Genomic DNA, 57,671 nt, shown 5'->3' on the forward strand with positions numbered 1-57,671 from the left:
ATCATATATTTCTGCAAATAAGTAATCATTTTAAAAGCAAATAAGGAGCTAACTTTACAGTCAGCTCCTTGTTTTTATTATTTTGTAGATTGATCTATAAAGGATTCCCGTCGAAGAGTGAATATACAGGGAAAACGGGAGGACATGCACTTTGAACTTTGTTTTGACGGCAGTATTCCGAATCCCCACAAGCAATTTCTAAAGCCCTTTTACCAGTACTTTTCTTTGCTTAACATGCCACTTGGGTGGCACCACTAATATCTCCCCTCAAGCACCTCAATGGTATTCATGTTACGTAAAAATCTAATTACAGGGATAGAAGAAAAAAGAGATACAAAAACAGGCACTAGTAAACTAATTAATATATACCAAGGATTTAGAATGCCAACAGGAAACCCTTTAGGAGTACAGTAGATAGCATTAAATATGTATCCACCCAATATACCAAGTACAATGCCAAGTAAAGATCCAAGGAAAATTATTATTGTAAATTCTTTTATTAATTTAAAGGCTATTGTTATTTTATTGTATCCCAATGTATCTAATATAGATAATTCCTCTAACCTATCATATAAGTGCATATAATTAATATTGCTAATTGTAAAGGTTATTACAAACACTGTTAAGCCAAGTACAATAACAGCAAATATATTAAACATTTGAAACAATCCATCTGTAGACTTTTTCATTGTATTTAAATTTTCATACTTAATATTTTTATACAACTCTATTTTACTATTTACCTTATCTAACTTACCCTCTTTAGGTATTACTAAGAATGCCTGACCTGAATTATTTTTTTTGACTTCAGCAAAATCTCTAGAGCAGAAAGTAACTGTGAATTTACCCGAATATATTCCTACGATTTTATAGATTCCATTTAACTGATGTTTTTCATCTACATCAGAGCCATAACTATCTCCTAAATTCAAATTATTACTTTTTGCAAAATTACTATTAATACATAGTTCATTATTGTTTTCTGGAATTTTACCCTGTACTAATTTGAAATTCAATTTATCCATAATAAATTTTATATCCACAGCTTCTGGATAAAACACAAAAGTACCAGCACTTTGGGCTATTAGTTTAGTTTGTATCTGTCTAACATCCTCAGTAAATATAATTTTTTCTACATCTTTATCTTGGCTCATTTCCTTATAAAACTTCCCTTGCTCCACTTTTGTATCAGTAATCCATACTAAGGAAAGCTTTTCCAAGGGAGTAACAATATTATCTTTAATACCAAATTTTATTCCACCGCCTAAAATACACACAAAATATACTAGAAAAACTCCCAGCATTACAGCCAATATTTGAGGAATGAATTTCTTTATGTTATTTTTCACATACAAAAATATATTTAAAGGTCTTACTTGCTGCATGAGTTCACCAGCTTTTTCTTATCTTCAATTATAGAGCCGTCCCATATATTAATTATCTCATCCACACCTTCTAGTATGCTCTCATCGTGAGTCACAACAATTATTGTAGTTTCTTTCTTATACTTTTTTAAAATCTTCATTACTTCAAAGGCATTTTTATGATCCAAGGATGCTGTAATTTCGTCAGCAAATATTACTTTTGGTTTATTAATTAAAGCTCTTGCAATTGCCACCCGCTGCCTTTGTCCGCCAGACATCTGAAAGGGCATTTTATTCATTTCTTTTTCAAGCCCTAGATCTTTTAATAAGGACATAGCTCTATTAATATCTTCATTTCTATTGGAATTTAGTGGCACTAGCACATTTTGAAGAGAGGTTAGATAATCTAAAAGAAAATGTCTTTGAAATACAAAACCAAAGTCATTACTTCTAATAATTGAAAGTTCTTTGTTTTTAATTTTATTAAGATCATCTCCATTATACAAAGCCTTTCCTGAACTTGGTTTTTTAAGTCCGCTTAAAATATATAATAGTGAACTCTTACCACTACCTGAAGGACCTAATATTCCATAGAATTTATTCTCTCTTATATTCAAATCTATATTTTTCAGGGCATAAGTTTCTGTTTCTTTTCCAATATCATATATTAAATTTACATTTTCAATTTTAATCATCTCTAACCCACCCTCTCTATAATGGAAATTGGTTCTATTTTTACAAGTAATCTTGAAACTGGAATTATTGAAAATATACAGATGAAAATTGGTATTGCTATTATTTTTGGTATCAATTGAACATTTATTTGAAACAAGCTTAACCCTTTAGGATAGGTGTAGAAGGTATTTCCAATACCTTTAAAAATCAGCAGTAGCATCAACCCAACAGCAAGACCTAGAGCTGATGAAATACTAATTTCTTTTATCATTCTTAAGATTATTTTATCCTCGCCTTGTCCTATAGCCTTTAATAATCCGAATTCGCTCCTTCTTTGAAAGTAATGAATATAGGAGGAGTTACCAAGGGACACTGATAAAACTAAAATTATGATAATTATTAAAATATTAAAAATTGTATTCATGCCTTCATCATCAGATTTTCTTTCTTGTAATATATCCTGGTAAGTTAGAAGTTTAATGTTATCCTTTGGAAGTCCTTTTAAAAAGCTATTCATTTCCTCTAACTTTCCTTCTTTAGGAAGTAATAAATACTCTTCAAATTGTTCATTGTTACTTGCAATTTTCTCTTTAGATTTTGCAATGAATGAGATTATATTATCACCTTTAATGATTCCTTTTATCTCATATTTACCTTTGAAATTATCCATATTACTAACTTCATTACCCATATAACCTCCAATATCCCTGTCGGTTGCTCTAGCTATATTTGAATTTATAATAATTTTTTTCTCATCATTTTTTAAGAGGGTACCATCATTAAGCTTCATACCCATTCTATCCATTAGAACTGGTATATCTTTTTCGTCCATATAATACCCTGTATAACCTGCGGAAGCACCAATAATATTAACTATGCTATAACGATAAGTATTAACTATTATTAACTTATCCACTGTACTGTTATTTTTTATACTTTCCATAGTTTCTTTAGGAAGTCTTCCTTTTGTTGAACTTATAGTAGAAATATAATTTAATTTTGTTAAATTCCTATAATAGGTATCTGACATATTATCTGAAAACATTTGAATTACACCAATTAATAGAATAGAAAATGCAATAGATAAGACCATACCTAAGGTTTTCTTTTTATTACTTTTAAAATATAAATAATAACTTAAGGGTTTATTCATTCTCTTCACTCCTTTTCCTAGGATAATTCTACCAAACTATTTTCTGTAAAAAAAGTTACCGCAGTCATAGCTACCTATGACCGCGGTAATATGAATTTATATTGCTCCCTTTTCCTTGAAAAACAAAGCTAACTTTATCCTATCATTTATTCCAGTTTTACTATAAATAGAACTTACATAATTTTTAACAGTACCATCTGTAATATAAAGCGCTGAGGCTATTTGTCTATTGGTGAAACCCTGCGTAATCATAACAGCTATCTCTATTTCTCTATCTGTTAGATTCAACACCTTAAATTTCTCTTTTAAAGGAGCTTGTTGTTTTTTATTTACTGCATGTTTTGCTAGAACTGCTGCCACTTTTGAAGGCATTATAAAGCTACCTTTGGCACATTCCTTAATGGATTCAATAAGCTTAACCTTTTCTATATCCTTAAAAATATAACCTGAAGCGCCTGAATTCATAGCTTCTATAATATCCTTTTCATCCTCAAAGGTAGTTAGTAGCAATATTTTCACATTAGGAAGATTATTTTTGATTATTTTTGTAGCTTCAACTCCACCCATTATTGGCATCCTTAAATCCATTAAAACTAAATCAGGTATAAACCTTTCAGAAAGTTCAATTGCTTCTTTTCCATTTTCACCACATGCAACTACTTTAAGGTCTGAGTCTGAGTTTAGTATTATCTCAAGACCATCTCTCATTAAACTTTGATCATCTATAACTATTACCTTAATCATAAATTTTCACCTCATTTTTATTGAAAATAATGTATATATTAAATCCCTCATTTGAATCTGATATTATGTTCAATTCTCCTTTTACTTCATTAACCCTGTCCTCCATTGCTTTAATACCAAAACCTTTTTTTATCTGAGAACAGCCTTTGCCATTATCCTCCAAGGAGAATAATAATCCATGCTCACTATATTTAAGTTTAAACACAAATGCATTCGCGCCTCCATGACGAATTCCATTTGTTAAACCTTCCTGTAAGGCTCTATAAATACACTTCTTGACTTCATTGTCTTCTTTATGAAAATCATCTATCGCATGGTGTATTACAACTTCAGTATGTGAAATTGTGTTAGAAATAAGCTCTAAAATTTCCTTGGAATAGTCAATATCTTCTTCTTTTTTTAAGGCACTTACTGAACTTCTAACCTCAAACAAGCCTTTTCTAACTTGACTTATAGCAGAATTAATTTTTTCGGAAGCCTTGTCCACATTATCGTTTAACAAAATGCTACAAACTTCCATCTCTACCAAGGCAGTAGTTAATGTATGACCAACGGTATCATGTATTTCCCGGGCCATTTTATTTCTTTCCTCAATAATTAAATATTCCTCATTCTTTTTATAGGCATGTTTAATATTTTCATTAGCATTTGTAAGTTCAAGGTTTTTAATACTTAAACTGTTTTTGGTGGCTTCAAGATTTTTATTTATTGAATCTATATATTTTAGTAAACATAATATAGTAAAAATCATAGCAAAGGCAAAAAAATCAAGTATTTCAGAGCTTACAAAACTACTATACTCAAGATTTCCGAATTTAATAAAATTGCTTAGTAAGCACAATAAATAAACTACTATAGAAATGGAAATATAGAATCCTCTTTTAAAATTAAAAACTACTTGGTACATAACTACAATATAAAACAATTCAAAACTTCTACCCTTCGAAACAAAGCTTAGTAGAAGAATAATTAATATCTCTATAAAAAATAACAATAGGTATACCTTATTATTGTCTTCAATATAGTAATAAAAAAGCTCCTTCAATGTAAAGGAAATAATAATCGCAAGTGAGATGAATATTGCATACCAAGGCCTTTCTATATTTTCCATTGCACATAATAAAAGTCCTAAGGTTAAAATCACATAGGCCAGAATTACTAAATAGTCATCTAAATCCTTTTTCATATATCTTCACCCTTTAAAGCATCTTTGACTTTTTAGTTTATTGAAGATGCCTATATCTAAATAGTAACTATATATTAACATATAAAAAATAAAATATTCTATTTTTATAAAAATATTAACACTATTGTATCATATTTCCATAATTCATTTAAAATAAGTATTATAGAGGGAATTGGGAATTAATGTAGAACCATAGTTAGTGGGAACTTAAATAAAATATATTTAATACTATAAACAAGTAAAGTAAACTAAAAAGATTATTAAGTAAAAGAGCATGAAAGAAGTGAGATTGGTTGGAAAATAAAAAAGAAGGTGAGAAATATGTCAGGAGAGAAAATATTGATAATTGATGATGAGGTTGAACTTTCAGAGATAGTAGGTGACTTTTTAAAGGCAGAAGGATTCAAGGTTTACAGTGCAGTGAATGGGCAAGAAGGTTTATTATGCTTTAAAAGGGAAAAGCCTCAACTGGTAATATTAGATATAATGCTTCCCTTTGTGGATGGCATGGAGATTTGCAGAACTATAAGATCTATTTCTAATGTACCCATACTTATGCTTAGTGCAAAAAGTAGCAATACTGATAAGGTTATAAGTCTTGGGTTAGGTGCTGATGATTACATAATGAAACCTTTTGACACTATGGAGCTTATAGCTAGGGTGAAGGCGCAATTAAGGAGATATACACAATTTTCAATGCCTGTAGAGGAACGGGTCGTTCTAACCTTTGGAAGATTAGTTATAGATGATAAGGCCTATGCTGTCTATGTAAATTCAAAAATTGTTAACTTAGCGGCAAAGGAGTTTGAGGTATTAAGTTACATGGCCCATCATCCGAGTCAAGTTTTTACAAGGGAACAACTCTTTAATCAAATTTGGGGTTTTGAAGAATATGGTGATACAAATACAGTTACGGTACACATAAGGAAAATAAGAGAAAAAATAGAAGACAGTCCTTCAGAACCTGTATATATAAAAACAGTATGGGGTGTTGGATATAAATTTGATGGTGAGTGTTATGAACGGTAATTTTAAAAAGATTTTAAATATTAGCCTTATATTAGCACTTTTAATATTCATTTTAAGTAGCAGTTTATCAATTGCTTTTACTAAGGCTATAGATAAGAGTAGTAAAAATAGTTTTGTACTTAATGATCAAAGAATATCAACGAGTAGCATAGTAAATTATATAGAAGATAATTATGAGGACTTACTCCAAAATAAAGAACAAGTTATATCCACTGTTTTATCTAAAATTAATGAAATAAAAGGGAACTTAATAATAATTGATTTAGAAGGAAAAGTAGTATTTGATTCTAAAAATATAAAATTAGACAAAAGTAATATTTATATAGATATTAAGAGTAATATTTCCTATGATAAAAATTTTATTAGGGAACAATCAGGAAAGGTTAAATTTACTATACCTTTAGTTATAAAGGGCAAACAAATAGGTAATAGCATTTTTGTTGTTAATTCTAAAGGGGATTTTACTCTGCCTGAAAGATTATCAGTTTTTTATGGTTTGATACCTGTTATCATAGGATTTATATTTACAGTATTTATAGTTATTTTTCTTTACTACAAAATAACAAGAGACTTTATAAAGCCTTTAGGAGAGTTAAAAGATGCCACAGACAGTATAACTTTAGGTAATTATGATAAAAAAATAAAGTATAGAAATAATACAGAGCTGGGGCAGTTTTGTAATAATTTTGAGTTTATGAGAGACGAGTTAAAAACAGCTTTAGATAAAGCTCAAGAATTAGAAAGAAGCAGGAAAGAGCTTATAGCTTGTGTTTCTCATGATCTTCGTACACCCATAGCTTCTATAAAAGCTTACGTGGATGGACTAAAAAGTGGATTAGCTGTAGACGCGGAAAAGAGAAATAAGTATATTTCTGTTATAGCTAAAAAAACTGATAGTTTAATAGATTTAATAAATGATTTATTTCAACATTCTCAAGCAGAACTCGGTGAGCTTAAGATGGTTTTTACTGAAAGCTATAGTGGAGAATTTTTAAATAAAATAGTACAACCTATGGTGCTGGAAGCGCAAAAAAAATCTATAGTGCTTTATATTAAAGAGCCTACTTCTAATGTAATTATTTCTGTAGATAAAATAAGAATTGAACAAGTTATAATGAATCTTATACAAAATGCTATAAAATATACGCCAGAAGGTGGAAATATATATTTTAGTACAGAGATAGAGGGTAAGTATTTAAAAATAATAGTTAAAGATAGTGGGTTTGGTATATCACAAAGAGATCTGCCTTTTATATTTGAAAAGTTTTATAGAGGAGAAAAATCAAGGAGCAGAGATTTTGGAGGAGCTGGACTGGGGCTTTCTATATGTAAATATATTGTAGAGAAACATGGTGGAATTATTAATGTAGTGAGCATTGAAGATGAGGGAAGTGAGTTTTCTTTTACTATACCTATATAGGTGTAATGGAAAATTAATAAATTCTTAATAAATAGCTAAGAGTTAGCTAAGCTATGGTGTTTAATATTAAATTATAGGAAATATATAAAAAATCCTATAATTTATTTTTAGGAGATATGGTAAATGAAAAATATGATTATAAAGACTGTGGATCTATGCAAAACTTATATTAGCGATAGTGAAAGCTATCATGCAATAAAAAATATTAACTTGGAGATATATGAAGGTGATTTTACAGTTATAATGGGAAGTTCTGGCTCTGGGAAATCAACATTGTTATATCTTTTAAGTGGTCTTGATGCTATAACCTCTGGTGAGGTATGTTTTCAAGATTTAATTATTAATAAACTTAAAGAAAAATCTATGGCCAATTTTAGAAGGAAGAGCATAGGCTTTGTATTTCAAGGAATTAATTTAGTACCAAGCTTATCTATTTTTGAAAATATAGCTATTTCAGGATATTTAGTAAATAAGGATAGAAAAAAAGTAGATGAAAGAGTAGTGGAACTTTTAGATCTCGTAGGACTTAGTGAAGAATTAAATAGAGTACCATCAAAAATATCTGGTGGCCAACAGCAAAAGGTGGCAATAGCAAGAGCACTTATAAATCAGCCAAAAGTTATTTTTGCAGATGAGCCTACCGGTGCATTAAACTCTTCTCAAGGTGAAAATATTTTAAATATATTAACAGAGTTAAATACTAAGGGACAAAGCATAGTTATGGTTACTCATGATATAAAGGCTGCCTCTAGAGCAGATAGAGTTTTATTTATTAAAGATGGACGCATAAGTGGTGATTTGAAATTCGGTAAATTTGATGCTAAATCTAGGGAACAACGAGAAAAGGCATTATTCGATTTTCTTACAGAAAAGGGGTGGTAGTATGAGAAGTATATGTATTATCACCCTAAATAATATAAAAAAAAGAAAACTTCAAAGCTTCTTAATTACTTTAATAATAATGGTAAGCTGTGTAATGTTTTTTATATCTTTAGGTATACTTACAAAATCTAATCAACCTTTTATAGTGATGCAACAAAAACTAAATGCCTCTCAGGATATAATTGGATATAAAGAAAGCTTTTATGATATAAATAAGTTGAAAACTTGGTGGGAAAATAATGAAGGCGTTAAAAGTGTTCAAACTTATAAAGGTTATAATTATAGTGGAAAAGCAAGTTATAATAAAAGTCCTTTTAGATATGAAGTAAGTTTTACAGAAAGAGAAGAGTGTTTAGTACAAGATAAGCTTTTAATAGTAGAAGGAGATAAGAAGGAAACACCTGGTGCTGGAGAAGTATGGGTGCCAACAGGTATAGCCTACCAAGAAAATATAAAAATAGGCGGTATATTAAAAGTAAATGTTAATAAAAAAGATATAAATTTAAAAGTTAGTGCTATTGTAGTAGATCCACAATTTAGCACCGCTATGATTAATCCAACAAGGATGTGGATTAAAAGTGGAGAAGTGGATAAGATTTTCAATGATGTGGATAATAATATAATTTCCATAGGTGTTATATATAAGGATTATAGTAAATCAGAGAAAATATGGAGTGATTTTTTAAATAGTCAAAATGAAAAATTTAAGGGTGGGATACTTCAATATAGTTTTATTGATTTTATTTATACCTTTCTATCTAAGTTAATAGCTTCAATACTGATGGTATTATCTATAATAGTATTATCAATAACTATGTTAGTAATAAGTTTTACTATAAAAAATGCTATATTTTCTGATTATAAAACTATTGGAGTGTTAAAAGCACAAGGTTTATCTAATACGAATATAAAAACAATATATACTGGACAGTTTTTTATTTTATCAGTAATAGCAGTGGTGCCAAGCCTAATATTAGGCAAAATATTAATAAATGCCATACTCTATTCCTTTATAAGAGTAGTGGGTATAGTAAATATTAATGAAAGTATGATTACAGAAATAATGATAACTATTCTTTTTATAGTAGGCACCGTAACAATAACTTCTTATATAACTGCTGGAAGGGCAGCAAAAATTAAACCAGCGGAAGCAATAAGAAATGGTTCCCCAGCAAAGAATTATAAGAAAAATCCTAAAATGAATATTATGTATTTAAAAGCATTGCCATTATCTTTAATTTTAGCTATAAAACAAATTGTTACTAATAAGAAGCAATCAGTATTTATATTTATTACTTTGGTAGTTACAGTTTTTATGATAACTTTTACTGTAAATATAAGACATTCACTTATTAAACTAAGTGATAATTTAGCATATTGGGGATTTGATGGTAGTGAGTATCAAGTGGTAAGAAGTGCCACCAAAGGTTCTACAAATCATGAGGAATTATTTAATGCACTAAAAAGCGATAAAAGAATAAAAGCTGTAGTTCCTTACTACTATATTGAAGGTTCTTATACAGAGGCTATAGATAGTGGAGGTATACCAGCTAAACAAATAGGCGGATTTGGTTATGAGGGAGATATGGATAGCATAGGGCTGTTAAACATTAGTGGTAAAAGTCCTAAAGAAAAAAATGAGGTATCCATAGCTATAAATACTAGTAGAAGGCTTAAAAAAACTGTAGGAGATTATATTGATATGACTATAGCAGGAAAAAGAAAGACCTTTTTAATTACAGGAGTTTATCAAGCTATGATTAATGAGGCAGAAGGTTATAGGGCACAAAAGGCTGCAATTATAGAATTGGATCCAACCTTCGACACTAAGGTTTATTCAGTGGTATTTAAAGAGAAGGCTGACAATAGTGAATTTATAAAAGAATTTACTAATAAATATGATGATATAAGCATTGAAAAAACTAAAGACCGTAATGGGAAAATATTCAATGATATCGGCAAAAACATTAGTGTACCAATACTCATGGTAGGTGTAATTTTTATAATAATTAGCTTTATAAATATTTTCAATATTGTATTAATAAATGTATACGAGGAAAGAAAAAACTATGGTATATATAAAGCCTTAGGCTTTACAATAAAACAAATAAGACTATCTATAATAAATAGAATAATGGCATTAACAGCGCTGGCAACTTTTATAGGCATAATTTTAGGCTTTACTATAGGACCTAAAATGATAGAACTAGCTTTATCAAAACAAGGGTTAGTAGAGTTTCCATTTTTAATTACTACAAAAGACACTGTTTTTGGTATTCTATTGTTTATTATAATAGTATTTGCTGCGGTATGGGTTCCTACTAGTAAATTGTTAGGTATAAATCTTAGAGAGCTTATAGAAGAGTAGAGAAACAACTAAATTATAAAACTGTGAGGAGGTAGTAACTTTTGAAAAAGAGAATAGCGATTGTATCTTTTTCCATTTTAATTCTATGCGTTATAATATTAATGGTAAATGTTTATAGAGAAAAAACTATTAATAGTATTATTGGCAAGACTGTTACTGATGTCACAAAAATTGAGATAATAAAATATGAAACTATAACAGATACAATTACTGATAAACAAACTATGGAGGATATTATAAAAAATATTTGTAAAATTAAAATTAAAAGACCATTAGAACAACCAAGTCTTATTCCATATTCAGATTATACGTATATACAATTTTATAATAATGATAAAGTAATAGTTATAATGACTTTGGATAATGGTAGAGGATATATATAGGTCATAGTGAATACCGTTTAGTTAGTGATGGAATGACCATTGCACAATTAAAAAATTCTATTAATAAATAAATTGAAAGAAGTGGAGGAGTGTTAATTATTATGATACTCCTCATGGCTTATTATATTAATGGTGATCCTATGTCCATTAGACTAGAGTTTATTTACTGTTTTTACCAAGCTTGTATTTATATAGTCCAGGGTGATATTGTAGAAGCCTTATATAATAAGGTACAGTGATTACTTTAAAGCTAAATATATCTGAATTTGGACTTTGTCTCGTTGCGAAAATTAAGTTATGAATAATACGATGTGTTAATGGATTATTCGGTTTTAGTAGTTGTGACGCTTTATAAGAAAGATATGAATTATTTCATCACTTTATTCTTTATTTCCTTTTGCCATGCCCATTTTTTACACTTTGGACATTTTAACCACTTATGTGGACTTATAAAGTCTTTAAGTATTGAAATGGAGAAGGTATGCCAACAGTTCTTACAAATATATGAATGATTATGTGCATGCCATATAACAAGTGCTGGCAAAGCTTGTATAACATTAATTGAAAATATACACCAAAGTTGGTATAATTTAAGGATAAATGATTATACATTATTACTTAATAAAAATAGCTTGATACTAAAATATTGAGGGTAAAAATTAAAATTATTTTTAGGAGAGATTTAATATGTACAAGATTTTCCTTGTTGAAGATGATGAAAAATTAAAGGACCATATAAAAGAATACCTTGAGAGATATGATTATGAAGTTGTTATAGTAGATGACTATAAAGAAATAGATAATCAATTTGACAATGTAAATCCAGATTTGGTTCTTTTAGATATAAACTTGCCTTACTATGATGGCTTTTATTTTTGCCGTATTTTCAGAAAAAAATCTAAAATTCCAATAATAATTATATCAGCTAGAATAGCGGAGACAGAGCAAATAATGGGCATTGAATTAGGTGCAGATGATTATATAGCAAAACCTCTTAGCCTTCAGCTGCTACTTGTTAAGATAAGGGCATGCTTTAGAAGAACCTCAGGAGAATATGCAGAAAATAAAAATGATATCATTAATGTAAATGGATTATTATTAGATGAAAGCAATTTCAAAATGATTTATAAAGAGCAAGAGTTAGAGCTTAGCAAAAATGAACTTAAACTTCTAAAAGAGCTTATAGAAAACAAAGATAAAATAGTAAAAAGAGAAGAACTACTAGAGATTCTCTGGGATGACAGCATTTTTGTAGACGATAATACATTAACTGTAAATGTAACAAGAGTTAAGAATAAACTAAAGGAAATTGGTATAGAAACTGTAATTAAAACAAAAAGAGGCATTGGATATATATTTGATTCTAATGCAGTGGGTACATAGATGTGCCGCATGAAAGATATAGTTGATAATTTTATTAAGGACAAGCTACTCATTACAGTTGTTTATTTTACTAATACTTTATTAATAACGTTGTTTTTCCTTCTTTATGTAGATAAAAAAGTGGATGTGCTATATCCTATACTTCTTTCGATTTTTGTATATATGATATATATTAGCTTTGACTTTTACAGATACTATAGATTTAATGTAAACATTAAAAGGGCAATGGAAAATGTGAATTCTGATATGGTTACAGAAACAAATGAGCATAAAACAATTAGTGAAGTTATAAATTCAATACATTCAAATTATATAAATATTATTAATGAAATGAAGGAAGAAAATAAGGTTAACAATAAATTCTTTTCACAGTGGGTGCACAACATGAAAACCCCTGTGTCTGTCATAGAAATAATAATTCAGAAGCTTATGTATAAAGATCAAACTGATTTAAAACTCATTGAAGAAATAAGAGAAGAAAATACTAAACTTTTAAATGGTTTAGATCAGATACTTAATATGATGCGTTTAGAAGACTTTTCAATGGATTATGTACCAGAGACTGTGAATTTATATGATTCATTAAAAAAGGTGATTAATGAAAGAAAGAGTCAATTCATTCATAATAACGTTTTCCCAAAAGTACTTTGCGTGTGTAACTCGGAAAAGATTTTAACGGATGCTAAATGGAATGAGGTTATGATTGGGCAAATTATTTCAAATGCTATCAAGTATAGTAGAACCTGTAATGAGGGCAAAAAAGGAAGTAAGTATGTGTATTTTCATATTGAAAAACAAAAGAAATATATAGTTCTTACTATAAAGGATGATGGCGTAGGTATACCATATTATGATATTAATAGAGTTTTTGAAGCTTTTTTCACAGGAGAAAACGGGAGGAAATATAAACAGTCTACAGGTATAGGACTATATATATGCAAGGTTATATCAGAAAAATTAGGGCATGAAATATTAATAGAATCAGAAGAAGGAAATGGAACTGTGCTTCAAATAAAATACCTTTCAAAACTGTAAGGTTACGGTAATATAAATGCATTTCTCACTTTATATAAATAAAATATAATTACTATTGTAAAGAGGATTTAAAGCATCTTCAAGAAACAAGTAGGGGGAGAAATATGATAGTATTACAAACTAAACAGCTCATTAAAATCTATGGGGGTAAAAATGATGGAAGTTCTACATATGCTTTAAATGGAGTGGATATGAGAATTGAAAGTGGCGAATTTGTAGGGGTAATGGGACCTTCAGGAAGTGGTAAGACTACTCTTTTAAATATTTTAGGTGGAATAGACAAACCTACCTCAGGCACTGTTAAAATCATGGATAAAAATATTGAAGCTTTAAGTAAGGATGAGTTAGCAATTTTTAGAAGAAAGAAATTAGGGTTTGTATTTCAAGAATTTAATCTTATGGATAGTTTAACATTAAAGGAAAATGTAATGCTTCCAATGATATTGGATAAAAAGAAAGTAGATATTATGGAAGCGAAGACAAAAGAAATCATGGAATTCTTTGAAATATATGATATATGTGATAAGTACCCATATAATATCTCCGGTGGTCAGCAGCAAAGGGTAGCTGCAAGCAGAGCGCTGGTAAATGAACCTGATATTATATTAGCAGATGAGCCTACAGGAAATTTAGATTCTAAATCATCAAATAATGTTATGAAATGCCTTGAGAAGATTAATGAAGAAAGAAATAGTACTATTTTAATGGTAACTCATGATCCTTTTGCAGCAAGTTTTTGTAAAAGAATTATCTTTATCAAAGATGGAAATATAAATATGGAAATTGTGAGAAAAGGAGATAGAAAAGAATTTTTTGATAGAATACTAGACTGTCAGGCCATAGTAGGCGGTGATAGAAATGACATTTAGGGATGTTGCAGTAAAGAATTTTAAATTTAACTTTAGAAGGTATTTTGCATATTTTCTATGCAGTAGCTTTTCTATAATGGTTTTATTTATGTATAGCACATTACTATTTAATAATGAGCTCGCGAAAAAACTTATAAATAATCCTATTTACGATATGATGAAGGTTGCACTTATAGTTATAGGTACATTCAGCTTTTTCTTTATAAGCTATGCCCATTCCTCCTTTATGAAATCACGTAATAGAGAATTTGGGTTATTTTTAACCTTAGGTATGACGAAAAAGGATATAAACAAAGTTATAAAGGTTGAAAATAGTTTTATAATTTTAATATCTCTAATATTTGGGTTGATAGCTGGTACTATTTTTTCAAAATTGTTTTTTATGGTAGTTACCAAAATACTTCAATTGAAAGGAATTAATTATATTCTAAATTATAATAGCTATGCTTTAAGTATAGGTCTGTTTTTATTAATATATATAATTGTGTTGTTCTTAACTAAAATTTATACAAATAAGATAGAGATTATAGAACTTTTAAAAAATAGTAGAAAAGCAGAAATAAATAAATTGAACCATCCCATTGTAGGATTATTAGGAATGGCTTCGGTGGTAGCTTCTTTTATATTATTGCATCTAACACTTACAGGGGTTATATTTAAAAATCAGCTTTCTATAATAACTGTATATATATTTATGTGCCTTGTAGGATTATATCTTTGCATATCACAGTTTGGAAGTTTGATTATTCATTTTTCAAGAAAGAGAAAGAGTGGATATTATAAAAACATTATTAGTATAACAGAGATAAATCATAAGTTTAATCAATATAAGAAAGTACTTTATGTTGTATCTATATTAAGTGGTGCAGCCATATTCTTTATAGGATTAACCTTTAGTTTTTATATTAGCACTAATGATTTTATAAAGGATCGATATCCTTATGATATTATGTATGTTGAAACTTCCATGGAGAATAAATTATCTGATGGAGAATTAAATGTGATTTTAAATAATAAAAACACATCACTTGAGGAAAGTAAAACTGTAGATTTTGTACAAATGGAGCTTTATAAAAAAAATAATACCGGAGAATATGAACTATTTACTAGAAAAATTACAATATACTCTGAAAAAGAAGTAAATAAATTATTATTTAAAAAAATAGATGTAGAAAAAGGACATGCTATTACATCAAAGCAGAATGAAGAAGTAAATCCATGGTATGAAGAAAATGAAGTAATAAATATACAAGATTCAAAAAACCATAAGACATACAAATTTGATTTTCAAAAGGAAATATATGGTTCATTGGTGAATTATGATGCTAACTCAAGATATGACACTATATTTGGAATAATACTTGATGATGATGATTATAACAATCTTTTAAAAGATAACGAAATATGTAAATTTCATTTGCTTAATTTTAAGGATTGGAAGAACACAGAAAATATTTGTACCAGCCTTATGAGCAAGTTGAAAAAATCTAATGGCGTCTCAGAAGGGGACAACTTGTGGAAACCAAATAGCACAGGGGAATTTAAAGATTTAGAGCCACTTAAGCCAGTATCAAAACTTATGATGTATGAGAGAGCTCTTGAACAATATGGATTTTATCTTTTTGTAATGTGCTTTATTGGAAGTTTATTTTTCCTGTCAAGTGGAGTAGTATTATATTTTAAGATTTATACAGATCTAGAGGATACAAAAATAAGATATAAAAAACTTTTCAAAATAGGCATTACAGATTCTGAGATGAAAAAGGTAATATCGAAGGAATTAAAGCCGATTTTCTTCCTACCTGTTATACTAGGAAGTTCACTAGGTATTGGATATATTGCAGTACTATTTGTGAATTTTGCCTTATATAAAAAACTATTAGTAGATTCAATGATAGTTGTACTACTTTATCTTTTGCTTCAGACTATATTCTATTTCATTACGAGAAAAAAATATTTCAGTGAAGTTATAGATTGATAGAGATTAAAGATGTATTAAAAAAATGCTTAATAAATTCTTAATAAATTCTTAATAAATAGCTGAGAATTAGCTAAGCTATGGTGTTTAATATTAAATTATAGGAAATATATAAAAAATCCTATAATTTATTTTTAGGAGATATGGTAAAAGAAAAATATCAAATAGCCTTAAAATAAGAAAAGCTATGACCAACTAATACTGGCATAGCTTTTCCTGTTGATTATACAAAACTTTATAATTACCTGAGTTCTTGCTAAAACTTAATCTGTGGTGTAGCTTTTTCTTCCGCGTCCACATTGAAGAAAGGTTCTTCCTTGAAATTAAACATGCTTGCCACAAGGCTTGACGGAAACATTTGTACAGAGTTATTGTAATCCATAGCTACATCGTTGTAAAATTGTCTTGCATAGCTAATTTTATCCTCTGTTTTTGATAATTCGCCCTGAAGTTCAAGAAAATTTGTATTTGCCTTAAGTTCTGGATAGGCCTCTGCTACAGCAAACAATTTTCCAAGTACCTGTGTTAACTCTCCATTAGCCTTCATCATATCATCTGGTGTATTAGAGGAAAGATAGTTAGTCCTGGCTGAGGTTACTGCTTCAAAGGTGCTACGTTCATGATTAGCATAGCCTTTTACAATTTCAACTAGGTTAGGGATAAGATCAAATCTCCTTTTTAGCTGTACATCAATTTGGCTCCATGAATTCCTCACCTTATTACGCTTGCCTATAAGGCTATTATAAAGAGCAATCAGCATTAGTACTAGTCCGGATATTATAATTATTGGAATTAACATAAAAATCACTCCTTTGTTTTAAAAAATTATGGGATATCAAAATGCGCGAATCCATCAGAATGCATGAATGCATTAGAATGCACCACCGCCACCACCACCGCCGCCTCCACCGGAGCTACCGCCACTAAAGCCACCACCGCCGCCTGAAGATGATGAATCTTGAGAACTTGCAACGCTTTGTGCTGTGGAAATTGCACCCTCCACGGTATGAATAGTATCATCAAACATTGCACCAAAGCCACCAAAGTAACCATAGCTTGCTCCATACATATAGGTGAGCTGATTATTGTTTAAATCCTCATCCCTGAAAACAATAGGAAGTTGCTTTATAACTTCCTTTGCGACGCCTAGAGAAACGGCGTAAACAAGATAGTGCTCCCATAGTATAATAGAAGGGATTTCAGCTTTATCTAATCTGCTGAAGTCCTTTAAAAAGTTTTTGAAGGACTGCCACATTGCATACTGCTCATTTCCATATGCTGTTCTTCTTTTTATTAATACTCCGAAAACAACTAGTATAACACCCTGAATTATAAGAGCTACAGCAATTGGAGCAAACAATAGTAGTGTAATAGCTGCTCCAATTAATAAATAAGCAAATCCTGCTAATACTCCAAGTGTGGTTCCATTTTTACAGGTTTGGTCAAAAAAAGTATTTTTATCAGCTTCCTCCCGTACAAATGTAACCCATTTATCGTAATCAGCCTTAAATTCTAGTGCTTTACTCTTCTTTTTAACATAATCCTTTATTTCATCAAGGACGACATAATTTCCATTTCCTATTTTACCTATAAACCAGCTTATCAAAAACTCTTCGTGCTTTTTCAAAGTTATTGATGGTGCTTTTTCATTTAATGTAATCATATATTGATTTATTTCCTTACTATTAAAGAAACCCTTTTTACTAACCTTATTTTGAGAAATTAACAGTTGCTTCTTTCTTGTAAGATCCATAAGGGTAGCCATTACATCTCTAGTATTTACTGTGCCAAAAGACATCAAAACACTCATTTCTGCTGGCGTATACTCGCCTGGAAGTTCCCTGTAGTACTTACCTTCAAAGTTTGGTTTAAGCTCTTTATCATATTTTTGATATATATAAATAATTACTGGAAACCATAACAGTATGAGAATTATTGCTAGAGGACTACCTACAGATTTACGCTGTGCTACATTAATATCTCGCTTAGCTTGCATTTCAACCTGCTGTTTTACGTCCTGCCTTGCTTCCTCTCTTGCTATATTTGCTTTATTTGCAAGGGTAGCTTCATTAGACATTATTCTAGGTAGTGCATTTTCATCTACTATATTACTTGATCCAGGAACAAGCTTTACAGGAAATAAAACCAAGGTTTCTATAAAAGTACCCGGTGACACTGTAGGTACAGTAAATTCTACATTACTGCTATCTAATATGGAAGATTCGCCTATAAGCGGACCATGAGCAAAGACTTTAAGTTCTTCTTTCGTAGCACCCAGGGGCAGTGTTATTTTTATCTTGATGTTATCTAATCTAGTTTGCCACTCAGTGCCAATTACCTTCCTGTTAAACTCTGCTGTATCCTTATATTTTGTAACAGCATCAATTAACTTGTATTTTACAATAAATGTTTTTTCTTGATTTTCTGAAACCTCAAAAATTTTGAATCGTGCCAAGGTTCCTTCCTCTATAAAGTTATAAGTACCTGGATTACCTGTATCATCAAGAGAATTACTGGAATTTAGCTGAACTTCTTTCAAATTACCATTTTCCATTACATAAATTTTTTTATCTTTTAAGCCTTTTGTAAGAGAAAAATCAACATCTCTAGTAACTCCATTAAACTTACCATCGAAATTATAAGTAAGCCGCTCTTCAAAGTTAGCTGAACCGTCCTTATTTAATATCACATTGATATCATACGCAGATAAATTATAGGTTCTATTTTCTGAAGCATTTACATGTTTATTTAATGTAGTGAGAGTAAAGAGAATAATAACCAAAAACATTCTAGTAAAAATTATTGTGAACCCTTTTTTCATAACTTATACCTCCCTATAATATTATTATAAACAATACGGTATTTTAAGGGATTATTCGGTTTTAATTTTGTGACGTCTTACTAGGAATATAGCGATTTAACTCGACTTAATATTATGTTCATTGGTTTAATATTTTAATTGAAAAATCCATATACGTAATAATGACATGCAAAACACCAAAAATAACTGTTGGTATAATAGCCAGATAATTATGAAGCCACATCTCAGCAAGTATAAAATATACTACTGGAATAACGGCCATTCCCAAAAGAATACCCAAATTTGCCTTGCCTGTAAAACAGAATATCCATAGCGCATAATAACAAATTAAAATTATTGCCATACCAATTGTATACTGACATAGAATTTCAGAAGTTTGTTTTCTTGTAACAAATATAAGTAGAAAGATAAATATTGCCTGACTTCCGTGCTCCAAAACATCTAAAATTAGATGGGTATTTACATTGGTTGATGATACATCTGAAGCAGGAATTAAAAAATAGAATATATTTGGTATCATTGGCAATAAAAAGACTATAACCCCTTTCCATGAAAAACCCAAATAATCCAGCATTAAATCCCCCCATTCGCATGATAAAAATAATCGTTAGACCTCGCACTTTTTTACAACTAAATCGACCTAACTGTATAGAAATTATAGCATATTATACATATTTATACATCACTATATTTCTATGTTATTAAATACCTTATTATTCAATTTTCAAAGACCGTTATTCATACCTTTAATTTCAAACCGTCAGTAAAATTCATTTTACTTCCTCAAATATTTTTGCATTGCGACATAAAAAATACCATATTATTCATTTCTTTAAATGAATAATACAGTATTTAAATTAATTATTAGCTTTCAATATTTTATTAAGACGCTCTACATAGCAAAAACTTTATTCTTCAATAAATCTTGTTAATTCTTCATTGAATTTATCTTTTTGGTCATAGAACACTCCGTGACCACTAAATTCAAATGGTATAAGTTTTGAATTTTTAATAGCTTGTTTTTGTATTTCACCTAGTGTAAATGGGACAATTTTGTCATGAATGCCATGAATAATTAAAGTAGGAACATTTATTGTTCCTAGATCAGAAAATAGCACTTCATTTATCCAAGTATTTGCAATGGCCGCAGTTGACCACCCTGCTGCCTGTAATCCCAATTGGAAGAACCATTCTGAAAATGGCTCAGTTATATGTTGGAAGAAAAACATATCTCCAAAACCCTGAAGCATTTTAGGACGATCAGTATATGTCCCTTGAATAAGCTTTAGAACAGTTTCCTTGTCTAAACCATAAGGGAAATTAGGACGCTTGATAAGGCTGGGTGCAACTGCAGCAATAAGAGCGAGCTTTGATACCCCATAGCCTTTATGGCGAGCCATGTATCTAACGGCGATTGCTCCTCCATTTGAATGTCCTACCAGTGTAATATCATGTAATTTTAGTGCATCAATTACACATCTAACATCGTCTGACAACCTATCAAAGTCGTAGCCATTCCAAGGCTTATCTGATTCACCGAATCCTCTTGTATCTATTCCGATGCACCTATATCCCATCTTCGGAAGCTGGTCAAATTGATATTCAAACAGCTTATGACTTCCAGGCCAACCGTGTAAAAACAAGATTGTCTTATTGCCCTCAGGGTTAACATCCTCTACATAAATTTTTATATTAGGTTCTACTTTAATATAGTACCCCACTTATAACCTCCAATAAATTAATGCTATGTTAATAGGTTATTCACTTGAGCACAAATGTGTGAATCACTGAGCCGATTTTTTATTTATTTAATTATTCCATAACTTTAATTATAAACACTATTTTGTGATATAATGGAATTAAAGTAAAATTAAAGGTGGAGTTAATGTGAATGTTTTAATTCCCTGTAAAATCCAGTTGCCAGACGGAAAATATATAAAAACCGAACCAACTAATATTCAAAAAAACCAGTTTGGAAAACCAATCCTTGATACAACTGATTCAATTGATGAAGCATTTCAAACTATGCATATTTCTTACGCACAGTCTATTAAAAACACTTTAAAAAATGACTTTAACTATATTGTAAAGATAATTGAAATTAAGTAATCATTAGAAGGCCACTTTGTTGACATTCTAATTTTCAAAATGTAAATCAGCCATAATGGGTATGACAATTTTACAGAAACTGGCCACGATATAGTAAGGACGGTTAACTTTATAGAAGGTAACTGTTTAAGGGCCTACTAGATAGACGATGAAGAGTTAGAATTGTATTAAATTTAACTGAAATTTAACTAAGCAATGAGAGGGTAACTAAGCCTTCTCTTTTTTATGTGATGATATTGCACAATAGATATAGTAGTAGTAAGTACTAGTAAGTACTAGTAGTTAATGTCACAGTAAGGATTGATATAGAGCATAGACTATTGATGTATTCATTATGTTTATTAAATTGGAGCAATAGGTTTTGTGTATTTTAATCTAATAAATTATAAATTTAAAGCAACATATTTATTTAACCATTTTTGGGTTCGTATTCCTTTAACATCTTGACAAAAGCAGTGCCTTAAGTGTATAGTGTGTATTAAACAGATACACACTAATTCAAGGAAGGTGATAAAGTGATATGAAGATTTTAATTTCAAATATATCTAATATACCCCTATACCAACAAATAAAAGACCAACTAAAAGACATTATTTTTAAAGGTGAGATGTCTGAGGGTGATCCGCTTCCATCTATCAGAAATTTTGCCAATGATTTGAAAGTAAGCGTTCTTACTATTCGTCGTGTCTACAATGAATTAGAGCAAGAGGGCTTTATTACAAGTCAAGTTGGCATTGGCACTTTTATTTCTGCTGGTAATTTAGAGCTGCTTCGTGACTCTAAACGGCGTATTGTTGAACAAAAAATGCAGGACCTAATTCAAACAGCAAAGACGTTAAAAATTTCTAAAGAGGAATTAAATGCAATGATGAATATTTTATATGAGGAGGATGAACAATGAGCAATGTATTAGAAGTATCAGGATTAAATAAATCTTATGAGAAATTTGCCCTTTCTGATCTTAATTTTTCTTTACAGGAAGATTGTATTACAGGTTTTATAGGTATCAACGGCGCAGGTAAAACAACCACTATACGGACCATTCTTGGCCTTGCACTGAGAAATACTGGTACTATCAAAATCTTTGGAAAGGATATAGACAAGCATGAGCATGAGTTAAAAAACCGTATTGGAGTTGTGCTGGATGAAGGCTGTTTTTATGACGAATTGACAATGAAAGAAATGAAAAGCATTATTGCACCAGCATATTCCAGTTGGAATGAACGGGATTACAAAACCTATATGGAACGTTTTTCACTAAGTCCTCGCCAAAAGATTGCAACACTTTCAAAAGGTATGCGTATGAAGTTCGCATTGACTATGGCACTTTCCCATCAGGCAGACTTACTTATTATGGACGAACCTACAAGTGGACTTGATCCCTTAATCCGAAGCCAATTCATGAATATCTTGACAGATTATATGAAACAAGGTGGCAAAAGCGTTTTCTTTTCAACGCACATCACTTCAGATCTTGATAAAGTTGCAGATATGATAGTTCTTATCAACAATGGCAAAATTTTGTTCGAGGAAGAAAAGGATACATTGATTGATTCCCATCGATTAGTAAAAGGTGATAAAAAGGATTTGAATGTTGAAACAAGAAAACTATTCTTAAATATTCAAGAATCAGGATTTGGATTTATTGGTATCACCAATAAATTATCTCAAGTTCAAAAAAGCATGAAAGACATTTTGGTTGAAAGACCTAGCATAGAAGACATTATGCTGGGCTATGTCGAAGGAGGGGGAAAATAATGCTGTTACATCTTGTTAAAAAAGACTTCTTACTTGTAAAAAAATATTTGCCACTTTTTGTGATTTTACCATTTGTTATGCCCGTTATAATAATGATACAAGTATCCCAACTTTTGGGGCTTAGTGCTTTTGTGATATCTGTAATTTATGATGTGTTTATGTTGTACCAATATGTTGTGATGGCAGAAATGAAATACCCTAAAGCAGAAGCTCTGCTATGTGCTACGCCATACTCTCGCAGTACTCTTGTAAAAGCAAGATATGCTTTTCTCCTATTGATCTTTGCTTATTGCTGCGTGGCATACAACGTATTAGCACTGATCTTTGTCAAAATTGAATATCTTACTCCAGCCAGCTACCTTATTGCTCTGCTGATTTCAGTAATCCTATTTGGCGTATATGCACCGGTGCAATATAAATTGGGCTTTGAAAAAACAAAGTATTTTTTCATCATAGTAATCATGGGAACTCCATTTGTAATACCTTTTTTAATGAAAGCCAATATCAAAATCGATTTCACGGGATTGTCTGCACTGCCTATGTTTGTCCAGTACCTGATACCCATTGTGGCTATAATTGCTATTCTCTTTATTTCTATGAACGTATCTATAAAAATTTATTCAAAGAAAGAATTGCTGTAACTGCTGTATAACTTATTCATTTTGAGAAAGGAGCGATACCTATGCAAGCTTTACCAACCCCAGTAGTAATATTATGTGTGCTGTTTCCCTTTGTGTATTTGACTTATAAGCACTTTAAAGGAAATGACAAAAAAAAAACATAACCGGAAAAATCAATACTTTAGCTTAAATATGGGCTTTGTAGCTCTTAGATTATCGATAAAAATAGCAATGCTGCACCTAGGGGAACCCAGTGCAATATTGTTTTCTTTATTTCAACAAGGTATGTTATTTGTAAAATATGGAGAATGTGTTATAATTTATCGTGGAAAGTGTATAGATTCTAAAAACACGATGCATACAACATAGTATTATTGATCGTACATTAGTCTATAAGACTATTAAGGGGGAAATGCTATGGAAATAGTGGAAATAATAATTATTGTTATATTTGTTACAATTTTGGTTATAGCTCTAATCTTACAATATTTAATTACTACAAATAAAATAAAGCCAAGCAAATTATCAAGGCAATTTTGGAATGATGATGAAAATTTCATTAAATCTTGGAAAAAAACACAACAGAAAGGCATGCTAAGGTATTACCTTGAAAACATTATTATAAAGACTTTTATAATGGGCATAATTAGTATAATTTTTTTATGGAACACATTTAGCGTAAGTGGATATGAACAAAGACAAATATTGGTTGTTGCTATGCTAATAAGTGATGGTATCTATTGTTTGATAACTCCTCTAATTGAGTGGGGCAAATATCAGAATAGATATGATAAACTAAAAGAAAAAGAAAATGTGGAAAGTAATAATATAGATAATGATAATAAGGTAAATTAAATCATATTTCTAAGTAGTAAAATATGAAGAAGTGGCCCAAAGTGCGGCTCAACCAGTCTATCTGCCAATAAGAAGGGTTTTCGATCTGCAAGTCCTTCTGAACTAGGTGCTATAGCTCCTACAGTCCTTGGTGACTTAGCATATCTATTAAAAATTTTATAAACTTCATAGTGAAATTTCTCCTTTTACTTATAATCATGAACAATTTAGCGTTGTTAAGTTCTTAAAAATCGATTTATAGTTTTAGTATAAATGCTAAATATTAAATTTCACTTTGGAAAAAACTTAAGAATTCTTAAGCTTTTTATAAATAATAAGATTAGTATTTATTCCTTAGTAAGCGTAAAAAATTCTCCGTATGTTTTTTTAGGAAATTGTTTGATAAACTAAATCCAGCAGTAAGCAGTAAGTGCTTTTCTACTGGATTTTATTTTAATCTTTTTTACCATGAAGATTCTTATTTTGAAGTTTTACAATTTCAGGTAATTCCTTGGATCAAGGCATATATTTTAACAGCGTATCTTTGTCCTTATTTTCTAAATTACAAAATACATCCATTAAATACACTAAATACTTTTCTACCACTAACCCATTTGCTTTAGCCGTTTCTACTACACTATATATTGTTGCACTAGTGGAACCATAAAACCTAATAAAAATTAAGACAACCTCTTAATGCAAGGTTCTCTTAATTTTTTAATTAATTTGATTGTTCCATTTTTTAAAATTAAAATAGCTAATTAGAATGATACCAACGACTATAACAAGAAATACATATATGGAATATTTCATACTAATTCCTAAAAAGGTATATAAAAGAATAATAGGTGTATCAGCTAAAAATATTATTAAAACATATTTATTGAAACTAATTCCAGTTAAAGTGGAAAAGAAACAAATAACATCTGAGGGAACTAGTTTACAAGTATCATTGTACAGGGGAATTATTAAATATCTATACAAATAAATCTTAAGATTTATTAAGAAAACCATAAAAATTATGTTATGTTTTAGAATAGTGTTAAAATTAAGCGCATAATTAAATAAGGAAATATTTTGCTCAATTGACGGGTATATACCGTCCATTCGCTATATCATATATTGAAAATGCTTCTCAATCCCTTGTGCAGATGGAAGAAACACTGGCATTTCAACTCATTTCCACAAAAAACACTTCAACACAACTGAATATAGTCCGGGCAGTTCGGAATACGGATGGTCCGCTGGCGTTAGTGTGCTAGAGCAAGTTATTTTACCCGAACATCTTGAGGAAAAAAGATTGCCAGGCGGTTTATATGCATCGCTAAACAGCACAAACGAAGTATATGATTCTTGGCAAATATTAATGCGATTGTTGAAAGAAAGTAATGAATATGCTGTTGATGAAAGTCGCCCATGTCTGGAGGAGCTCATTCGTAGTGGTGAAGATAAAAGACAGGGAAAGGACTTTTATTTGAACCTGAGCTTTTAAGAGAAAAAGAAATACGTGGTTTTACTTAAATAGAGATTTCAACTTCAACTAAAATTTCAGTTAAATAATTGTCGTAGCCTTTTACTGTTACTTCATCTAAAAGAAATTCTTCATAAGAATATTTTCCTATAGCTATATTAGAGTTTTTTAAAAATTGTAGTATTTTATTATAGGTTTTGTCGATAGTGTTATAGTCTCCCTCGTGATACGCTACACAATAGAGTCCTTTTGGTTTAGTAAAAGTAAAAGGAATATCATTATTAGAATATAGCTTTGTATAAAAAAAGGAATAATTTTCAGCTACTCCTTTTAATATATTCTCCTTACTAATCATCGCTCCAATAGAATGTCCAGCATTAAGATTATTTAAAGTGCAATAATTCATATGCTCTGATACAATTTTAAAATAATCTTTATGGCTTACATTTTCAATTGAATTACTAAGAACTAGATATTCCTCATCAAAATATTCTAAACTAATCTTAGAATAATCTATTATACACGCGTTTTCTGTTATAGAAATTTTTGTTTCCATAAGTTTACGTATTCTTTTTAGATTTTCTATTTCAATATCTATATGCAATACTTTCTTTTTAAATAACTCAATTAATGTACTGGGACTCCTATTATCAAGATAAGCTTTAATCTCTTTCAAAGACATATTTGTTTCTTTTAAAATAGTAATGACATTAAAAACATCAAATTGTTGATAGGAATAATATCTATATCCGTTATCATCTCTTATTTCAGGGGAAAAAATGCCAATATCATCGTAATGGAAAAGAGTTTGTTTCTTTACATTACATAACTTCGCAAAATCTCCAGTATTAAAATATTTATTAAATTCTTCATTCATAGCTAATTTCTCCTCTTGACTATACGGTAACTGTATACTTTATACTTATATTATAATGTTATTGCAATAATATTTCAAGAATACTTAAAAAAGGAGTAAATAGAAGGAATGAAATTAATATTAAAATATATAAAAAAATATAAACTGCTTCTAGTACTGAATGTAATATCAATTTTTGGATTTGCATTAGTGGAGCTCGGCATTCCAACAATAATGTCTAGAGTGATTGACAAGGGAATAGCTAATAAGGATATAGAATATACAAAATATATGGGCATCATAATAGTAGTAATTTCTATAATTGGAGTCATGGGTACAATACTATTAGGATACTGTTCTTCAAAAATCTCTACTAGTATGATTAGAGATATAAGAAACGATATTTTTAAAAAATCTCAAGAATTTTCACATAGTGAATATAATAAGTTTGGAATATCGTCAATGATTACCAGAACAACCAATGATGTTTTTCAATTAGGACAGTTTACAACCACGCTCTTAAGAATAGCATTACTTACACCAGTTATGTTTATTGTAAGTTTAGTGATGATTATAAGAACGAGCGTGCAGTTGTCTGCGGTATTAGCAATAACGGTACCATTCATAGTGCTTGGGGTAATTATTATAGCTAAGATATCTTATCCAATATCAGAAAAACAACAGAAAAAATTAGATAAATTAAATAGGATTTCAAGAGAAAATTTAACTGGAACGAGAGTAATAAGGGCCTTTGGCAATGATGAGCATGAAAAACAAAGATTTGAAGAAATTAATAATGACTATACAAATATATCTAAGAAGTTATATAAGCTTATGGCAATCTCTCAACCAACTTTCTTTTTGTTATTGAATTTAGCTATGTTAGCTATCTTTTGGATTTCTAGCAAAATGATAAATTTAGGAACACTACAGGTTGGACAACTGGTAGCGTTTATAGAATATTTATTCCATGCAATGTTCTCTATTATGCTTTTTTCAATGGTGTTTATCATGTATCCAAAAGCACAAATTTCAGCTGATAGAATTCAGGAGATATTAGATGAAGAGCCTATTATTAAAAATCCTAAAGATGGTGTTAAAGATACAGCTATTAAGGGTATTGTAGAGTTTGATAATGTTACCTTTACTTATCCAGATGGAGAAGTCCCGGTTTTAAGAGATATATCCTTTACAGCAGTAAAAGGAGAAAAAGTAGCATTTATAGGAAGTACAGGCTGTGGGAAAAGTACATTAATTAATTTAATTCCAAGATTTTACGATGTTACAGAAGGTAGCATAAAGATAGATGGAGTAGATGTAAGAGATTATGATTTAAAGGCACTACGTGGAAAAATGGGATTTATACCTCAGAAGACTTTGTTGTTTACTGGTAGTATAGGCACTAATATTAAATTTGGTAAAAATAATGCAGATAAAAGGGAGCTTGAACATTCTGCTAAGGTAGCTCAGGCTTATGACTTTATTAATAGTAAACCTAAAAAATTTAAAGAAATAATAAGTGAAGGTGGATCTAATATGTCAGGAGGGCAGAAGCAAAGATTATCTATTGCAAGAGCATTAGTTAGAAAACCTGAAATTTATATTTTTGATGATAGCTTTTCCGCTCTAGATTTTAAAACAGATGCAATTCTTAGAGAAAAGTTAAAGGACGAAACTAGAGAGTCCGTATTTTTAATAGTTGCACAGAGGATAGGGTCTATAATTGATGCTAATAAAATTATAGTATTGAATGAAGGAGAGATAGTAGGAATAGGAACCCATAAAGAATTACTAAAAACCTGTGAAATCTATTATGAAATTGCATCATCTCAACTTACAAAGGAGGAACTGGAACAATGAAAAAGTTAAAGGATACTATAAGAAGAATATCTCCTTTTGTAAAAGTATATAGAACCATATTTATTGCTGCAATTTTATTTATAGTTGTAGCTGCTACCTTTACGGCTATTGCTCCAAAAATAGAAGGATTAATTACAACTAGTCTTGCCAAAGATGTTATGAATATAGCAAAAGGTGCAAAAGGAGCTTCAGTTAACTTTAATTATATTTTAAGAGTATTAGGAGTATTGGCTTTTATCTATGTATTTGGAACATTATCCACATATTTAGCAAATTTATTATTAACTAATGCTATTCAAAATACTATGAAAGATTTAAGAAACGCTGTTCAAAGTAAAATTAGAAAATTACCTATAAGTTATTTTGATAAAAATAGCTATGGGGATGTGATGAGCCGTATAACAAATGATATAGATGCTATTTCAAATGCACTTCAACAGAGTTTTAGCCAAGTTATAAATTCAATATTGTCACTAACTCTAGCTATTGCGATGATGTTTACAATTAATACAAGACTTGCATTTTTAGCCATACTTATAATACCTATAAGCTATTTAGTGTTAAAATATATAGTTAGTAAATCACAAAATCTATTTTATAAGCAGCAAAGTGCTTTGGGGAAATTGAATGGTAAAGTGCAAGAAATATATACTGGCTTTAATGAAATAAAACTATATGGAAAGCAAGAAGATGCTATAAAAGATTTTGAAAATATTAATGAAGAACTTTTTAATACCGGATTTAAGGCGCAATTTATATCAAGTATAATGTCTCCATTAGTTTCATTAGTAAGCTATTTAGGAGTTGCAGTTATTGGAATTCTTGGCGCAATATATGCTATAAATGGAATAATGACAGTGGGTAATCTTCAAGCGTCTATTCGTTATATTTGGCAAATAAATCAACCGATTTCTCAAGTAACACAATTATCTGCTGCAATACAATCAGCCTTTGCAGCAATTGAACGTGTATTTGAAATATTAGATGAAAAGGAGGAAATTCCAGATAAAGTTGATTTTATAAAATTAGAAGATCCGATTGGAAATGTTACTTTCGAGCATGTCAAATTTGGATATAATGATGATGAGATTTTAATTGAGGACTTAAGTGCAGAGATAAAAAGTGGTCAGATGATTGCTATAGTAGGTCCAACAGGAGCAGGTAAAACAACATTAATAAATTTATTAATGAGATTTTACGATATTCAAGGGGGAGCTATAAAGATAGATGGAGTGGATACTAGAGATATGAAACGTAAAGATTTACGTTCTATATTCGGTATGGTTCTTCAGGATACTTGGCTATATAATGGAACAATTTATGAAAATATTGAGTATGGTAGATTTGGAGCTAGCAAGGAAGAAATTATTGAAGCAGCTAAAATAGCTAACGTACATCACTTTATTAAAACTCTTCCAGATGGGTACAACATGTTTCTGAATGAAGAGGCTTCTAACATATCTCAAGGAGAGAAACAACTTTTGACTATAGCAAGAGCTATAATATCAAATCCTGCAATATTAATATTAGATGAAGCAACTAGTTCAGTTGACACTAGATTAGAAATATTACTTCAAAAAGCTATGAGGAATATAATGAAAGGAAGAACTAGCTTTGTTATTGCACATAGACTTTCAACTATTCGTAATGCGGATTTAATATTAGTTATAGATCAAGGAGATATTATAGAACAGGGAACCCATAATGAGTTAATGAAAAAGGGTGGTTTCTATGAAAAACTTTATAATAGTCAATTTGGGAATCAGGTAGCAAATTGAATTAGAAATGCTAGGTTTATTAAAAAAAATTTCTACTTATGTCGGAACATTTATATTAGGCGTCACAAACAATAAAAGTTTGTGACGTTTTTACTACGCAGCAAAGAACAATGCATCTATTATCCTAGTTGATAGAACTTTGACCCATAGTCAAATGACATACTTACAAAGTAAAAAATTTAGATATGAATGTTTAGAAAATCTTTAGAATTAACACAACATTATCTTTAAAGGTTAAGAGTATTATAAAGACATGAAACCGAAAGGGATGATGAAAATGCATTAATTCAGGTAAAGAGCCAGGTATTACAATACTAGAAAAAGAGCCTAGAGCTAGAACTAATTTTATACGTTAATATCAAAAGAGCAACACCACAATTATTTATATAATATAGCAAAATCACTATAGCGGCTTAAAATCTAAGTTGCTATAGTGATTATATTTACTGTCAACAAAATATTCGATTATAGTTTTTTGCAGCTATCTCTAAGTATCAATTCTGTAGGTATTACAATTATTTTACTAATTTTTCTTTCGTATTTAATTCTTTCAACCAAAAGATCAACTGCTGTTTCTCCCATAAAATTAATATAGATTTTTATAGTTGTCAAAGCTGGAACTATAAATTGAGCAGTAGGGATATCATTACAGCCTACTATACTGATATCCTCAGGAATGCTAAGCCCCTTCTCCATTATAGCTTTGTATGCACCTATTGCCATTGAATCATTTGCTATGAAAAAGGCACTAGGATATTTCCCCGTATCCAAAATATCCTTCATGAGCTCATATCCACTAATTGGTGTAAATCTCCCTACCCTTATAAATTCTTCATTAAGAAAGCCAAATTCACTCATATACTTACGATACCAAGACTCTCTATAATCAGGCAAATGGATGTTTTCTCCAATGAGGTAATCTTCTCCGCCAATGTACCCTATCTCTTTATGACCAAGAGAAATTAAATAATCAAGCACCTTTTTAACTACTTTACCCATATTTATTACTACACTATCAAAGGCTTCATCCTGTGGATTACTGTCCACAAAAACTATGTTGCCATTCATATCTTTAAAGTTCTTAATTTCCTCAGTGGTAAAACTCCCTACAGCCAGTATTCCATCCACTTTATTTAATCGCTCATCAAACAGCCTGTCCTTCGAAATTACTATATATTCTATATTCTCTTCTCTTAAGCTTTTTTCAATAGAAAGTCTTATAGAAAAATAATACGGATCATCCAATTCTTCTTGTTCTGAATACCCTTTTACGATACATACTTGACAGATTTGTTTTTTGCTTCTTCTTTCCCTAGTAGTAACATACTCTAGTTCCTGAGCAATTGCAAAAATCTTTTTTCTTGTAGCTTCTGATGCATTCAGTGATTCATCATAATTTAAAACCCTGGATACCGTAGCCGTGGATACCTCGGCCATCTCAGCTATTTCTTTTATTGTAGCCATTTTAAGTCAGCCCCCCTATAAGTAATCTTTATAAAGTAGATATATCATCCCTGCTGACCAGCTGAAGTTTGTGCAGTGAAGTCCCTCACCATTTTCCGGATTATAATTTTCTCTGAAGACCTTGCCATCTTCCATGATTCCTTCAGCATTATTTACTAATTTCTTAGCGAGCCTTACAGCATCATCTTTATATCCATAATTGTTTAAACCTTCTATTGCGAAATATGCCTGATCAAGCCAAACTGGTCCTCTCCAGTATTTTACTACATTATACCTTGTATTGTCCATTGAAGCTGTAGGAAATGGAACCTTTGTGTTAAACTTTTTTTCATCAGTTATGATATTTTTAATTTTCTGTGCCTGTTCATCTGATGCAGCGCCTGCCCAAAGAGGAATCAGACCTTCTACTCCCTTTCCTCTTTCAATAAGAGGTTTTTTGCTTTGAATATCTATATCATAAAAGAAACCAGTTTCCTTATCAAACATATTTTTTTGTATGAAGTTTTTAACATATGTTGATTCTTTTTCATACTTTTGCTTATCTTCATCTATATTTAAAACCTCTGCCATTCTGGTAAGATAGTTCTTTTCAGCATAAAGGTATGAATTTAAATCAACTGACTCCTGATTAATGGAGTATCCTATAACTTTTCCATTCTTATCTTTATTTTGAAGAACCTCTACTCCATAATCAGTATCAAATCTAACAGCATTATCCATTCCACTTTCCCAAGCTGCTGCCTGAATAATTTGCTCTTCATCACTGTTTAGATTATCAACTGTAGCGCCATATTCAGCTATACCATTTTTATCATTATCTCTGGAGATGTACCACCACTCATGATATTTTACAAGTTTTGGATACATTTCCTTCAGAAATTCCTTATCTTTTGTTGACTCATAAACCTTCCAAACTGACCATGCTGCAAGAGGAGGTTTTGAGTTCCTTTCATTCCAGTTTCCACCCTTTTCTCCTGGGTAGTTATTGCCATTCTTATTGTAGAATATAGCATCAATTATCATTCCATCTTCTCTTTGATAATCAAACATTGCCCTTATATTATCCTTTGCAAGTTCAGGTGCGAAGCAAGTTACTGCTGCAGCTTGCTTCCATGAATCCCAAGCCCATATACCATTAAACCAGCTGTAGGACATTGAAGGAGTTATACCATCTCGTTTTATTTCTCCGCCTGGACTTCTCCAGTTGGTTATCAGGGTTTCTACTACTTTTACTGCAACTTTATCATATTTATGATTCTTTCCCTTAAGAGCGGCTGAAAGGTAACCATCCCATCGAATCTGATTTTCTTTAATATAGCTTGATGGGTCTTTTAGGATTTTTTCTATTTTACTATTTTCTTTATTTTTTTCATCCTTTGTAAAAGTATATGTATTAGTAGTATTCATAACATATTCCATTTTGGGTTTTATAGACATATTCTCAGCAACCTCAATTGTATAACCGCTTCCCTTAACACAGGTTTTTACTTCAAAGGGATACCTAATCTCATATTCCATTTCCTGTGAAGTAAAGGCACTCCATGTCCAGTTTATATCTGGAAACTTAACCTTTACGCCCTTATTAAGGGCTTCTATCCGCATATCTATTGATTCATTACTATTTTTTTGTTGATACTTTAATAACTCTCCATCCCAAACTAGCTTCAAATCAAGCTTCTTTTCAGTTTTATTTTTAATTTTAGTAGTAACAAGTGCTGTTCTATTTGTAACAAATCTCAGTTCAAGACTTAGTTTAAAGTCCTCCATATCATATTCCTGCACAAGAAGTCCAGGATAATATGATAAATCAGGATTTTTACAATTTGATAGCTTTATTTCATTTCCATCCTTAGAATTATATATTTTAATACGATTAAAACATTTACTAATCCATATTCCGTACTCCTCTGCAATATATAATGGTCCAGTAAAACCTCCATAATACTCCCTATCCTTTATACCTGGAAGATGGTAGGCGTGCCATGCACCCATATCAGAAAATGGATTTATCTCGTAATTATCATTAGGCTTTGCTTTACTAGGAAGACCTGTTACATCAATAAGATTCTTAAATTGATATCTTTTACCTTCTGACTTTATAGAGGCTTTGGTACAGGATGTGATATTAGATGTTATAAATAAGCATGAAGTTAACGCTACAATTACTTTTTTTGATAGTTTCATATTAAAACCTCCATATAAAGCATTGATTCATTCTTTCAAATAATACTCAATTAAATCATCCCACTTTACTTACTCTTTTAGTGAACCTATCATAGCACCCTTTACAAAGTGCTTTTGAATGAATGGGTAAATACACAATATTGGTATTGTTGAAACAATTATAGTACTATACTTAATTAATGCTTTATAGGCATCTGCTTGAATAAATTGTGCTGAAGACTTAGGCAAATTCATCATTTCTCTCATATCATTTGAAATAAGAATTTGTCTTAAAATTAGTTGTAGTGGGTATTTGGATTTATCTGATAAGAAAATCATTGCATTAAACCAGGAATTCCAGTATCCAACAGCATAAAACAAAGCTATAACTGCAATAGCTGCCTTGGAAAGAGGTATGATTATTTTGAATAATATTGTAAAATCATTTGCTCCATCTATTTTAGCAGACTCAATAAGACTTTCTGGTACACTTCGGAAGGCTGTCCTAAGTACAATAAGGTTCCATACAGATATAGCTGATGGAAATATGAGAGCCCATCTTGAATCCATTAATCCAAGTCTTTGAACCTGTAAAAAGAATGGGATTAGTCCACCACTAAAGAACATTGTTATTGTAACCATCAACATCAGCGGCTTACCAAATAACAAATTTCTTCTTGAAAGCACATATGCTGCCAAGCAGGTCATGAATACACTGAATACAGTTCCAACTACAAGATAAAAACCTGTATTTAAAAATCCAGTCATAATACTTGGGTTTTTAAATACAAGGGCATATCCTTGGAGAGTAAATCCAAGCGGTTTAAATAAAGGCCCTTTATGCTGCATTAATTTATACGGATCACTTAAGGAAGCAAACAGAACATATAAAAGAGGATAGGAACATAGAAACATAAGTAAACTCATCATTATTACATTAAACGCATCAAAGATCTTTTCACCAATACTTCTTTTAACAACCATTTTATCACCCCTACCATAAACTTTGATCAGATATTTTTTTACTAATTTTATTGGCAGCTACAAGTAATCCAAATCCTATTACAGATTCAAAAAGGCCAACAGCTGTACTGAGACTGTAATCTGCCCCTATAAGTCCTTTTCTATAAACGTAACTTGCTATAACGTCAGAGGTTTCATATGTCATGGGATTGTATAAAAGAATAATTTTCTCAGAACCTACACTTAAAAGTCCTCCTATGTTTAGTATGAGCATAATCACAATTGTAGGTGCTATGCTTGGTAATGTTACATACAACATCTGTTTCCATCTTCCCGCTCCATCTATGGTGGCCGCTTCATATAAAGATTGGTCTATTCCCGAAAGTGCAGCAAGATATATTATGCTATCCCAACCTATACTTTGCCATACTCCTGAACCTATATAAATACTTCTAAACCATTCAGGTTTTGTAAGCCAGTTAGAAGCTTCAACACCAAAACTAGATAATATGGAATTTATCAGTCCATCAGTGGAGGTAAAATCTACAATCAAACCACATATTATAACGAGTGAAATAAAATGTGGTAGATAGGTAACTGTCTGTACAAAGCGTTTAAACTTTTCTCTTCTTATTTCATTTAACAATAGAGATAAAATTATAGCGGATGGAAATCCCCATAGCAATGAATAAAAACTAATAAGTGCTGTATTTTTAAAAGTTCTACCAAAATACATACCGCTAAAGAATTCTTTGAAATGTTTTAACCCCACCCAGGGACTATCCAATATTCCAAGCCTTGGACTAAAATCTTTAAATGCTATAACCACTCCATACATAGGCATGTAATAAAAAAGTATAAAATATACTACCATTGGTATTGCCATTAAATAAATATATTTATTTATCCTAAAGTCTCTACGTATAGTATTCCACATTTTAGTATTTTTTTTACGAGTTAATTTTCTTCCAATCTTTAATTCACCCATAAATACAACTCCTTTTTTAATAAATACTGAAGATGACATAAGTCATCTTCAGTTTTTATATGAATTATTTAATTTTTCTAGTATTATATCTATCAAGGGCATCTTGCTGAATCTTAATTACTTCTTCAACTCTCATTTTCTTAAGCTGACCTACGTATTTATCAAAGTTACTTAATGGTTCTTTACCGATTATAAACTTTAATACCATCTCATCTCTATAAGTGTCGATATCGCCCATAATACTTGAATAAGTATCATTTTCTTCTGGAGTCATATTTGTTGGAGGGATTACGTAATCAGCTTCTGCCTTTGTCCACTTGTCCATACAATCTGAATCTATTTTTGTAAACGCTGGTATTGCTTTGTAATCTCTAAGGTAAGGTCCTATGTCCAACTTGTATTTATTACATACTGTCCAGAAATCAAGTCCACTAGGATCTTTTGTAAGAAGCTCTGTGAACTTTGGCTTCCCATCTACCATAGTGTAGCTCTTACCTTCGGTTCCATAATTAAATAGCATAAAACCTTCTTGGCTATATGCATAGTCAAACCACTTAACTACTGCTTCAGGATTTTTACATGATGATGTTATAACAGCTTCATAACCACCATTTCTAGGGTTAGTTACTCTGTAATGAACATTTTCACCTGCTTTTAATGATGGTTGTACAAGTGGAGCAAATTCAGCCTTTGGCTCTGTAGTTTTAATTGCAGCTGCATATTGATCAACCAACGCATATTCTGTTATATACGCTCCTACTTTTCCTGAGGTAATTAAAGCTTCTCTACTCTTTTTATCACGTGTAGCAAAATCCTTATCTATTAAGCCTTCCTTATACCATTTATTCAAAGTTGCAAGGTATTCTTTAAACTCAGGCTCCATTGGGCCGTATTTTACAACATCATCTTTTTTATAGAATGATGGTCCAATACCATAAGCACTAACAAGTGTACCATATGGATCTATTCCTGATTTTCTAAATACTAATGGGGCTTCTGCTTTCTTTTTCACTTTAAACTGAGTTAGCATATTGTACCATTCATCAATAGTTGTCGGCTCTTTTAGTCCAAGCTCATCAAGCCAGTCCTTACGAATAACTGGTCCCCACCATGCAGGTTCATTCTTATCCACTCCTACTACAGGAAACGCAGTTATATTCCCCTGGTCAGTGATTGTCTGTCTTGCTAATTCAGGATCTTCTTGTCTTAACTTTTTAAAGTTAGGTGCATTTTTGTCAATTAATTCATTAAGTCTTATAAATGCACCATCTGCTACTGCTTTGTCAAATCCACCTTTATAATTAGTAGAATATGTTTGTATAACATCTGGCAGATCCTTTTGAGTCATTAGAAGGTTAAACTGTTCCAGTTCCTGCCCTTCAGTTGGGTGTATAAACTCAACATGGACATTGGTTCTTGCCTCAAGTTCCTTATACATTTCACTTTCAGTTAGGCTCTTTATATACTGATTTGAAGCGAATGGAACCCAGTACTTAATTGTTATTTTTTCATTTGAACTTGGCTTTGAAGCTGCAGTTGACTTTGAATCTGAACTTGCTGTAGTTTTTGCCTTGTCTCCACATCCAGCTAGCATTGACATTGCTAGCATAGCTACAAGAGTGAGTGATAACGCTCTTTTACTTTTCATAAATGTACCCCCCTTTATTTTTTATATTTAATGCACCATTAATTTTTATGGTACAGTTAAATCTTTTAAATTTGTCTTGGTGCTCAGTATTACTTTTTTATTCTTCAATCAGTTCTTTTGCTAATGAAAAATCAGAAATTTCCTTGTTATTGTATACTGATAATCTCATAGAAAGTTTAAAGGCTTCAAATTTGCATCTGTATTTATCAAGCTGATTTTGACCACAAGAATTAGAACCTAAAGCATTTTGTTTGTAATCTATATTTAAAACTATATAATCTCTTTTTATTAGGTCTACTGTATGCTTTGCCTTTTCCAAATCAATAACTTCATAATACATTGCACTAAAATCAAGCTTGTCCTTTGCAACTGCCATAATTCCCATGCCTCTATCGTTAATTAACCTAACCCATTTACAATCTGTCCTATTGCCATTTTCCTGTGGTTTTACATAGTTTGTGAATAAATCATTCACTGTTTTTTCATATACTCCAAATAGATTACACTCTTTTGAGTCAGAATAGGATTCTCCTGGTCCTCTTCCATACCATTTGGCATTACAACACTCTTTGTCCACTTGCATTTTTACCCCTATTCTAGGAATCATGCTTGGAGCATTTTCAAGCTTACCATCAGGAATACCATTTATATCAATCAATATATCTCCACTAGGATAAATTCTGTACTCGTAAGTTGAAGAATAGTACCAGGAAGCATTTGGAGTTCCATTCATTGCACTGATCTTAACAAGTACATATTTGTCTTTAATTTCATAACAGAAATCCTCTGTAATTTCCTGCATTAAGTGCATAAAATACTTTTTATAGTAATCATCTAAAAGATACATATCGTTATCAATTGGAGCCCTCCAAAAATTAAGCTGTGGGCCACTTTTAAGTATTTCATATCCATCCTTTATAATGTAAAGCATTCGCCCCTTAACCTTATCAAAGGCTGTTTCAAAATCTTGTCCCTTTATAACTAATCTGAAATCCTCTTCTATTACCTGAAGTCTTCCCTCAGGTTTTATAGCTATAAACTCTTCATTTGAAGGTAATTTAAATTGAGCTGTGGCTAATTTATGTCCACTTTCTGCCCAGCTTGTATCTTTATTAAGTACATAAGAAATATTTAAATAATAATCTCCATACATTTTTTTCGAGAAAATATTGCAGTAATCAAGCTTTATCTCTTTCACAGTTCTTGCAGCAATATGCCTTATGTCACATTTGCCGCTATAAATCACTTTGTCTTCTTTAACTATTGAATAAATTAAATCAATATTATGAAGGGATATAAAATCATATCTATTTCTAATTTTAATTAATCCATCTTTCAAATCTATTTCACTTGTTTCAACTGGCTCTATTACTTTTTTATACTCTAAAAGTCCTGGTGAAGGTGTTCTGTCAGGCATTATTAGTCCATCAATGCAGAAGTTCCCATTGTTAGGCTCATCATTAAAATCTCCACCATATTTATAAAACTTCTTTCCTGTTTCATCTGTGCATTGTATTCCATGATCAAACCATTCCCATATAAAACCGCCTTGAAGTTTGTCATGCGCATAGAATAGGTCTTGGTATTCTTTAAGATTTCCCGGTCCGTTTCCCATAGCATGACAGTATTCACATATTATGTTTGGTTTTTTAGCTTCATTTATAATTTTTTGCATAGAAAGCCTGTTTGGATTCGATGGTTCTATCCATGTATACATTGTGGAATAAACATCCGCGATGTCCGTATCATGATCTCCTTCATAATGAATTAGTCTTGTTGGATCAATTTCCTTTGCTCTTTTTGCCATAGCTTTAAAATTATGTCCAAAGGATGATTCATTACCTAAAGACCAAATTATAATGCATGGATGATTTTTGTCTCTCTGTATCATTCTTTCAATCCTACTTACATATGATAGCTCCCAGTTAGGGTCATCTGTAATCCATTTATAGTCATTAGTAAGCTCAAAACCATGACACTCCAAATCTGTTTCATCCATAACATACATCCCATATTCATCACATAAATCATATAAATATGATGAATTAGGATAATGAGATGTTCTAATAGCATTTATATTATGCTGCTTCATAAGCTTAATATCAGCTTCAATTTCTTCCCTACTAACAACTCTTCCGTTAACAGGGTTAAAATCATGCCTGTTAACTCCTTTTATTTTAATAGCAACTCCATTTACTAAAAATGTCTCTCCCTTTACCTCTATCTTCCTAAAGCCAATTCTTTGTGGAATAACCTGTTTTACATTTCCCTTTTCTTTTAACGATATAAGTAAAGTGTATAGGTTCGGCTCCTCAGCAGACCATTTTAAAGGAGTTTCTACCACCCTTTCAAACCTGTTTTGAAGTTGTGAAATAGGCTGCTGCTCTAAAAATACTCTCTGATTTTTAGAGTCTAAAAGCTCATAAATAAGCGTACATCCATCATTTACTCTAGTGTTTTCATTTCTTAGTACAGTTTCAACCATTAATTTCCCATTATTATAATCATCATTGAAATCTGTAACTACATATATATCCTCAACTCCATTTTTGGGCTGTGAATATAGTTCTACGTCCCTAAATATTCCACTAAGCCACCACATATCCTGATCTTCTAGATATGTTCCATCTGACCATTGATAAACCCTCACTGTGCAGTGGTTTTCACCTTGCGTTATAAAATCTGTAATATCAAATTCAGATAATAGCCTTGCTCCCTTGCTGTATCCAACCTCTTTACCATTGACCCAAAGGTGAAAAGCAGAATCTACTCCATTAAATCTTAATACCACTCTATCATTCATGCATTTTTCATCTATAAAGAAATTTCTTTTGTATATTCCAGTAGGATTCTCTGACGGAACATAAGGAGGTTTTATTGGGAAGCTATACCATAAATCTGAATAGTGCATCTTTCCATAGCCTTGCATTTGCCAATTAGAAGGCACAACAATATCATCCCAGTTTGAGCAATCATAGCTATTTTCATAAAATCCTTTAGGAGAATATTCAGGTGCATCTAAACACATAAACTTCCAAACACCATTTAAGTTTTTATAAGCTTGACCATATTTTTTCTGATTTAAAATTGCCTTATCTCTATCAGCATAAGAATTGAAATACACTCTACTGTTTAATCTATTAATATTGTCTATATGTATATTTTCCCACACTTTTATCTTTCTCATATTTTTCCTCACCCCACCCTATATTTGCTTAAATCATCATCTGCGATGCTGAAATATTAACTAAATGTTTACTAAGTATAAAACTTATTAAATATAATTAATCGTGGTTAATTATAAGTTCATTATTTTTAACAATACCTCTCAAATGAGCTATAGCAACAAAAATTTACTTGATTTTTAGTTGCTTCACCAATATGTTATTTGAATTATTATACTATTTATTTATCAGAATATTCCACTTATTAATATTTTACTTAACATTTACACATTTTGCAAGATGTTTTAAGTAAATAATTACACGTTTTTCAATATATTTTCAGTAAATGTTTAGTTGATATACTCAGATGAGTTATGCGTTTTAAAAAGATAATATAATTACTTAATTTTTCCCATGGCACTCATGAAGAACATAAAGCAAAAATGGATCTTAAATGGATGTGGATATGGTAGATGCATCCTACATAAGAAAATCTACGGATGTTTTATCAGCAAGAAAAATATTAGAATTAAGTGGCGGGTACGGTGAAACGTATCATAAGTAAGCTTGTATAAGACTCTTATTGGAAGTCCACAAATGTATGTGATATAATTAGAATCCTAGTGAACATTTTGTAACTTATATGTCTCGGTTGTATATCTGTGTATCTTTTATTAAAATAATGTACAAGATGAAGTAATTATGGGGGAAAAAGGATTGTTTGATATAAAGTTTTTGAAATTCGTATTAGTTGGAATAATAAATACTATATTCGGCACCGGAATAATGTTTTTGCTGTATAACTTAGCTAACTTCGGCTATTGGGGTTCTTCTGCCGTATCCTATATATTAGCAAGTATACTAAGTTTTTTTCTTAATAAAAATTTCACTTTTAGAAATAAAGAATCTACTGTAAAAACAGCATTAAGATTTACAGTGAATATTGCTGTTTGTTATTTGCTAGCATATAGTATTTCAAAACCAATTGTAACAAGGATACTTTTGAATACTTCTTTATCAAAGAGTATAGTTGAACAGGTTTCTATGCTTTTGGGGATGGTTCTGTTTACTACGCTGAACTATGTAGGGCAGAGGTGTTTTGCATTCAAGGGAAAAAAAAATCAGGCTACCTACTGAGTGGGCAGCCTTTTTTTGTGTGATTTTTATAAAACTTAAACTTCTCTTTTGATTATTCTCTATGCAAGCTTGCAATCTCTTTGGGCCATATTCCCATTGCTTCTGCTTCACTTAGGTGATCTTCACTGCTCATAATTTCGTCTGCAACAATATATCTTGGCCTGTATTTAACTTCTTCATATATTCTAGCAATATAGGTTCCTATAACTCCAAGACTTATCATTAAGCAGCTTCCAATAATGAGGAGCAGCAGAATAACTGTTGTGAAGCCACTCAAAGCAATACCCATAAGCTTCATGTACAAAGTCTGAATTCCAAGCACCAGCGCACCAGCAAGAAAAAACACTCCCATAAAAGTAACTATATAAAGTGGAAATGATGAAAAGGAAGTAATGGCCTTAACTGCAAGCGTGCACAGATTAAAAAGAGACCACTTTGAGACTCCATTTGTCCTGATTCCTACATTAAAGGGGATACTTATCCGATTATACCCAATCCAGGCTGACATTCCCCTGAAGAATGTACCTCTTTCATTCATGCTGCGCCATGCCAATACAACTTTTTTATCCAATAGCTTGAAATCTGAAGCCTGCTGCATATTAAACCCGGAAAGCTTGCTCTGTATCCGATAAAATAAATTAGCACCGACTTTTTTAATCATGCTCTCATTTCCACGTAAGGCCTTAACGCCCTCCACAACCTCATATCCCTCATCCTTCCACAACCGGATCATCTCAGGTATTAATGCGGGTGGGTGCTGCAGGTCAGCGTCCATGATTATACAGCAATCTCCCTCTGCAGCTTCCAGTCCTGCACAAAGTGCAGCCTCCTTGCCAAAATTCCTGCTAAGCCTCAATGCTTTAATACATGGAATATCTTCAGAAAGCATTTTAAGTCTGGACCATGTGCCGTCAGTTGAGCCATCATCAACCAACAAAATCATAAACTCCATACCTGTTTCTGCTAAACACTGCCTGATAACACTGATGTTTTCGCAAATCTGACTTTCTTCGTTGTACACTGGAATAACAACTGTAATCAATGACCTTTCCATTGTTATTTGACCCCCTTTCTGAAATGTTTAATAGTGTAACCCACGATGCCTGGTTTTTTTATGAAAAGAAAGATTAGTATTAGAACTGATACCAGGGAAATCATAAGGCCTAAGAAAAGTTTTTCTGGGAAAAACCACAATTCAATCTTATGCGAGCCTTTTAACAGTTCAAAGCTCAATAAACAATCATCCACAGCCTGTGTTTCAACCTGCTGATTATCCACTTTGACGTGCCACCCCTTATCAAAAGGTATGGACATTACCATCAGTCCGTCACTTGCTACTTTCACCGAACCTCGGATGCTGGTATCCGTAAAGTTTTCAATGGTCATTGATTTTTTGCGGATAAGGGATATCGCCTCTTCAAATGCGGGCATATTCAAACTGTAGGCGTATACTTTAAAGCTGCCTGTTTCGCTACTTGACTTATCAAAATTAATTTGCAGCTCTGCAGAAGATCCAGCCTGGCAAAATCCAAGATTAATTATAGAGGAATGCTTTGGATTAAATTCAACCTCTTTGCCATTGACTTTAACAAATCCACTGCCTTTCATATTAGAGGGCGCCTCATAGTATAGGTAGACTTGCTCCGCTTTATCCATTGCAAAATCAATACTTGCTTTAGAGGCATTATCCTTATTAATACGCTTAAAGCTGTAATACGGTGAACCCTGGCCGCTAAGGTCAAGGTTTTTTTGAGTTCCTTGCTTCTGGTCAATAGGGATTAGAATATCCGGTGCGCCACAAATAGCTTTTATAAGGAGATTCTGAGTTTCAAGTGGATTAGACCCGGAGCTGCTGTCAAACTTATTCAGCTCATTTGTGGATTGAAAGCCCAGTGGCAAAACATAAGGGTTTGTAAAAATCCTTAATTTATCGATGGCTGCAGTCTGTTTGTACAATTTTTCCTCAATAGCTATGTTTCGATAAATCAGATATTTGATGCCGAGAAGAGAATCCAGTATTGCTGTGGAACCCTCGTATGTGTAACTGTTAATACCGTTGCTGGAAAAACCGAGATTCTCAAGCATCTTTACAGGCTTTGCGGAGATGGTGGAAGAAAAAATCGATAGGCCAGGATAATTATACAGAGCAGGATCATTGGCGGTTTGGGATGGCAGTATTTCCAAACGATAAAAGCCTTTATCCTTCTCGGAAATAGCAGAAAGCTGATCACGAATTTGGGAAACATCCTTGCCGCTTGCATAGCTGTTTCGACTTGAGTAGCCTTCAGTGGAGTCAATTTTAACAATTGTCACAATGGTACTCGTGGTTATCTCGGCAGTCAATACAAGAAATACAATTAGAGTTTTGCAGGATGGCCGGATATTGCACGAGCGGTCAATGGTAAGGGCCACTGCATATAAAATAATAAAAGCTGCGCTTATATATATTGTGTGAAATCCAATTGATAAATTATCAAATTTCTGTGAGATAAGAATAACACCCAGGATAGATAAGCAAATAGTGCCAATCTCTTTGCCGGTAAATTCGTTCAGCTTTTTAAAAGCTTCATAGCTCATGGATAATACGAGAAAGATGTAAACAAAAGAAAATCGATATGGAAGCTGGTTAGGGTAATGAAAGCCATGCCAAATAAAATTCAATATATTAATATTGAAGCTTAGGGTTAAAATCAGAAGAAGAGCAAGATTCCATAACTTTTCCTTTAGTGGAATGCTTTTACTTAAAAAATAAATTGGAAGGAGTATTAAAACAACAATTCCACAATACAGATTGGGTGCACCTTCGCGGATAGTAGGAGATGCAGCTGTAAAATGTCTGGTTATAAAATCAAATAAATCGTAATAGTTCGTCAGTGTCGTTGGGAATATATCACCCGCAGCTGAGGTAGATTTCAATTGAAAAAAGGTTGGCAGCAGAAGTATTGCTGATAACCCGGCGGACAGCAATGAAAATCCTGCAAATTGACCTGTCCTTTTTATTAGCAAGGATGGTTTTTTAAAATCATGATATTTAAAGAGACAAACCGGGTAATAAAGCAAGGTAAAAAAACAAATAAAAAAAGCCATATAAAAATTCGACAAAAGAGCAATGGTAAGTGTAATGCAGAAAAAGAAACCTTTACCCTCACGTATCAAGTTTACAAGGCCAATCATAATCAAGGGCAGAAGATAAATCGCATCCATCCACATAATATTCCAGGAAAAAGCAAGCACAAAACCAGAGAGTGCATAAAGTGTGGAGAAACCTACAGTAACCAGACTACTCTTTTCACCATGCTGAGCCTTCAGGTAAAAGGCAAAACAGGACCCTGAAAGACTTACCTTTATAAGCGTAAGCACAAGTATTGCTTCAGTCAAATAGTCTGCTGGAAATAAAATAGTTATAAGGTTTATTGGGCTGGCCAGATAATAGGCAAATAACGGCAAGAAATTTACCCCAAGGCCGCCTGACCAGGAGTACAGCAGGCTAGAAGATGATCTAAGCTTGTCCTGCAATTCTGAGATAAAGGGAGTATATTGATGATATAAGTCTGATATTAATAAACTCCAATTACCAAAGGGGAAAATTCGAACAGCTATATAGGCGATTTCCAGGATAAAGGCAGGCAGAAAAAATGCGAGCAAGATTACATAATGCCTTTTAATATATATACCAAACTTTCTTATAATATGAATGTTGTCTTTCAAGAATCATCCCACCTTTATTAAGCTATATAAATTATAAATAGTATATGTGAACATTTAGAATTAGATCTCAAGCATCCAGCACTTTGTGAAAGATCAAATCGTCAACGTTTTCACCAGTACACTGATCCTTATGATGCCTTAGGACAGTTCCTTCATGTACAAAGCTCCCTCTGCCATTTATTTCTTGAAGGAAAAAACTAATAATTATTTACACAAAAGTCTAATTATAGACTTTTGGATACCATTACCATGCGATTTTATTATATCACAAGTAAAAAAGTAAACAAAATATAAGTGTATTAAAAGGACTCCTAGATGCATATTTTTTGAAACTGAAATAAAGGTATCTTAATGATTGTCGTAAAATTGAAACTCACCTTTCTTTATTTTAGCAGGGCGTGTTAATTAAAAAATATTGAAAACATGGTTTAATTTTATTAAAGATTTGTATATTCTAAATCACGATAAATAAACATTGTATTAAAGACGTACCAAAAGAGTACTAATATTTTACACAATTTGAGTATTTAAATTTGGAAAGGATACTTAATGTGGATATAATCGAAATAATTTATAAGAGAAGAGGTATAAGGAACTATATTTATTTTACAAATTTGTGCGAAAAGCCCACTCCTTCAGGTGTGGACAAATGCGATAAGAAAGAATTAAATAAGCTTTGCGCTCCATATTTTCATATTAAAAATGAAATGCTTAAAGAATTTAGGATAACTGAATATTCACTCCATCAAGATGTAAAATTAGTTCAACATGCATTCAAAGAAAATATAGATAGTTTCACGGCTCAGAAGATTGCATCAAGAGTATGGGAAGCTTTAGAAACTAATATATTTGGTAAAGGCGCGGAGGTTCATTTTAAAGGCAGAAATAACCCGCTAAATTCATTAGAAGGTAAGTCTAATAAGACTGGAATAAGATATGATATTGAAACAAATACTTTTAAATGGATAGGTTTAAAGCTTGAAACAATGCTTAATATAAATAACCAATATGAGATAGATGCGTTGAGGAATAAAATAAGTTTCTGTAGAGTTAAAAGAATATTTGTACTCGGGCGATATAAATATATGCTTCAAATAGTTTTAGACGGGGTAGCTCCTGTTAAGTTTAACAAGGAGACAGGAGAAATTAAAAATGATATAGGAAGTGGAACTTGCGGAATTGACATAGGTACGCAAACAGTTGCTTTTATTTCTGATTATGATGTTAAGCTATACGAATTGGCTCCACATGTACAAAATATTGAAAATGAAAAACGTAGAATTCTAAGATTTATGGATAGAAGTAAACGAACCACTAGTCCTAATAATTTTGATGGAAATGGAATGATTAAAAAAGGTGTTAAATTGGAATGGGAATATTCAAAGAAATATGCCAAAGCTAAGAATAAACTTAAGGACCTATATAGGAAACAAAAGGATATAAGAATGCAAGATCACAATATAATGATCAATGAAATAGTGAGAAATTGTAGTGTAGTCTATGTTGAAGAAATGAATTTTAAATGTCTTCAAAAACGTGCTAAAAATACAACTATCAATGATAAAACTGGGAAAATCAACAAGAAAAAAAGATTCGGTAAATTATTAGCAAATAAAGCACCTAGTAAGTTTTTGGAAATATTAGAGAATAAGTTAAGAGCTAAAGGTGGAAAATACACTGAAATTAATACAAAAAAAGTGAAAGCTTCGCAGTACAACCACCTAAATCAACAATATAATAAAAAGAAGTTATCTCAAAGGTGGAATTATTTTGAGTATAATGGACAACAACTTAAAGTCCAGAGGGATATATATTCGGCATACTTAATTATTATGTAGTATACATCTTGATAATTGTAGTAAGGGTTTTAATAAGTTTTTAGAACTTCATAATAAAGAAATTGAAAGATTGCAAGGATTAGATAATTTGAGTAGTATAGGGATTTAGATTTAAAAAAACGTCTTGAAACGGGCGTTATACTACCGCAAAGGTGGTTAATGAATTGCTTGGTAGTGAAATTCTTAGGGAAAATAATTAGTGTTAATATCATTTGTGATATCAAAGAAAGATATTTAGTACCTAAGAACCCCATGCCTTTAGGCTTGCGAGTTTCAGATTAGAAATTACAACTTCACAATAATTTTTTAAGATATTATCTCCGAAACAGTCATCATCAAAATAAGTGCCGTCATACAATTTAACTTTACTATTTACTATAGTTACCTTTTGAGAGATATTTTTTTTATCTTTTACTACGTGTTCATTTGGACTTATTTTAGTAGACTGTATAGAATTTGTATTATTTAAATTTGTTTGTTTTTTTTCATCAACGCTATTTTGCTCATTAGTAGCTTGTATTGGATTATCAATATCTTTTGAACCATCTTCTAAAGTTTGGGTTTCATTAGTAGATTGTATAGATTATTTGTAAAAGCTTTTTTTTACTTTTAATCCTTCCGAATCAGCAAACTCATATATCAAATGAGCGAACAGTTATTTAATACAGAGAAGGATACTGTAAAAAGCAAACATTTATTAGTTCAGTCACATACATCTCATTCGGATACAAAATTAAAGGATTTTAAAATTAGGAAAGCAATATATATATAATTATGTTAAATATTTGAATATATATATTAATACGATGTATAATTGAATAAGTAAACAATTGTAATATATCTATGGAATTGCAACAAAGGCTAATTATAATTAAGTTTACTAGATTTAATATACAATAAGGGAAATGTGCTTTAAAATAACTTTTGTTATATTACAGTTAATTTCCCCTTATTTCTATTTAAATACTTAAAATAGATGGGGGTGGGCTAATGGACACTATACTTCAGGTTAATAATTTATACAAAAGCTTAAGTAAAAGAGAGATTATAAAAGGGATAAGTTTTCAGGTTAATAAAGGAGAGGTATTCGGCTTTCTAGGACCTAATGGAGCAGGGAAAACTACAACTATACGAATGATAGTTGGGCTTATTAAGCCTGATAAAGGGGAAGTTTTAATTAATGGATATGATGTACAGAAAGACTTTATAAAAGCCATGAAAAATTTAGGATGTATTGTTGAAAATCCGGAAATGTATTTGGATTTAACAGGAAGAGAAAATTTAAAAATATTTGCAAGAATGTATGGGAATGTACCTAAGGAAAGAATAGAGGAAATTATAGAGCTCATCGGCCTTAAGGATAGGATTGATGACAAAGTACGAAAATATTCACTTGGTATGAGACAAAGACTTGGATTAGGTCAAGCTCTGCTTCCCAAACCAAGCTTACTTATATTAGATGAGCCAACAAATGGATTAGACCCTGTAGGCATAGTTGAATTTAGAAAAATAATAAAAGATTTAGTAAGAGACAACGAAACAGCAGTTTTCATATCCTCCCATATGCTGTCTGAAATAGAACAGCTCTGTGATAGAGTAGCTTTTATTAGCAATGGTGAGATTAAGTCAATTGAAAACGCTAGGGAATTAAATAAAAAATGTAAATTCCAAAAGGTATCTTTAATAACTTCAGATAATATAAAATGCAAGGACATATTAAGTGATACTTACTACGTACATTCTATTAATGATGTAGAAGGTAGGTTAATTTTAGAATGTGATGAGGATAGTTTTTCTAAAATTATTAATTTACTAGCTAGGAAAAATATTGATATAGAAGAAATAAACAAAGTCCATCAAAATTTAGAGGATAGGTTTATGGAGATAGTAGAAGGGGGTAGTGAATTTGCTGAATCTAGTAAAAAATGAGATGATTAAGCTTATTCACAGTAAAAAATACGTTATATTTCTTTGTTCTATTATTTTCATTTTAATCTTTAAGGGATTTAATATTTATAACAGTGCTTTAAAATTTAAACCAGAAACTCGCATAAAAGATAACCAACAGATACTTTTAGAACTTAAAACTAACCTTGCTGGAAAAACCCTTTCAAAAGAAAAGAAATCAAATTATGAGATGCAGATAAAAAGTTTAGAAGAAGAAAATAAGGTTTTGAAATATGAGATGGAGGCAACTAGTCCTGATTGGAAACTTAGCACACAAAAAAGAATACAAGCACTTAAAAAAAGCAAACAAGATCCATATATAGCATCAGATGGAAATAGACTAGAAGAGATAGATGCTCAAATTAAATATTACAATTATTATCTTGAAAACTCTATAGAAACTCCTAAAGCATATCAGGTCACTGCCCATAGGGATATTATAAAGATGCTTAGTTTTATGAATGTTATATTTTTGCCACTATTAATAACTTTTCTGTGTTCAGACATAATTTCAGGCGAGCATGCTAGCAATACAATAAAAATGTTATTAACCAAGCCGGTAAAAAGGACAAGTATATTTAATTCTAAATTTATTGGAGCAACAATTGTATGCCTATCAACTATATGCATTTTAGAGATGATTACATTTCTAGTAATGGGGATAATGTTTAAGTTTGGTAACCCTCTTTATCCAACAATCATTGGAACTAGATATACTTTAGGTACTAGCGTCTTCACAGGAGATATTCAAGCAATAGCAATCCGTGGTACTTCTTATATTTTACCTGTATGGAAAGTATCAGTTATTACAGCCTTGTATCAAATATTATATATAATGATTTGTGTTATTTTCTCCATGGCTATTTCAACTTTTTTTATAAGTAATATTTTATCATTAATAACTAGCGTTATACCAGTTGCATTTTTATCATTAATTACTTTTATGACACCTTTAGGATTTTTAAGTAAGGTCTATCCAATGTTGTTTACAACATTTAGTAACCCCTTGGATTTATTAACTGGTGACTTAGCTATGAAATTAAGTAACCCTTTAATAAATTTTAAAACTGGAATTTTTGTAATCATAGTTTGGGGTATTGTTTGTTATAGCTTATCATTAAAAAAATTTGCAGGGCGAGATGTTCTAGCATAGGGGGGGGGATAAATCATGGGGTTTTTAATTTCAAATGAACTAAAAAAACTTATAAGTAGAAAAAGATTTACAGTTACACTTATAATGATATGTATATTAGGCGCATTAAATATTTTTGGAACTTATAAAAATACTAAAAAGGATAATATACAGTCTAAGATTGCTAGGGCAGAAAATAACGTAGAATATTATAATCAACAGAAAAAAACTGCAGAAGAAAATAAAGACAAAGATGGAATTAACCACTATAAAATTCAAATGAAGGCAGCAAAAAGTGAGTTGGATAGTTTTAAAAAATATGCAGATAAGAGTACTAGCTGGAAAGAAAAACTTGAAACAGATATAGCATCTTCAGAAGAACTGAAAAGGGCACCAATGATCTCTTCCTCAGACACTGAAATAGAAAATCAAAACAAAAATATTCTTATAAAACAATATTACTTGAACAATAATATAGAATATGATTACATGAAAACAAATCAGATTTTTAAAGTTTTTCCGATATTTTTTAATGGTGCCGGGCGCTTACTATTATTTGTTGTAATTGGACTTCTAGCTTCGGATATTGTTTCAGGAGAGAATAATTCAGCTACAATAAAAATGCTTTTAACAAAGCCTATATCAAGAGGTAAAATACTTTTTTCAAAGTTCATAACAGCAATCATTACTGCTAATGTTATGGTAATAGTTACAGAAACAATTGGATTTGTAGTAATTGGATTGCTTGCAGGTTTTGGAAGTCCTAATACCCCCATCGCAGTGGGAACTATATATAAAATGGACTTAGGTCTTATTGGTAACAATGGGAAGTCTATATCTGCTATACTAGGAAGTAGCTACATACTTCCAGCTTGGAAGGTTATTATTAGTATAATAGTCCTTCAAGTCCTCACGATTTCAGCATGTATTGCTTTTTCCTTTCTTATATCTACTTTAATTAAAAATAGCGACGTTTCAACTGGAGTTTGTATTATAACAGTGTTTCTTACTATGGTTATAGCTATCAATGTTATGGCATTTGCCATACCAGGAGCTCCTACAATGACTAATAAAATTCTTCCATTTATATTTGCAAGCTACTATGATGTATCTTCTATATTTGCTTGCTACTATGATGTATCTTTTGTTCTTCAAGGGGATATGGCAGAAAGAATAATCAATCCTATTGTAAATTTGCATTTTGCTCAGTTCATATCATTGGTATGGATTATTGGATGCTATAGCATTTCTCACATTGTTTTTGTTAGGAAAGATGTCCTGTAGGAATTTGTCCTGTGGTACGGAGCAGGTAACCTTAAATAGCCTTAAAATAAGAAAAGCTATGACCAATTAATACTGGAGGGTTTGTTGAATATGAAAATGGAAGCAAATACTTTAGTTTAATTGATCCAAATAAAAGTTCGTATGTTTCAGTAACTGCATATGATAATACAAACGAGGTTACGTATATATTAGGTGGAAAAACATATTATTGGTGTGAATCTTTATTAGGATTTTAAATTTGTAAATAGTTTTCCATGTTATAGTGTTATAAACAATAAATTTATAGGAGTATGAAGTTATGAAAAAAAGACTTCCTTTAGTATTTATAGTAGTTCTATTGTTCCTATATATAATCTATTTTAATTCTAATACAGTAATGTATATTGGAAAGAGTAATGCTGTTTTGAAAAATCATAAATATAATTCACAAGCAGTATATATTATAAAATTTCAAGCACCTTTCACAAAGTTTGAACAGTATCAATTAAATGAAAATGGTGAATTCATTGTACCAAGAGGCACTGAATTTATAGTATCATTAGATGCTAACGTTACTAGGCCACTTAAATGGAGACTAGATCAGATAAAAGATAATAAAATTCTAGAATATAAAAAAGATAATCTTATACAGCCTCATGATTTTAAGTTTACTTCTGAAAAGGGTTATTCCAGCAGGAGACAAAATTTTTTATTTAAAGCTCAATCTTTGGGTAGTGAGAAGCTTGTGTTCAAATATATGGATGTTGATAATTCAGAGGTAAACAGTATAATGATACTTAATATTAGGGTGGAATAGTGGTTTTGATAATTCATATTTTAAGTGTAAACTCATGTTTTCTATTGAAGATATGAGTTTTTTATTATGTAAAGACAGAAGTCATGATTATTCTATGATTATCCAGTAAGTTACAACCATACTTTATTATAAGGTTGTAAATCTTTGAGGGTATTTCAAGATATTTGTAGAATAACCGTATAGTAGATAAAATAGAATAGAATTGGTAAGGATGGCTCTATAAATGAAATGTTGGAACAGCAGGAGGACGGGAATGGATAAGGGCAAACAAGAAATTACACAAAATAAAATCAGTAGATATTTTCGGATTTACAATTTAGAATAAATATTTATAATAAAGCTAAGAAAGAAGCGGATGCGTATTTAGCAAGTATAATTGTTCATGGGTGAATATCGATAAAATAATATGAAGAGCCGTATGCCTTAGTTGGGCACGTACGGAATCTGTGAGGGGGAAAGTTCAAGAGGGCTTTCCCTACTCGACTATCACAAGTAACGTAGACTTTTTATATAGTCGTTAGTATGATTAGTTTCTAGAGGGGAAATAGTGTTCTTAATCTTATCATAACTTAAATAAATTATGAATTTTAGAGTATTTCAAATGAAGTATTAAAGTAAGAAATTTTTAATAGATTAATACTGTAATTTTTATTTTGTTACAATTTAGTCACCTAAAAATTGTTTAGACTGTTATAATAATGTTAAATCTACTAAAGAGGTGATATAACTTGAAAATTTTATTAGTTGAAGATGATAAAACAATTGCATCCGGCCTCGAATATTCTATGAAGCAGGAAGGTTTTACTATAATACTTTGCTACGATGTTTCCACTGCTAAAAGGGCTTTGAGAGAGACTGAAATTGATCTATGTTTATTTGATTTATCTCTGCCAGATGGAAGTGGCTACGATTTATGTAAGATAACTAGAGAAAAAGGAAATATACCAGTTATATTTTTAACTGCTTGTGATGATGAGGTCAACGTAGTAATGGGTCTTGATATGGGAGCAGATGATTATATAACTAAACCTTTCCGTATAAGAGAACTCATTTCCCGTATAAAATCTGTAATGCGTAGATATGGTAAGCACAGTAATTCGAAAAACATATTAGAATTAAATAATATTCGTATCAATACACTTAATGCAAAAGTTTATAAAAATGATAAGGAAATCACACTTACAGCACTTGAATATCGTCTGTTACTGAGCTTTGCAAATAATCCAGGACAGGTTTTATCACGAAATCAGCTTTTAGAGGGGATATGGGACGTGGCAGGAGATTTTGTAAATGATAATACGCTAACAGTTTACATAAAGAGAATAAGAGAAAAATTAGAAGACGACCCTCAAAAACCTAGAATTATAAAGACTGTAAGAGGAATGGGATATAAGGTTGGTGATTAGTATGCTTAGAAATAGAGAATTAAGGATATTTTTTATGAGTATGATTGGCATATCCACAGCAGCAGTATTTTATATTTTTATTCTGAACGTCTTTGCAGGGCTCATGTCTTTGGTAGCTTTTTCTTTGCTGATTGTTTGTTGTTTTTTCTTTATTAAGAGGGAATATGGAGAGCTTGAAAGACTCTCAAGTTATTTAAGACGCATTTGTAATGGAGAATATTCCTTAGATATTAGAGATAATGTAGAGGGAGAGTTAAGCATACTTAAAAATGAGATTTATAAAGTAACACTAATGCTTTCAAAACAAGGGGAGTTTCTTAAAAAGGAGAAAGTGCAGCTTGCTGATGCTATTTATGATATATCTCATCAACTGAAGACACCACTTACATCTATGCGGGTGATGGCAGATTTATTAAATGATAGTAATTTAAAGAAAGATAAGAGAATTGAATTTACTAAAAATATTGAGATACAGCTTGATCGTATGGAATGGCTTTTGACTTCTTTATTGAAGCTATCTAAAATAGATGCTGGAACGGTAAGCTTTAAAAAGGATAAAGTAACTGTATCTGAGCTAATCCGAAAATCAGTAAAGCCTCTTCTTATTCCAATGGAGATTAAGGAACAAACATTAAATATAAAAGGTGATAGTGGTGTAAGTTTTATTGGGGATTTGAACTGGACTACTGAAGCCTTGATTAATATAGTAAAGAATTGTGTAGAACACACTCCAAAAGGTGGAATAATTTCAATTTCCTTTAATGAAAATCCTCTATTTACAGAAGTAAAAATATCAGATAATGGGAGTGGAATAGAAAAAGAAGATTTGCCATACATTTTTAAGCGGTTTTACAGGGGGAGAAATGCAAGTGAAGAAAGTGTAGGTATTGGGCTTGCTATGGCTAAGAGTATTATAGCAAGTCAAAATGGAGACATAAATGTAGTTAGTAAGAGAAATGAAGGGGCATGTTTTAATATAAAGTTTTATAAGGTAACAGTATAGGAGATTATATTTTTGAAACTCCTGTGATTATACTTGTAAGTGACTAAATTGTAATGATAAAGTCACTGTAAAGTCATCTGAATTATATATACTAAAGCTATAGCAAAAGATTTGGAGGTTTTACAATGGAAATATTAAGAATAGAGCATTTGTCTAAGGTCTATGGGAGTGGAGATACTGCAGTAAAGGCTCTTAATGATGTATCTTTTTCCGTGGAAAAAGGAGAATTTGTTGCAATTATAGGACCATCAGGCTCTGGAAAATCAACTTTACTCCATATGCTAGGTGGAGTGGATAGACCAACTAGTGGTAAGGTTTTAGTGGATAATACTGATATCTATAATTTAGATGAAACACAATTGGCTATTTTCAGACGTAGACAAATAGGGCTTATATATCAGTTTTATAACCTTATTCAAGTACTTAATGTGGAAGAAAATATTACCCTTCCATTGCTGCTCGATGGGCATAAGGTGGATAAAAAGCAGCTTGATGGGATTGTAAAAATACTTAATTTAGAGAAAAGATTAAAACATTTGCCTAATCAGCTTTCCGGTGGACAACAACAGAGAGTGTCTATAGGAAGGGCTCTTATAAGCAACCCTGCTATAATGCTGGCAGATGAGCCTACAGGAAATTTAGATAGCAAAAATAGCAGTGAGATAATTGAACTGTTAAAAATGTTTAATAAGACATTTAAGCAAACCCTTATAATAATCACTCATGATGAGCACATTGCATTACAGGCAGATAGAATTATAGCCATAGAGGATGGTAAAGTTAAGAAGGACGAGGTGATTCGTCCATGAACATAATAAATAAGTTAACCTTAAGGCATATGAAATTAAATAAGAAAAGAACTCTTATAACTATAATAGGTGTAATAATTTCAGCTGCAATGATAACTGCAGTGGCGACCCTTAGGATTTCCTTTATGGATTTAAAGCAAAGACAAAGTATATCCGATGAAGGGGAATGGCATGTTATCTATAAAGATATTAATAATATTCAGCTTCAGGCTGTAAAAAATGATAAAGAAACAAAACAAATCATTTTAAGTAGAGATACAGGTTATGCGCTCCTAAAGGGGAGTCAAAATGCAAGTAAGCCTTATATGTTTATTGGAGAGTATAATAAAGAAGGTTTTGAAAAATTCCCTATTGAATTAAGTAAGGGAAGGTTTCCAAAAGCTGCAAATGAAGTTGTAATTTCAGATGCTATTATAGATAATGCTAAAGTTAACTATAAAATAGGAGATCTTCTAACTGTTGACATCGGTAAGAGGTGTTCAAAAGTTAGTGATGATAAGAACAAAGTCTTGACACAATATGCTGAGTTGCAGAAAGGTAAGGGTACTGATACTGTTGAAGAGTTCTTGACAAAGGAAAAAACAAAAACTTATAAGATAGTAGGTGTAATAAAACGACCTAAGTTTGAACCTACATGGGCACCTGGATATACAGTACTATCCTGTGTAGATGAAAATACTATTACCTCAAAGGAAAAAATAAATGCCTCCATTATACTAAAAGATATTAATGGGGGATTATTTAGTCATGCAAAAAGTATAGCATCTCAAAATAAAATAGAAACAGTAAAATTTAATGATAATCTGTTAAGATTCTATGGCGTTGTCAAGGATGATACTTTGTATAGTATGATTCTTACTTTATCGGCTATTATGATGATAATTATTATGGTTGGGTCTGTCTCACTTATATATAATGCCTTTGCTATTTCTGTATCGGAGCGTTCAAGACACTTAGGCATGCTGTCAAGTGTAGGAGCTACTAAAAAGCAAAAAAGAGATTCAGTATTCTTTGAAGGAGCTGTTGTTGGTCTAATAAGTATTCCAACTGGAATTATTTGTGGATTTTTAGGAATGGATCTTACCTTTTTATGTATAAACTATATGATAAAGGGAGCGTTAGGGATTACCGAAAGTTTTAGAGTAGTTGTATCACCTTTAATTATTATAATTGCAATTGTAGTTTCTGCTACTACTATTCTAATCTCAACCTATATTCCGGCGAGAAAAGCCTCAAGGATATCAGCCATTGATGCTATTCGACAAACATCAGATATTAAGTTAACAGGAAAGGAAGTAAAAATTTCAAAACTTACAAAAAGGATATTTGGAGTTGAAGGGACTATAGGGCTTAAGAATCTAAAAAGAAACAAGGGTAGGTATAAGGCAACAGTATTTTCTTTAGTTATCAGTATGATATTATTCCTAAGTGTGATTTTCTTTACTTCCGACTTGAAGAAGTCTACAGTGCTTAGTCAAGAAGGAATAAATTTTGATATAAATATATCACTTAGAGGGGAAAATGTAGAAGCAAAGAATAATACAATTAAAAAAATAAATTCGCTGGGGAATATAACAGATTGTAATGAAATAGATACTTTTGATGCTAGAGTGTGGATTAACAAAGAGTTTATAGCGGACTATTT

46 protein-coding genes (2 of these 46 running past the window's edge) are annotated in these 57,671 nt (G+C 31.1%); 28 read left to right on the forward strand and 18 right to left on the reverse strand.

Features of this window, described 5'->3' with window-relative positions:
• Positions 1–25 carry the end of a class I SAM-dependent methyltransferase gene (locus G9F72_RS04410; protein WP_164959327.1) on the forward strand. The gene continues 713 nt to the left of window position 1, outside the view, so 25 of the gene's 738 nt are visible here — the last part of the coding sequence; the start codon falls outside the window, past its left edge; it ends in the stop codon at positions 23–25.
• Positions 26–254: 229 nt separating this feature from the next.
• Here G9F72_RS04410 and G9F72_RS27335 read toward each other — a convergent pair whose 3' ends face one another.
• From G9F72_RS27335 to G9F72_RS04435, 5 genes are all read right to left on the reverse strand, one after another.
• Positions 255–1,349: an ABC transporter permease gene (locus G9F72_RS27335; protein WP_224675955.1), complete on the reverse strand. Its 1,095-nt coding sequence runs from the start codon at positions 1,347–1,349 to the stop codon at positions 255–257.
• Between the two features lie 23 nt (positions 1,350–1,372).
• Entirely contained in the window at positions 1,373–2,059 is a 687-nt protein-coding gene (locus G9F72_RS04420) for an ABC transporter ATP-binding protein (protein WP_164959329.1), read from the reverse strand.
• Positions 2,060–2,061: 2 nt separating this feature from the next.
• Positions 2,062–3,192: an FtsX-like permease family protein gene (locus G9F72_RS04425; RefSeq protein WP_164959330.1), complete on the reverse strand. Its 1,131-nt coding sequence runs from the start codon at positions 3,190–3,192 to the stop codon at positions 2,062–2,064.
• Positions 3,193–3,288: 96 nt separating this feature from the next.
• Positions 3,289–3,936, reverse strand: a complete 648-nt coding sequence (locus tag G9F72_RS04430) for a response regulator (protein ID WP_164959331.1) — start codon at positions 3,934–3,936, stop codon at positions 3,289–3,291.
• Entirely contained in the window at positions 3,929–5,122 is a 1,194-nt protein-coding gene (locus tag G9F72_RS04435) for a sensor histidine kinase (protein WP_164959332.1), read from the reverse strand. The genes G9F72_RS04430 and G9F72_RS04435 overlap by 8 nt, the downstream gene beginning before the upstream one ends.
• A 321-nt stretch (positions 5,123–5,443) precedes the next feature.
• On the opposite strand from G9F72_RS04435, the gene G9F72_RS04440 reads away from it, so the two are divergent.
• The 9 genes from G9F72_RS04440 to G9F72_RS04480 all read left to right on the forward strand — a co-directional run bounded on the left by G9F72_RS04440 (position 5,444) and on the right by G9F72_RS04480 (position 16,469).
• Positions 5,444–6,151 (forward strand): response regulator transcription factor, encoded by a 708-nt coding sequence (locus G9F72_RS04440; RefSeq protein WP_164959333.1) that lies wholly within the window; start codon positions 5,444–5,446, stop codon positions 6,149–6,151.
• On the forward strand, positions 6,141–7,571 hold the full coding sequence (locus G9F72_RS04445) for an ATP-binding protein (RefSeq protein WP_164959334.1): 1,431 nt from the start codon (positions 6,141–6,143) through the stop codon (positions 7,569–7,571). The genes G9F72_RS04440 and G9F72_RS04445 overlap by 11 nt, the downstream gene beginning before the upstream one ends.
• 123 nt (positions 7,572–7,694) lie before the next feature.
• Positions 7,695–8,453 (forward strand): ABC transporter ATP-binding protein, encoded by a 759-nt coding sequence (locus tag G9F72_RS04450; protein WP_164959335.1) that lies wholly within the window; start codon positions 7,695–7,697, stop codon positions 8,451–8,453.
• Position 8,454: 1 nt separating this feature from the next.
• Positions 8,455–10,821 (forward strand): ABC transporter permease, encoded by a 2,367-nt coding sequence (locus tag G9F72_RS04455; protein ID WP_164959336.1) that lies wholly within the window; start codon positions 8,455–8,457, stop codon positions 10,819–10,821.
• A gap of 41 nt (positions 10,822–10,862) precedes the next feature.
• The gene (locus G9F72_RS04460; protein WP_164959337.1) at positions 10,863–11,204 is read left to right on the forward strand and encodes a hypothetical protein; all 342 of its coding nucleotides are present in this window, start codon (positions 10,863–10,865) and stop codon (positions 11,202–11,204) included.
• Positions 11,205–11,891: 687 nt separating this feature from the next.
• Positions 11,892–12,587 carry a response regulator transcription factor gene (locus G9F72_RS04465; protein WP_164959338.1) on the forward strand — a complete coding sequence of 232 codons (696 nt, stop codon included), beginning with the start codon at positions 11,892–11,894 and terminating at the stop codon, positions 12,585–12,587.
• 9 nt (positions 12,588–12,596) lie between these two features.
• Complete coding sequence (locus G9F72_RS04470) at positions 12,597–13,622, forward strand: sensor histidine kinase (protein ID WP_164959375.1); 1,026 nt, start codon at positions 12,597–12,599, stop codon at positions 13,620–13,622.
• A gap of 104 nt (positions 13,623–13,726) precedes the next feature.
• On the forward strand, positions 13,727–14,491 hold the full coding sequence (locus G9F72_RS04475) for an ABC transporter ATP-binding protein (RefSeq protein WP_164959339.1): 765 nt from the start codon (positions 13,727–13,729) through the stop codon (positions 14,489–14,491).
• Positions 14,481–16,469, forward strand: a complete 1,989-nt coding sequence (locus G9F72_RS04480; protein ID WP_164959340.1) for an ABC transporter permease — start codon at positions 14,481–14,483, stop codon at positions 16,467–16,469. The genes G9F72_RS04475 and G9F72_RS04480 overlap by 11 nt, the downstream gene beginning before the upstream one ends.
• Positions 16,470–16,725: 256 nt before the next feature.
• Here the strand turns inward: G9F72_RS04480 and G9F72_RS04485 are convergent, their stop codons facing one another.
• The 4 genes from G9F72_RS04485 to G9F72_RS04500 all read right to left on the reverse strand — a co-directional run bounded on the left by G9F72_RS04485 (position 16,726) and on the right by G9F72_RS04500 (position 21,011).
• The gene (locus tag G9F72_RS04485) at positions 16,726–17,268 is read right to left on the reverse strand and encodes a LemA family protein (RefSeq protein WP_187356105.1); all 543 of its coding nucleotides are present in this window, start codon (positions 17,266–17,268) and stop codon (positions 16,726–16,728) included.
• Positions 17,269–17,340: 72 nt separating this feature from the next.
• The gene (locus tag G9F72_RS04490; RefSeq protein ID WP_164959342.1) at positions 17,341–19,290 is read right to left on the reverse strand and encodes a DUF2207 domain-containing protein; all 1,950 of its coding nucleotides are present in this window, start codon (positions 19,288–19,290) and stop codon (positions 17,341–17,343) included.
• Positions 19,291–19,408: 118 nt separating this feature from the next.
• Complete coding sequence (locus tag G9F72_RS04495; protein ID WP_164959343.1) at positions 19,409–19,864, reverse strand: hypothetical protein; 456 nt, start codon at positions 19,862–19,864, stop codon at positions 19,409–19,411.
• A 334-nt stretch (positions 19,865–20,198) separates the two neighbouring features.
• Positions 20,199–21,011 (reverse strand): alpha/beta fold hydrolase, encoded by an 813-nt coding sequence (locus tag G9F72_RS04500; protein ID WP_164959344.1) that lies wholly within the window; start codon positions 21,009–21,011, stop codon positions 20,199–20,201.
• 166 nt (positions 21,012–21,177) lie between these two features.
• Here G9F72_RS04500 and G9F72_RS04505 point away from each other — a divergent pair, with 166 nt between their 5' ends.
• The 6 genes from G9F72_RS04505 to G9F72_RS04530 all read left to right on the forward strand — a co-directional run bounded on the left by G9F72_RS04505 (position 21,178) and on the right by G9F72_RS04530 (position 26,103).
• Positions 21,178–21,399 carry a hypothetical protein gene (locus tag G9F72_RS04505; protein ID WP_164959345.1) on the forward strand — a complete coding sequence of 74 codons (222 nt, stop codon included), beginning with the start codon at positions 21,178–21,180 and terminating at the stop codon, positions 21,397–21,399.
• A gap of 520 nt (positions 21,400–21,919) precedes the next feature.
• Positions 21,920–22,300 (forward strand): GntR family transcriptional regulator, encoded by a 381-nt coding sequence (locus G9F72_RS04510; RefSeq protein WP_164959346.1) that lies wholly within the window; start codon positions 21,920–21,922, stop codon positions 22,298–22,300.
• Positions 22,297–23,157: an ABC transporter ATP-binding protein gene (locus tag G9F72_RS04515; protein ID WP_164959347.1), complete on the forward strand. Its 861-nt coding sequence runs from the start codon at positions 22,297–22,299 to the stop codon at positions 23,155–23,157. Before G9F72_RS04510 ends, G9F72_RS04515 begins: the two co-directional genes overlap by 4 nt.
• The gene (locus tag G9F72_RS04520; RefSeq protein WP_164959348.1) at positions 23,157–23,798 is read left to right on the forward strand and encodes an ABC-2 transporter permease; all 642 of its coding nucleotides are present in this window, start codon (positions 23,157–23,159) and stop codon (positions 23,796–23,798) included. Before G9F72_RS04515 ends, G9F72_RS04520 begins: the two co-directional genes overlap by 1 nt.
• Positions 23,799–24,194: 396 nt before the next feature.
• Positions 24,195–24,632, forward strand: coding sequence for a hypothetical protein (locus G9F72_RS04525; RefSeq protein ID WP_164959349.1), 438 nt, complete (start codon positions 24,195–24,197; stop codon positions 24,630–24,632).
• Between the two features lie 1,234 nt (positions 24,633–25,866).
• A complete protein-coding gene (locus G9F72_RS04530; protein ID WP_224675956.1) occupies positions 25,867–26,103 on the forward strand; it encodes a GyrI-like domain-containing protein in 237 nt (78 codons plus the stop codon).
• A gap of 25 nt (positions 26,104–26,128) precedes the next feature.
• Here G9F72_RS04530 and G9F72_RS04535 read toward each other — a convergent pair whose 3' ends face one another.
• Positions 26,129–26,959, reverse strand: coding sequence for a MerR family transcriptional regulator (locus G9F72_RS04535; protein WP_164959351.1), 831 nt, complete (start codon positions 26,957–26,959; stop codon positions 26,129–26,131).
• A 108-nt stretch (positions 26,960–27,067) separates the two neighbouring features.
• Here G9F72_RS04535 and G9F72_RS04540 point away from each other — a divergent pair, with 108 nt between their 5' ends.
• Together G9F72_RS04540 and G9F72_RS04545 are read left to right on the forward strand one after the other, a co-directional pair.
• Positions 27,068–28,798 carry an ABC transporter ATP-binding protein gene (locus tag G9F72_RS04540; RefSeq protein ID WP_164959352.1) on the forward strand — a complete coding sequence of 577 codons (1,731 nt, stop codon included), beginning with the start codon at positions 27,068–27,070 and terminating at the stop codon, positions 28,796–28,798.
• Positions 28,795–30,576 carry an ABC transporter ATP-binding protein gene (locus G9F72_RS04545; protein ID WP_164959353.1) on the forward strand — a complete coding sequence of 594 codons (1,782 nt, stop codon included), beginning with the start codon at positions 28,795–28,797 and terminating at the stop codon, positions 30,574–30,576. The genes G9F72_RS04540 and G9F72_RS04545 overlap by 4 nt, the downstream gene beginning before the upstream one ends.
• Before the next feature lie 465 nt (positions 30,577–31,041).
• On the opposite strand, the gene G9F72_RS04550 is transcribed toward G9F72_RS04545, so the two are convergent.
• From G9F72_RS04550 to ebgA, 6 genes are all read right to left on the reverse strand, one after another.
• Positions 31,042–32,040 carry a LacI family DNA-binding transcriptional regulator gene (locus G9F72_RS04550; RefSeq protein ID WP_164959354.1) on the reverse strand — a complete coding sequence of 333 codons (999 nt, stop codon included), beginning with the start codon at positions 32,038–32,040 and terminating at the stop codon, positions 31,042–31,044.
• Between the two features lie 15 nt (positions 32,041–32,055).
• Positions 32,056–34,224, reverse strand: coding sequence for an MGH1-like glycoside hydrolase domain-containing protein (locus G9F72_RS04555; RefSeq protein WP_164959355.1), 2,169 nt, complete (start codon positions 34,222–34,224; stop codon positions 32,056–32,058).
• 69 nt (positions 34,225–34,293) lie between these two features.
• The gene (locus G9F72_RS04560; protein ID WP_164959356.1) at positions 34,294–35,187 is read right to left on the reverse strand and encodes a carbohydrate ABC transporter permease; all 894 of its coding nucleotides are present in this window, start codon (positions 35,185–35,187) and stop codon (positions 34,294–34,296) included.
• A 10-nt stretch (positions 35,188–35,197) separates the two neighbouring features.
• The gene (locus tag G9F72_RS04565) at positions 35,198–36,154 is read right to left on the reverse strand and encodes an ABC transporter permease (RefSeq protein WP_164959357.1); all 957 of its coding nucleotides are present in this window, start codon (positions 36,152–36,154) and stop codon (positions 35,198–35,200) included.
• A gap of 64 nt (positions 36,155–36,218) precedes the next feature.
• Complete coding sequence (locus G9F72_RS04570; RefSeq protein WP_164959358.1) at positions 36,219–37,802, reverse strand: extracellular solute-binding protein; 1,584 nt, start codon at positions 37,800–37,802, stop codon at positions 36,219–36,221.
• A 97-nt stretch (positions 37,803–37,899) separates the two neighbouring features.
• On the reverse strand, positions 37,900–40,989 hold the full coding sequence (ebgA, locus tag G9F72_RS04575) for a beta-galactosidase subunit alpha (protein WP_187356106.1): 3,090 nt from the start codon (positions 40,987–40,989) through the stop codon (positions 37,900–37,902).
• A 694-nt stretch (positions 40,990–41,683) separates the two neighbouring features.
• On the opposite strand from ebgA, the gene G9F72_RS04580 reads away from it, so the two are divergent.
• Positions 41,684–42,103 (forward strand): GtrA family protein, encoded by a 420-nt coding sequence (locus tag G9F72_RS04580; RefSeq protein WP_224675957.1) that lies wholly within the window; start codon positions 41,684–41,686, stop codon positions 42,101–42,103.
• A gap of 52 nt (positions 42,104–42,155) precedes the next feature.
• On the opposite strand, the gene G9F72_RS04585 is transcribed toward G9F72_RS04580, so the two are convergent.
• Both G9F72_RS04585 and G9F72_RS04590 read right to left on the reverse strand, forming a co-directional pair.
• On the reverse strand, positions 42,156–43,157 hold the full coding sequence (locus tag G9F72_RS04585) for a glycosyltransferase family 2 protein (RefSeq protein WP_187356107.1): 1,002 nt from the start codon (positions 43,155–43,157) through the stop codon (positions 42,156–42,158).
• A 2-nt stretch (positions 43,158–43,159) separates the two neighbouring features.
• Entirely contained in the window at positions 43,160–45,811 is a 2,652-nt protein-coding gene (locus tag G9F72_RS04590; protein ID WP_164959360.1) for a YfhO family protein, read from the reverse strand.
• Between the two features lie 551 nt (positions 45,812–46,362).
• Between G9F72_RS04590 and G9F72_RS04595 the strand changes: the two genes are divergently transcribed.
• From G9F72_RS04595 to G9F72_RS04635, 9 genes are all read left to right on the forward strand, one after another.
• Positions 46,363–47,649 carry a transposase gene (locus G9F72_RS04595; protein WP_224675958.1) on the forward strand — a complete coding sequence of 429 codons (1,287 nt, stop codon included), beginning with the start codon at positions 46,363–46,365 and terminating at the stop codon, positions 47,647–47,649.
• 990 nt (positions 47,650–48,639) lie between these two features.
• The gene (locus G9F72_RS04600; RefSeq protein WP_164959361.1) at positions 48,640–49,578 is read left to right on the forward strand and encodes an ABC transporter ATP-binding protein; all 939 of its coding nucleotides are present in this window, start codon (positions 48,640–48,642) and stop codon (positions 49,576–49,578) included.
• Positions 49,556–50,749 (forward strand): ABC transporter permease subunit, encoded by a 1,194-nt coding sequence (locus tag G9F72_RS04605; protein ID WP_164959362.1) that lies wholly within the window; start codon positions 49,556–49,558, stop codon positions 50,747–50,749. Before G9F72_RS04600 ends, G9F72_RS04605 begins: the two co-directional genes overlap by 23 nt.
• Before the next feature lie 15 nt (positions 50,750–50,764).
• Positions 50,765–52,012, forward strand: coding sequence for an ABC transporter permease (locus tag G9F72_RS04610; protein ID WP_164959363.1), 1,248 nt, complete (start codon positions 50,765–50,767; stop codon positions 52,010–52,012).
• A gap of 298 nt (positions 52,013–52,310) precedes the next feature.
• Entirely contained in the window at positions 52,311–52,808 is a 498-nt protein-coding gene (locus G9F72_RS04615; RefSeq protein WP_164959364.1) for a protease inhibitor I42 family protein, read from the forward strand.
• Positions 52,809–53,536: 728 nt separating this feature from the next.
• Positions 53,537–54,214: a response regulator transcription factor gene (locus tag G9F72_RS04620; RefSeq protein WP_164959365.1), complete on the forward strand. Its 678-nt coding sequence runs from the start codon at positions 53,537–53,539 to the stop codon at positions 54,212–54,214.
• Position 54,215: 1 nt separating this feature from the next.
• Complete coding sequence (locus G9F72_RS04625) at positions 54,216–55,217, forward strand: sensor histidine kinase (protein WP_164959366.1); 1,002 nt, start codon at positions 54,216–54,218, stop codon at positions 55,215–55,217.
• 125 nt (positions 55,218–55,342) lie between these two features.
• Positions 55,343–56,026, forward strand: coding sequence for an ABC transporter ATP-binding protein (locus G9F72_RS04630; RefSeq protein ID WP_164959367.1), 684 nt, complete (start codon positions 55,343–55,345; stop codon positions 56,024–56,026).
• Positions 56,023–57,671, forward strand: the 5' portion of a protein-coding gene (locus G9F72_RS04635) for an ABC transporter permease (RefSeq protein ID WP_164959368.1). The gene runs 967 nt beyond the window's last position; only the first 1,649 of its 2,616 coding nucleotides appear in the window; the start codon lies at positions 56,023–56,025; its stop codon lies off the right edge, out of view. Before G9F72_RS04630 ends, G9F72_RS04635 begins: the two co-directional genes overlap by 4 nt.

Origin of the sequence: Clostridium estertheticum (assembly GCF_011065935.2) — a bacterium.
GTDB lineage: Bacteria > Bacillota > Clostridia > Clostridiales > Clostridiaceae > Clostridium_AD > Clostridium_AD estertheticum_A.

Excerpts from the sequence above, each read along its gene's own strand:
- G9F72_RS04420 (WP_164959329.1), bottom strand. The coding sequence starts at position 2,059 with ATGATTAAAATTGAAAATGTAAATTTAATATATGATATTGGAAAAGAA.
- G9F72_RS04425 (WP_164959330.1), bottom strand. The coding sequence starts at position 3,192 with ATGAATAAACCCTTAAGTTATTATTTATATTTTAAAAGTAATAAAAAG.
- G9F72_RS04430 (WP_164959331.1), bottom strand. The coding sequence starts at position 3,936 with ATGATTAAGGTAATAGTTATAGATGATCAAAGTTTAATGAGAGATGGT.
- G9F72_RS04435 (WP_164959332.1), bottom strand. The coding sequence starts at position 5,122 with ATGAAAAAGGATTTAGATGACTATTTAGTAATTCTGGCCTATGTGATT.
- G9F72_RS04440 (WP_164959333.1), top strand. The coding sequence starts at position 5,444 with ATGTCAGGAGAGAAAATATTGATAATTGATGATGAGGTTGAACTTTCA.
- G9F72_RS04445 (WP_164959334.1), top strand. The coding sequence starts at position 6,141 with ATGAACGGTAATTTTAAAAAGATTTTAAATATTAGCCTTATATTAGCA.
- G9F72_RS04450 (WP_164959335.1), top strand. The coding sequence starts at position 7,695 with ATGAAAAATATGATTATAAAGACTGTGGATCTATGCAAAACTTATATT.
- G9F72_RS04455 (WP_164959336.1), top strand. The coding sequence starts at position 8,455 with ATGAGAAGTATATGTATTATCACCCTAAATAATATAAAAAAAAGAAAA.
- G9F72_RS04465 (WP_164959338.1), top strand. The coding sequence starts at position 11,892 with ATGTACAAGATTTTCCTTGTTGAAGATGATGAAAAATTAAAGGACCAT.
- G9F72_RS04470 (WP_164959375.1), top strand. The coding sequence starts at position 12,597 with ATGAAAGATATAGTTGATAATTTTATTAAGGACAAGCTACTCATTACA.
- G9F72_RS04475 (WP_164959339.1), top strand. The coding sequence starts at position 13,727 with ATGATAGTATTACAAACTAAACAGCTCATTAAAATCTATGGGGGTAAA.
- G9F72_RS04480 (WP_164959340.1), top strand. The coding sequence starts at position 14,481 with ATGACATTTAGGGATGTTGCAGTAAAGAATTTTAAATTTAACTTTAGA.
- G9F72_RS04485 (WP_187356105.1), bottom strand. The coding sequence starts at position 17,268 with ATGTTAATTCCAATAATTATAATATCCGGACTAGTACTAATGCTGATT.
- G9F72_RS04490 (WP_164959342.1), bottom strand. The coding sequence starts at position 19,290 with ATGAAAAAAGGGTTCACAATAATTTTTACTAGAATGTTTTTGGTTATT.
- G9F72_RS04495 (WP_164959343.1), bottom strand. The coding sequence starts at position 19,864 with ATGCTGGATTATTTGGGTTTTTCATGGAAAGGGGTTATAGTCTTTTTA.
- G9F72_RS04510 (WP_164959346.1), top strand. The coding sequence starts at position 21,920 with ATGAAGATTTTAATTTCAAATATATCTAATATACCCCTATACCAACAA.
- G9F72_RS04515 (WP_164959347.1), top strand. The coding sequence starts at position 22,297 with ATGAGCAATGTATTAGAAGTATCAGGATTAAATAAATCTTATGAGAAA.
- G9F72_RS04520 (WP_164959348.1), top strand. The coding sequence starts at position 23,157 with ATGCTGTTACATCTTGTTAAAAAAGACTTCTTACTTGTAAAAAAATAT.
- G9F72_RS04525 (WP_164959349.1), top strand. The coding sequence starts at position 24,195 with ATGGAAATAGTGGAAATAATAATTATTGTTATATTTGTTACAATTTTG.
- G9F72_RS04535 (WP_164959351.1), bottom strand. The coding sequence starts at position 26,959 with ATGAATGAAGAATTTAATAAATATTTTAATACTGGAGATTTTGCGAAG.
- G9F72_RS04540 (WP_164959352.1), top strand. The coding sequence starts at position 27,068 with ATGAAATTAATATTAAAATATATAAAAAAATATAAACTGCTTCTAGTA.
- G9F72_RS04545 (WP_164959353.1), top strand. The coding sequence starts at position 28,795 with ATGAAAAAGTTAAAGGATACTATAAGAAGAATATCTCCTTTTGTAAAA.
- G9F72_RS04550 (WP_164959354.1), bottom strand. The coding sequence starts at position 32,040 with ATGGCTACAATAAAAGAAATAGCTGAGATGGCCGAGGTATCCACGGCT.
- G9F72_RS04555 (WP_164959355.1), bottom strand. The coding sequence starts at position 34,224 with ATGAAACTATCAAAAAAAGTAATTGTAGCGTTAACTTCATGCTTATTT.
- G9F72_RS04560 (WP_164959356.1), bottom strand. The coding sequence starts at position 35,187 with ATGGTTGTTAAAAGAAGTATTGGTGAAAAGATCTTTGATGCGTTTAAT.
- G9F72_RS04565 (WP_164959357.1), bottom strand. The coding sequence starts at position 36,154 with ATGGGTGAATTAAAGATTGGAAGAAAATTAACTCGTAAAAAAAATACT.
- G9F72_RS04570 (WP_164959358.1), bottom strand. The coding sequence starts at position 37,802 with ATGAAAAGTAAAAGAGCGTTATCACTCACTCTTGTAGCTATGCTAGCA.
- ebgA (WP_187356106.1), bottom strand. The coding sequence starts at position 40,989 with ATGAGAAAGATAAAAGTGTGGGAAAATATACATATAGACAATATTAAT.
- G9F72_RS04585 (WP_187356107.1), bottom strand. The coding sequence starts at position 43,157 with ATGGAAAGGTCATTGATTACAGTTGTTATTCCAGTGTACAACGAAGAA.
- G9F72_RS04600 (WP_164959361.1), top strand. The coding sequence starts at position 48,640 with ATGGACACTATACTTCAGGTTAATAATTTATACAAAAGCTTAAGTAAA.
- G9F72_RS04610 (WP_164959363.1), top strand. The coding sequence starts at position 50,765 with ATGGGGTTTTTAATTTCAAATGAACTAAAAAAACTTATAAGTAGAAAA.
- G9F72_RS04615 (WP_164959364.1), top strand. The coding sequence starts at position 52,311 with ATGAAAAAAAGACTTCCTTTAGTATTTATAGTAGTTCTATTGTTCCTA.
- G9F72_RS04625 (WP_164959366.1), top strand. The coding sequence starts at position 54,216 with ATGCTTAGAAATAGAGAATTAAGGATATTTTTTATGAGTATGATTGGC.
- G9F72_RS04630 (WP_164959367.1), top strand. The coding sequence starts at position 55,343 with ATGGAAATATTAAGAATAGAGCATTTGTCTAAGGTCTATGGGAGTGGA.